The organism is Streptomyces sp. NPDC003027 (assembly GCF_053591435.1).
Genome location: NZ_JBSFTU010000031.1, coordinates 1 through 56717, shown reverse-complemented (window position 1 = coordinate 56717; position 56717 = coordinate 1). Strand labels below are relative to the sequence as shown.

The 56717-nt window shown below is 72.9% G+C and carries 47 protein-coding genes and 1 riboswitch (1 of these 48 running past the window's edge); of the genes, 19 read left to right on the top strand and 28 right to left on the bottom strand.

Annotated elements, in window-relative coordinates; translation table 11 throughout:
• The 4 genes from ACWDX6_RS21730 to ACWDX6_RS21715 all read right to left on the bottom strand — a co-directional run.
• Window positions 1–3894: the 5' portion of a hypothetical protein gene (locus tag ACWDX6_RS21730; RefSeq protein ID WP_451486533.1), read on the bottom strand. It extends 948 nt beyond the left edge of the window; only the first 3894 of its 4842 coding nucleotides appear in the window; its start codon is at window positions 3892–3894; its stop codon lies off the left edge, out of view.
• Window positions 3895–3965: 71 nt separating this feature from the next.
• A complete protein-coding gene (locus ACWDX6_RS21725; RefSeq protein WP_451486532.1) occupies window positions 3966–4859 on the bottom strand; it encodes a hypothetical protein in 894 nt (297 codons plus the stop codon).
• A gap of 625 nt (window positions 4860–5484) precedes the next feature.
• Window positions 5485–7011 carry a hypothetical protein gene (locus tag ACWDX6_RS21720; RefSeq protein WP_451486531.1) on the bottom strand — a complete coding sequence of 509 codons (1527 nt, stop codon included), beginning with the start codon at window positions 7009–7011 and terminating at the stop codon, window positions 5485–5487.
• Window positions 7012–7194: 183 nt separating this feature from the next.
• Entirely contained in the window at window positions 7195–7899 is a 705-nt protein-coding gene (locus tag ACWDX6_RS21715; RefSeq protein WP_451486530.1) for a GntR family transcriptional regulator, read from the bottom strand.
• A 170-nt stretch (window positions 7900–8069) separates the two neighbouring features.
• On the opposite strand from ACWDX6_RS21715, the gene ACWDX6_RS21710 reads away from it, so the two are divergent.
• The 4 genes from ACWDX6_RS21710 (at window position 8070) to ACWDX6_RS21695 (ending at window position 11782) form a co-directional block, all read left to right on the top strand.
• Window positions 8070–9350: an MFS transporter gene (locus tag ACWDX6_RS21710; RefSeq protein WP_451486529.1), complete on the top strand. Its 1281-nt coding sequence runs from the start codon at window positions 8070–8072 to the stop codon at window positions 9348–9350.
• Between the two features lie 178 nt (window positions 9351–9528).
• The gene (locus ACWDX6_RS21705; RefSeq protein ID WP_451486528.1) at window positions 9529–10299 is read left to right on the top strand and encodes a LamB/YcsF family protein; all 771 of its coding nucleotides are present in this window, start codon (window positions 9529–9531) and stop codon (window positions 10297–10299) included.
• The gene (locus tag ACWDX6_RS21700) at window positions 10296–10922 is read left to right on the top strand and encodes a 5-oxoprolinase subunit B family protein (protein ID WP_451486527.1); all 627 of its coding nucleotides are present in this window, start codon (window positions 10296–10298) and stop codon (window positions 10920–10922) included. Before ACWDX6_RS21705 ends, ACWDX6_RS21700 begins: the two co-directional genes overlap by 4 nt.
• Window positions 10919–11782 carry a 5-oxoprolinase subunit C family protein gene (locus ACWDX6_RS21695; RefSeq protein WP_451486526.1) on the top strand — a complete coding sequence of 288 codons (864 nt, stop codon included), beginning with the start codon at window positions 10919–10921 and terminating at the stop codon, window positions 11780–11782. The genes ACWDX6_RS21700 and ACWDX6_RS21695 overlap by 4 nt, the downstream gene beginning before the upstream one ends.
• 22 nt (window positions 11783–11804) lie before the next feature.
• Here the strand turns inward: ACWDX6_RS21695 and ACWDX6_RS21690 are convergent, their stop codons facing one another.
• The 3 genes from ACWDX6_RS21690 to ACWDX6_RS21680 form a co-directional block, all read right to left on the bottom strand.
• Window positions 11805–15446, bottom strand: a complete 3642-nt coding sequence (locus ACWDX6_RS21690) for a hydantoinase B/oxoprolinase family protein (protein ID WP_451486525.1) — start codon at window positions 15444–15446, stop codon at window positions 11805–11807.
• 188 nt (window positions 15447–15634) lie between these two features.
• On the bottom strand, window positions 15635–17050 hold the full coding sequence (locus ACWDX6_RS21685) for a HEAT repeat domain-containing protein (RefSeq protein WP_451486524.1): 1416 nt from the start codon (window positions 17048–17050) through the stop codon (window positions 15635–15637).
• 241 nt (window positions 17051–17291) lie between these two features.
• Entirely contained in the window at window positions 17292–17684 is a 393-nt protein-coding gene (locus ACWDX6_RS21680) for an ankyrin repeat domain-containing protein (RefSeq protein WP_451486523.1), read from the bottom strand.
• 354 nt (window positions 17685–18038) lie between these two features.
• Between ACWDX6_RS21680 and ACWDX6_RS21675 the strand changes: the two genes are divergently transcribed.
• Both ACWDX6_RS21675 and ACWDX6_RS21670 read left to right on the top strand, forming a co-directional pair.
• On the top strand, window positions 18039–18233 hold the full coding sequence (locus ACWDX6_RS21675) for a hypothetical protein (protein WP_158985291.1): 195 nt from the start codon (window positions 18039–18041) through the stop codon (window positions 18231–18233).
• A 37-nt stretch (window positions 18234–18270) separates the two neighbouring features.
• Window positions 18271–19926 carry a hypothetical protein gene (locus tag ACWDX6_RS21670; RefSeq protein ID WP_451486522.1) on the top strand — a complete coding sequence of 552 codons (1656 nt, stop codon included), beginning with the start codon at window positions 18271–18273 and terminating at the stop codon, window positions 19924–19926.
• A 106-nt stretch (window positions 19927–20032) separates the two neighbouring features.
• Here ACWDX6_RS21670 and ACWDX6_RS21665 read toward each other — a convergent pair whose 3' ends face one another.
• Window positions 20033–21538, bottom strand: coding sequence for an SCO1417 family MocR-like transcription factor (locus ACWDX6_RS21665; RefSeq protein ID WP_451486521.1), 1506 nt, complete (start codon window positions 21536–21538; stop codon window positions 20033–20035).
• A 30-nt stretch (window positions 21539–21568) separates the two neighbouring features.
• Between ACWDX6_RS21665 and yczE the strand changes: the two genes are divergently transcribed.
• The 4 genes from yczE to ACWDX6_RS21645 all read left to right on the top strand — a co-directional run bounded on the left by yczE (window position 21569) and on the right by ACWDX6_RS21645 (window position 25109).
• Complete coding sequence (gene yczE / locus ACWDX6_RS21660) at window positions 21569–22318, top strand: membrane protein YczE (RefSeq protein ID WP_451486520.1); 750 nt, start codon at window positions 21569–21571, stop codon at window positions 22316–22318.
• On the top strand, window positions 22315–23079 hold the full coding sequence (locus ACWDX6_RS21655) for a glycerophosphodiester phosphodiesterase family protein (RefSeq protein ID WP_451486519.1): 765 nt from the start codon (window positions 22315–22317) through the stop codon (window positions 23077–23079). The genes yczE and ACWDX6_RS21655 overlap by 4 nt, the downstream gene beginning before the upstream one ends.
• Before the next feature lie 40 nt (window positions 23080–23119).
• Window positions 23120–24478 carry an MFS transporter gene (locus tag ACWDX6_RS21650; protein WP_451486518.1) on the top strand — a complete coding sequence of 453 codons (1359 nt, stop codon included), beginning with the start codon at window positions 23120–23122 and terminating at the stop codon, window positions 24476–24478.
• A gap of 256 nt (window positions 24479–24734) precedes the next feature.
• Complete coding sequence (locus ACWDX6_RS21645; protein WP_026278069.1) at window positions 24735–25109, top strand: RNA polymerase-binding protein RbpA; 375 nt, start codon at window positions 24735–24737, stop codon at window positions 25107–25109.
• 92 nt (window positions 25110–25201) lie between these two features.
• Here the strand turns inward: ACWDX6_RS21645 and fxsA are convergent, their stop codons facing one another.
• The 4 genes from fxsA to ACWDX6_RS21625 form a co-directional block, all read right to left on the bottom strand.
• Window positions 25202–25798, bottom strand: coding sequence for an FxsA family membrane protein (gene fxsA / locus ACWDX6_RS21640; protein WP_451486517.1), 597 nt, complete (start codon window positions 25796–25798; stop codon window positions 25202–25204).
• A 47-nt stretch (window positions 25799–25845) separates the two neighbouring features.
• Entirely contained in the window at window positions 25846–26625 is a 780-nt protein-coding gene (locus ACWDX6_RS21635) for a polyprenol monophosphomannose synthase (RefSeq protein ID WP_451486516.1), read from the bottom strand.
• Between the two features lie 521 nt (window positions 26626–27146).
• Entirely contained in the window at window positions 27147–28775 is a 1629-nt protein-coding gene (locus ACWDX6_RS21630; protein ID WP_451486515.1) for an amidohydrolase, read from the bottom strand.
• Window positions 28776–28785: 10 nt separating this feature from the next.
• Complete coding sequence (locus ACWDX6_RS21625) at window positions 28786–29226, bottom strand: Lrp/AsnC family transcriptional regulator (RefSeq protein WP_158985307.1); 441 nt, start codon at window positions 29224–29226, stop codon at window positions 28786–28788.
• 225 nt (window positions 29227–29451) lie between these two features.
• Here ACWDX6_RS21625 and ACWDX6_RS21620 point away from each other — a divergent pair, with 225 nt between their 5' ends.
• Together ACWDX6_RS21620 and ACWDX6_RS21615 are read left to right on the top strand one after the other, a co-directional pair.
• A complete protein-coding gene (locus tag ACWDX6_RS21620) occupies window positions 29452–29820 on the top strand; it encodes a hypothetical protein (RefSeq protein WP_403290561.1) in 369 nt (122 codons plus the stop codon).
• Window positions 29821–30068: 248 nt separating this feature from the next.
• Window positions 30069–30284, top strand: a complete 216-nt coding sequence (locus tag ACWDX6_RS21615) for a hypothetical protein (protein WP_451486514.1) — start codon at window positions 30069–30071, stop codon at window positions 30282–30284.
• Here ACWDX6_RS21615 and ACWDX6_RS21610 read toward each other — a convergent pair.
• The 3 genes from ACWDX6_RS21610 to ACWDX6_RS21600 form a co-directional block, all read right to left on the bottom strand.
• A complete protein-coding gene (locus ACWDX6_RS21610; RefSeq protein ID WP_451486513.1) occupies window positions 30247–31419 on the bottom strand; it encodes an acyl-CoA dehydrogenase family protein in 1173 nt (390 codons plus the stop codon). The two genes, ACWDX6_RS21615 and ACWDX6_RS21610, sit on opposite strands and share 38 nt — an antisense overlap.
• Window positions 31420–31652: 233 nt before the next feature.
• Window positions 31653–31799 (bottom strand): SCO1431 family membrane protein, encoded by a 147-nt coding sequence (locus tag ACWDX6_RS21605; RefSeq protein WP_451486512.1) that lies wholly within the window; start codon window positions 31797–31799, stop codon window positions 31653–31655.
• Between the two features lie 74 nt (window positions 31800–31873).
• Window positions 31874–33244 (bottom strand): peptidase C39 family protein, encoded by a 1371-nt coding sequence (locus ACWDX6_RS21600; RefSeq protein ID WP_451486511.1) that lies wholly within the window; start codon window positions 33242–33244, stop codon window positions 31874–31876.
• A gap of 252 nt (window positions 33245–33496) precedes the next feature.
• On the opposite strand from ACWDX6_RS21600, the gene ACWDX6_RS21595 reads away from it, so the two are divergent.
• Together ACWDX6_RS21595 and ACWDX6_RS21590 are read left to right on the top strand one after the other, a co-directional pair.
• Window positions 33497–34123, top strand: a complete 627-nt coding sequence (locus tag ACWDX6_RS21595) for a uridine kinase family protein (protein WP_451486510.1) — start codon at window positions 33497–33499, stop codon at window positions 34121–34123.
• A gap of 364 nt (window positions 34124–34487) precedes the next feature.
• Window positions 34488–36395, top strand: a complete 1908-nt coding sequence (locus tag ACWDX6_RS21590) for an AAA family ATPase (RefSeq protein WP_451486509.1) — start codon at window positions 34488–34490, stop codon at window positions 36393–36395.
• 62 nt (window positions 36396–36457) lie between these two features.
• On the opposite strand, the gene ACWDX6_RS21585 is transcribed toward ACWDX6_RS21590, so the two are convergent.
• From ACWDX6_RS21585 to ribD, 10 genes are all read right to left on the bottom strand, one after another.
• Window positions 36458–37570 carry a hemolysin family protein gene (locus ACWDX6_RS21585; RefSeq protein WP_451486508.1) on the bottom strand — a complete coding sequence of 371 codons (1113 nt, stop codon included), beginning with the start codon at window positions 37568–37570 and terminating at the stop codon, window positions 36458–36460.
• Window positions 37567–38907 carry a hemolysin family protein gene (locus ACWDX6_RS21580; RefSeq protein ID WP_451486507.1) on the bottom strand — a complete coding sequence of 447 codons (1341 nt, stop codon included), beginning with the start codon at window positions 38905–38907 and terminating at the stop codon, window positions 37567–37569. Before ACWDX6_RS21580 ends, ACWDX6_RS21585 begins: the two co-directional genes overlap by 4 nt.
• Window positions 38908–39148: 241 nt before the next feature.
• Window positions 39149–39601 (bottom strand): PH domain-containing protein, encoded by a 453-nt coding sequence (locus ACWDX6_RS21575; protein ID WP_451486506.1) that lies wholly within the window; start codon window positions 39599–39601, stop codon window positions 39149–39151.
• Between the two features lie 49 nt (window positions 39602–39650).
• The gene (gene hisG, locus ACWDX6_RS21570) at window positions 39651–40499 is read right to left on the bottom strand and encodes an ATP phosphoribosyltransferase (RefSeq protein WP_403290582.1); all 849 of its coding nucleotides are present in this window, start codon (window positions 40497–40499) and stop codon (window positions 39651–39653) included.
• Window positions 40500–40546: 47 nt separating this feature from the next.
• Complete coding sequence (locus tag ACWDX6_RS21565; RefSeq protein WP_053643769.1) at window positions 40547–40819, bottom strand: phosphoribosyl-ATP diphosphatase; 273 nt, start codon at window positions 40817–40819, stop codon at window positions 40547–40549.
• Window positions 40820–40853: 34 nt separating this feature from the next.
• A complete protein-coding gene (gene ribH / locus ACWDX6_RS21560; protein WP_158985358.1) occupies window positions 40854–41339 on the bottom strand; it encodes a 6,7-dimethyl-8-ribityllumazine synthase in 486 nt (161 codons plus the stop codon).
• 34 nt (window positions 41340–41373) lie between these two features.
• Entirely contained in the window at window positions 41374–42702 is a 1329-nt protein-coding gene (locus tag ACWDX6_RS21555; protein WP_451486505.1) for a bifunctional 3,4-dihydroxy-2-butanone-4-phosphate synthase/GTP cyclohydrolase II, read from the bottom strand.
• Complete coding sequence (locus ACWDX6_RS21550) at window positions 42699–43289, bottom strand: nicotinamide mononucleotide transporter family protein (RefSeq protein ID WP_451486548.1); 591 nt, start codon at window positions 43287–43289, stop codon at window positions 42699–42701. Before ACWDX6_RS21550 ends, ACWDX6_RS21555 begins: the two co-directional genes overlap by 4 nt.
• Window positions 43290–43333: 44 nt before the next feature.
• Window positions 43334–43942, bottom strand: a complete 609-nt coding sequence (locus ACWDX6_RS21545) for a riboflavin synthase (protein ID WP_451486504.1) — start codon at window positions 43940–43942, stop codon at window positions 43334–43336.
• Between the two features lie 2 nt (window positions 43943–43944).
• A complete protein-coding gene (ribD, locus tag ACWDX6_RS21540; RefSeq protein WP_451486503.1) occupies window positions 43945–45033 on the bottom strand; it encodes a bifunctional diaminohydroxyphosphoribosylaminopyrimidine deaminase/5-amino-6-(5-phosphoribosylamino)uracil reductase RibD in 1089 nt (362 codons plus the stop codon).
• Between the two features lie 175 nt (window positions 45034–45208).
• Window positions 45209–45338: riboswitch (FMN riboswitch) on the bottom strand.
• 255 nt (window positions 45339–45593) lie between these two features.
• On the opposite strand from ribD, the gene ACWDX6_RS21535 reads away from it, so the two are divergent.
• Both ACWDX6_RS21535 and ACWDX6_RS21530 read left to right on the top strand, forming a co-directional pair.
• Window positions 45594–47960, top strand: a complete 2367-nt coding sequence (locus ACWDX6_RS21535) for a chitinase C-terminal domain-containing protein (RefSeq protein ID WP_451486502.1) — start codon at window positions 45594–45596, stop codon at window positions 47958–47960.
• A gap of 210 nt (window positions 47961–48170) precedes the next feature.
• Window positions 48171–48926, top strand: a complete 756-nt coding sequence (locus tag ACWDX6_RS21530) for an SDR family oxidoreductase (RefSeq protein WP_451486501.1) — start codon at window positions 48171–48173, stop codon at window positions 48924–48926.
• A gap of 79 nt (window positions 48927–49005) precedes the next feature.
• On the opposite strand, the gene ACWDX6_RS21525 is transcribed toward ACWDX6_RS21530, so the two are convergent.
• Window positions 49006–50139, bottom strand: a complete 1134-nt coding sequence (locus tag ACWDX6_RS21525; protein WP_451486500.1) for an ROK family transcriptional regulator — start codon at window positions 50137–50139, stop codon at window positions 49006–49008.
• Between the two features lie 109 nt (window positions 50140–50248).
• Here ACWDX6_RS21525 and ACWDX6_RS21520 point away from each other — a divergent pair, with 109 nt between their 5' ends.
• From ACWDX6_RS21520 to ACWDX6_RS21510, 3 genes are all read left to right on the top strand, one after another.
• The gene (locus ACWDX6_RS21520; protein ID WP_451486499.1) at window positions 50249–51469 is read left to right on the top strand and encodes an MFS transporter; all 1221 of its coding nucleotides are present in this window, start codon (window positions 50249–50251) and stop codon (window positions 51467–51469) included.
• A 112-nt stretch (window positions 51470–51581) separates the two neighbouring features.
• Window positions 51582–52982: a uracil-xanthine permease family protein gene (locus tag ACWDX6_RS21515; protein WP_451486498.1), complete on the top strand. Its 1401-nt coding sequence runs from the start codon at window positions 51582–51584 to the stop codon at window positions 52980–52982.
• Window positions 52983–53106: 124 nt separating this feature from the next.
• Window positions 53107–53865: a DUF5995 family protein gene (locus tag ACWDX6_RS21510; RefSeq protein WP_451486497.1), complete on the top strand. Its 759-nt coding sequence runs from the start codon at window positions 53107–53109 to the stop codon at window positions 53863–53865.
• 55 nt (window positions 53866–53920) lie between these two features.
• Here ACWDX6_RS21510 and ACWDX6_RS21505 read toward each other — a convergent pair whose 3' ends face one another.
• A complete protein-coding gene (locus ACWDX6_RS21505) occupies window positions 53921–55630 on the bottom strand; it encodes a flavin monoamine oxidase family protein (protein ID WP_451486496.1) in 1710 nt (569 codons plus the stop codon).
• A gap of 55 nt (window positions 55631–55685) precedes the next feature.
• Complete coding sequence (locus tag ACWDX6_RS21500) at window positions 55686–56492, bottom strand: carbon-nitrogen hydrolase family protein (protein ID WP_451486495.1); 807 nt, start codon at window positions 56490–56492, stop codon at window positions 55686–55688.
• Window positions 56493–56717: the final 225 nt, after the last annotated feature.

The following is a 56717-nucleotide window of genomic DNA, read 5'->3' as shown; positions in this document are numbered from 1 at the left end:
GATGTCGCTCGCCTCGCGCACGGAGGCGTCGGCGGCCGAGAGTTCGGCGACGCAGCCGCGCAGTGAGCGCCGGGCCTCGGCGGCGGCGTGGCGGGCCTCTTCGAGGGTGCCGGGGTACGGCTCGGTCTCCTGCCGCTCCTCCTCCGCGTGGTCGCGCAGCAGGTCGCGCAGGAGCGCCGCCGTCTCGTCGAAGCCGCCCGCCGCGTCCTCGGCGGCGCGGTGGGCCCGCAGCAGGCCGGCGTGCGCGGTGCGCGCGGCTTCCAACGCGTCGGTACGGGAGGCGAGTTCGGCGGTCGCGGAACGGAGCAGGAGCTGGGCGTGTTCGGCGTCGGCGGGGATCCGGTCCTCGGGGAGGTCCGTGTGCGACTCGCCGTCCTCGGGGGCCAGCCGCTCCGCCTCACCGCGGAGCCGGCCGAGCTTCTCGCTCGCCTCCGAGGCCCGGGTCTCCAGCATCTGGACCAGGGACTCGGCGCGGGCCGCCGCGGCCTGGCGGGAGGGGCCGTCGGCGCCGTCGGTGGACTCGAGGAGCTGCTCGGCGCGGGTACGGACCTTGTTGGTGAGCCGGTCCAACTCGGCGAGTGCGGCGGACTCGTCGCTCTCGGCGCGGGCCTGCTCGGCGCGCAGGTCCGCGCCGACGCCGACCTTCTCGTACAGCTGGGACGCGGCGCGGTACGCCTCGCGGAGCGTGGGCAGCGCGGCGCGCGGGGCGTCGGCGTCCGGCTCCGGGAGCTGGTCGGGGGCGCCGGCGATCTCGGCGCGCTCGGCCCGCAGGGCGCGGGCGGTGCGGTGGGCGTCGTCGGCGGCGCGCTGCGCGGCGCGGCGGTCCTCGTCGGCGGCGCGGGCGCGCTCCAGACAGGTCTGGGCGCGGGCCTCGGACTCGGCGGCGTCGTCGGCCAGTTCGCGGAGCTTGGCCTGCCAGGCGGACCGCTCGCGCAGTCGGTAGGCGAGCCCGGCGAGCGCGTCGGCGACGCGGCGGGCGCGCTGGGCGGCCTCCTGGCGCTCGTCCCGCACACGCGCGGCGTCGGCGGCCGCCTCGTCGGCCTCCGCACGGGCCGTCCGGGCCTCGGCGAGCGTGGCGGCGGCCGCCTCCGCGGTCTCGCGCGCGGTGGCGGCGCCGGCGGCGAGCTCGGCGAGCATGCCCGGCGGGCAGTCGGCCCGCCAGGACCCGATCCGCGCGGCGAGCGAACGGTCGCCGGTGAGGCGGGCCGCGAGCGTACGGATCTCCTCGTCGCGCGCGGCGGCGCGGGCCCGCAGGGCGTGCCGTTCCTCATCGGCGGCGTGCTCGTCGTGCATGGCGGGGTTCGGCGGTACGAGGAAGACTCCCGCGTCGTCGCCGGTTCCGGAGCCGGGGACGGGGGCGAGCAGGGCGGCGGCCGTGCCGACCGCGACGGCGGAGCGGGGCAGCAGCGCGGCCGAGCCCAGCACCTCGCGGGCGCGGGCGTACGAGACGGGGTCGGTGATCACGACGCCGTCGACGAGTTCGGGGCGCGCGGCGAGGACGGCGGCGTGGTCGGCGGGGTCGACGGACTGGGCGAGGTAGCGCCAGCCGGGGAGGGCCGGGATGCCGTGCTCGCCGAGGTACTCGACGGTGGCGAGCACGTCGGGGCCGGGCGGCAGCAGCCCGCCGTCGCCGAGGGCCCCGAGGATGCGGGCGTCGTCGGCCGCGGCGGTCCGCAGGTCGAAGAGGGTGCGCTCGGCGGAGGCGATGGACTGCTCCAGCATCCGCCGCAGGTCATCGGCGTACCGGTCGAACTCGGTGACGGTGAGGGGACCGAGGGGAGCGGCGACCGGGTCGGCGACGAGCCCGAAAGCGGCCCCGGCGGCATGGGCGCCGGGCGCCTGCGCCTCCGGGGCGCCGGGGCCCGGCCGAACCGCGGGGTCGTGGGCGGAGCCGGCGCCCGCGCCGTCGGCGTCAGGGGCCCCGGGTGTGGCGGGCCCGGTGGGGGCGGTCGGTGACGGGGACGGGAGCTGCGGACCCGGGGAGCCGCCGGCGGTCGTCCTGCCGTTCGCGCCGTCGCCCGCGCGCTGGCCCGGCACGGAGGAGCCCGTGCTCGGGAGGCTCAGGAGTTCGGCGAGGCGCTCGTCGGAGGCGAGGGACTCGGCGGCCCGGCGTTCCGCGTCGTAGGCGTGCTCGGCGGCTTCGGCCGCGTCCGTGGCGCGGGCGGCCGCGAGTTCGGCGCGGGCCTCGGCGGCGGCGGCCTCGCGGGCGCGGTCGGCCGCCGCGCGGGCGGCGTCCCGGGCCGCGTCCCAGGCGGCGACCGTGGTCTTCTCGGCGTCGCTGGCGGCCAGGGCGGCGCGGGCCGGGTCGGCGTCGGGGGCCGAGTCGTCCAGCCATCCCGCCCGTACCGCCTCGGCGGTCTCCTGTTCGACCTCGGCGAGGCGCTGGCGCAGGTGTCCGGCCTCGCTGCGGGCCCGCTGGGCGTCGGTCGCGGCGGCGGTGGCGTCCCGGTGGGCGGTCTCGCCGGCCTCCTGGAGCGCCGCGGAGCGTTCCTCCTCCTCCGCCGCGTGGCGCTCGCCCTCCTCGGCGGCGGCGGCGAGGGCCCGTACGAGATCGGCGGCGGCCTTGGCGCGGGCGGCCAGCGCCGGGGCCGCGTCCCGCTCGGCCTCGCGGATCGCCGCCGCCACGCGCGTGGAGCGGTCGCCCGCGGCGCGGTGCCGCAGGACGACCTCGGTGGCCTGCCAGGCGGAGTGGAGCGTGCGGGCCTCGGTGAGCTCCCGCCGCTGGGAAGCGGCGCCCTTCTCGGCGACGGCCAGGGCCAGGGAGGCGTGGCGGTAGGCGAGTTCGGCGGCGATGAGGGAGCTGCGGCCGCGCGCGGCCTCCGCCTCGGAGACGGCGTGGGCGGCCGAGGTGACCTGCTGGGCGAGTTCGGCGGCGCGGCCGCGTTCCTCGGCGGCCCGGACGGAGAGCCTGCGGGCGAGCGTGCGGGTGCGGCGCTCGGCCGCGGCATGGACCTCACGCGCGCGTGTACGGGTCTCGGCGGCCTCGACGATGCGGCCGAGGAGGTCGACGGAGCCCGCGGTGAAGTCGCGTTCGGCGGTGAGTTCGGCGCGCCTGCCGAGTTTGTTGCCGAAGCCGCTGACCAGGTCGGCGAGGCCGTCGGTGTCGCGGGTGTCGGTGACCGCCCGCAGGAGCAGGTCGGTGAAGTCGGAGTCCTTCTTGACCGCGAAGAGGCCGGCGGCCTCGCCCTCGTCGGCGTTCATCTCCCGCTGGTAGCGGAAGAGTTCGGGGTCGAGCCCGAGGTCGCCGAGGTGCTCGTTCCAGCGGTCGTGGATCTCCTCCCAGTACACCTCCAGGTGGGGGTAGACCCTGCCCGCCTCGGTGAGGGCGTCCCGGAAGCCCTTCATGGTGCGGCGGCGGCCGCGTGCGCCGGAGGCGCCCTCGACGGGCGGGCGTACGGAGGTCGACTCGGCGACCGGCAGCGAGTCCAGGCTCATGCCCGGTCCCGGGCGGAACGAATACCACGCCTCGGCGAACTTCCGGGGGTCGTTGGAGACCTGGCGGCCGCGCCATTCGCTGGCCTTGCCGACGACGACGAGTTCGCCGGTGAGGGTGTGCTGCCACTCCAGGGCGACGTGACCGCAGTCGTCGGCGAGCAGGAACTTGCGCAGGACGCCTGAGCTGGCGCCGCCGAGGGTGTTGCGGTGGCCGGGGAGCATGACCGAGAAGATCAGCTTGAGGAGGACTGACTTGCCGCCGCCGTTCTCCAGGAAGAGGACGCCCGCGGGGGCGGGGCGGCGGGGCGGTCCGACCGGCTCCTCCTCGAAGAACTCCGCCTGGGTGGGGGCGGGCTGTGGCACGGGGGCGCCGACTCCGCGCAGGTCCAGGACGGTGTCGGCGTAGCGCGCACCGGCGGGACCGATGGAGTAGAGGCGGACCCGGGACAACTCGTACATGGCGGCGGACTCTCGTCGACTGGTTCGGTGATGAGGCGGTCGTGATGGCGTGATGGGCCGTGATGAGGCGGTCAGGCGTGGAAGGGCAGGCCGGCGTCGGCGGCGAGCTCCAGGTCGTCACCCTCCGGCGGCGGTACCAGGCTGGCGGAGCCGTCGCTGACGGGGACGACGCCGAGTTCGAGCAGCTCGGCCATGGCGGCGCTGCCGGCCATGTCGCGGACCTGGAGCTGGTAGCGGGCGGTGGTGCGGTAGGCACCGCCCGCGTCGTCGCCGGTGCGCTGGAGGAAGCCGGAGTCCGTGAGGAAGGCGACGGCCTTGCCGACGATGCCGGTGGTGGAGCCGGCGAGACGGCGGGCGTCCTTGGTGGCGCCGGTGGCGCTGCGGCGGGAGTAGATCCGCCAGGCGGCCTCCAGGCCGGGGGCTTCGGAGGCGGGGTCGGTGTTCACCCCCTGCTCCTCGGCGCGCTCTTCGAGGCGGCGGCAGGCCTGTCGTACGAAGGCGTCGACGCCGTTGACGGTGAGGCGGCCGATGTAGCCGTCGTCGGCGAGATCCTCGGGGCGCGGGAAGGCCATGGCGGCGACGGCGAGGTGGGCGAGGCCGTGGAGGAAGCGGTCGGCGGAGTCGGTCGAGGCGCGGCGGGCGTAGTCGCCCATGCGGACGGCGAAGACGGAGTCCTCGCCGGCGGTGACGACCATGCCGGCACGTGGGGAGACCTCCAGGACGACGAGTCCGAGGCCGGTGGCGACAGCATCGGCGAGGCGGGCGAAGGCGGTGTCCTCGCGGTAGCGCCGGAGCAGCTCGGCGTACTCGGCGTCGCGGGCGGGCAGCAGCTTGGGCTGGAGCCCGAAGGAGACCAGCCGGGCGGCGTCGGCGGCGTCGGCCGGGGTGACGGCCGACGAAGCGGCGCTCTGCGGGGGCTCCGGCTCGCTCCACGCGTCGGCGTGCTCTGCGTGGTGTTCGCTCACGGCTGGGGCTCCTCGGTACGGGTGGTCGGTGATGCGTCGGGTCGGGGCAGCGGGAGGCGTACGGGCGTGACGCTCACGGCCGGCCGCCGCGCAGGTGCCGCGGCGGCCGCCTCGTCCGTCAGCCGGATGGCGCGCACAGAGGGCGCGGGGTTCCGCCGGACGGGCTCGGCGACGGGCACGGCACCCACGCGGGCACGGCGCGGTGCCGGCGCCGTTGCTGTTGCCGCTGCCGTCGCCGTCGCCGGATCGTGAGCGGGTGGCTCGTCCGGGCCCGGCCGCGCGTCCGCGTCCGGAGCCGCGGGCGACTCGTCGAAGCCGGACGGCGCGACCATGTCCGGAGCCGCGGGCAACTCGTCCGAGGTCGGTGGCCCCGGCTTGGGCGTCGCGGGGGTGGCGGGGTGTCGCGGAGGCGTTGCGGCGGGGGGCGCGACAGACCCCGTGGGGGTCGTCGCGGTGACCTCGACAGCTACCGTCGGCGTCCCGGCAGGAGACCCAGCGGTCTCAACGGATCCCGTGGGCTTTGGGGCCGGCCCCGGAGGCGTTTCGACCGGCCCCGTGGCCGTCCCCGACGGCATCGGGGCAGGTGACGGCGGCAGTGGTCCGTCGTGCGTCGGCGCGGGGTCGTTCACGATGCCTCCGTGCGGTCGGCCGCCATGCCCGCCGCGTCCAGCAGAGCCGTCCCCACTATCAGGTCCGCGCCGCCGAACTCCTCGTCGTCGAGCGGGGTGCCGTCGTCGACGGCGAACAGCAGGCGCTCCTCGCCCTGGCGGTAGGCCGTGCCGACCGGGGGGCTCGCGGCGTGCACGGCGAGGAGGGCGACGAGGTACGGGAGGTCCCGGTCGCGGAGGCGGGCGTCGGCGAGGAGGCCGGAGAGGCGGCGCGGGGCGTCGTGTTCCAGGTCGAGCAGTTCCATCGCGCTCGCCAGCTGCTCCTCGCTGAACCGGCTGTCGTCGGGCGTGGCGATCAGGTCCGGCTCGGGCATCTCGGCGCCGAGGTGCTCCCGCTCGACGGGCGGGGTGAGCAGCATCTCGACGAGGTCGCCGACGCGCACCGACACGGGCGTGCGCAGTCCGGTTCCCTTGGCGAAGAAGGCGTCGGTGACCTTCGTCGCCTGCTCGACCGGGAGCGGCAGGAGCGGGGCGACGAGCTGGCCGTACAGGTCTATCCCGGTGTACGACGTCGGCGCGGCGAAGGCCTGCCGGTCCTGCTCCGCGCGGAACAGCGGCCCGGCCTCCAGGAGGCGGGACTGGAGCTGGGTGTGCCGGCGGATGCAGTCCTTGACGATGTCGACGAGTTCGGCGGCGCGGCGCTTGTGCTCCTGGTCCTCGGCCTCGTCACGGGCCTTGCGGATGTTGGTGAGGATCGCGTTCTCGTGGCGGTAGCGGTCGGCGACGTGGTCGAGCGCCTCGGCGATCATGTCGGGGACGGCGCGGAGCCAGTCGACGGCGCGGACGTTGCGCCGGGTCGCCTCCAGGGTCTTGCGGAGGGTCTCGGCGTACTGCACGGTGCGGTAGCGCGCCTGCTCGGCGGCGAGCTGGGCGTCGGCGAGCCGGCCCCGGCTGATCAGGACCTCCAGCTTCACCTCCGCGGCGATCTGGGCGCTGGTGACGTCGGTGTCGAGGGCGCCGACGAGGACGTTGACCGCTTCGTCGGTCGTACGGAGGTAGACGCTGCCGCCGGGTCCTGGGACCTCTTCGAGGAGTTTGAAGTCGTAGTCGCGCCGGGTGTAGACGCCGTCGGCGCCGAACGTGCCGTACACCGCGCGGAAGCCGCGGTCGACGCTGCCGACGTTGATCAGGTTCTCCAGGACCCAGCGGGCGACGCGCTCGTGCTCGGCGGCGGGGCGGCTGGGTGCCTGGGCGGCGACGCGCGGCAGCAGCCGGGCGACGATCTGTTCGTGGTCGGCGCCGGTGTCGAAGTCCATGGTGAGCGTGACGAGGTCGATGGCGGCGAGGGCGACCTCGGCCATCGCGTAGATCGAGTACTCCCCGGCGAGGTTCGCCTTGCGCACGTCCAGGTCGTGCAGCGGGGCGGTGCACGCGAGCGCGCGGAGGCGCCGCGCGAGCCCTTCGTCGGCGGCCGGGCCCGGCGCGGGCCGCGGCCCCGCGCTGAGCTGGGGCGGAGCGAGGTCCGTCGAGACAGGCGAAGTCACGGTGCACAGATTAGGTCCTCGCACTGACAACGGTCGAAACGGCGCAGATGTGACCGCCGCCGCCCGCCCCCGCCGCAGCTCCGCCGGGGCCGCCGGCCGGTCGCCGCTGTGCCGTGCGAGCGGGGTCGTGCCGCACCTCTGCCGGGCCGCCGACCGGTCGCCGCCGCGCCGCGGCCCGGCCGCTCAGGCGTCGGTGTCCGCCGGGTCGTCGACCGCTTTGGCGTAGACCTCGACGATCCGGGTGCGGGAGTCGTCGAGGTAGCGGGCGAGGAGCCGCTCCGCGGTGGCGCGTTCACCGGCGAGCAGGGCGTCCAGGATCTCCCGGTTTCGTACGAGATAGGGTTGATGCAGTCCGCGTGGGTCGTCCACGACGTGGAAGGCCAGGCGGAGTTCGGCGAGCACGCCGCGCATCAGTTCGTCCGTGCGCGCGCTGCCCGCCATCGCCACCAGCTCGCGGTGGAAGTGGATGTTGGCCGTGGAGACGCCCGTCCAGTCCGCCGCGCGGGCCGCCCTCTCCCCCTCCTCGACGGCGCCCACCAGGCCGTCGAGGTCGAACGGCGGGTCGCCGAGGCTCCGCACGACGGCGCATTCGACCAGGCGCCGGGTGCGGTAGATGTCGGCGACGTCCTCGACGGCGAGCACCCGGACGAAGACGCCCCGGTTGAGCTCGTGGACGAGCAGCCGTTCATGGGTGAGCAGCCGGAACGCCTCGCGCAGCGTGTTGCGGGACACGCCGAGCGCGCCGCCGATGCTGTCCTCCGACAGCCGGGTGCCGGGCGGGAAGAAGCCCTCGGCGATCCGGGTCCGCAGGATGTCCGCGACCCGTTCCGCCGTGCTCGTCCTACTCAACAGGGCCCGGTCGTCCGCGAGTTCGCCTGTTCCGCTCACCGTGCTCGATCCCTCCGTCGCCCCGCGCCGAGTCGGCCGAGTCCATCGTAGAAGCAAGAACGAGTCAACACGCCTCTTGTCGGATCGTTGAACGATCCTCTACGTTGTTCGGCATCGCACGGTCCTCCAGTACGTCCTCAGGCACGCTCCTCCCCCTCTGCGAGGTGCAGATGAGCACGACACAGACCCAGCAGCAGCCCCAGGGCGAACGCCCCGACGACACGGGCGCGTTCGCCTGGTTGCGCGCCCTCGGGCCGCGCGGTCGGCGCGCCTTCGGCGGCGCTTTCGGCGGATACGCCCTGGATTCCTATGACTTCTTCACCCTGCCGCTGTCGATGGTGGCCATCGCCGCCTACTTCAGCCTCGACAAGGGGCAGACCGGTCTGCTGACCACGGTCACCCTCGTCGTCTCGGCGATCGGGGGCGCGCTCGCCGGCATCCTCGCCGACCGCATCGGGCGGGTGAAGGCGCTGATGATCACGGTCGTCACCTACGCGCTCTTCACCGTGCTGTGCGGGTTCGCGCCCAACTACGAGACGCTCCTCGTCTTCCGCGCCCTGCAAGGTCTCGGCTTCGGCGGCGAATGGGCGGTCGGCGCGATCCTGGTCGCCGAGTACGCCTCCGCCAAGCACCGGGGCCGTACCCTCGGCGGCGTCCAGAGCGCCTGGGCGGCCGGCTGGGCGCTCGCGGTGATCGTCTACACGCTGGTCTTCCAGTTCGTCGACGCGGACACCGCCTGGCGGGTCATGTTCTGGACCGGCGCGCTGCCGGCGCTCCTGGTCGTCTACATCCGGCGGAACGTCGAGGACGCCCCGCAGGCAGCCCAGGCGCGGCGCGCGAGCACCGAACGGGGCTCGTTCACCGCCATCTTCAAGCCGTCGCTGCTGCGCACCACGCTCTTCGCGGTGCTGCTGTCGACCGGTGTGCAGGGTGGTTACTACACCCTGGCGACCTGGGTCCCCACCTTCCTGAAGACCGAACGCGGACTGACCGTGGTCGGCACCGGCGGCTACCTGACCTTCCTGATCTCCGGCGCCTTCATCGGCTATCTGACCGGGGGTTACCTCACCGACCGGCTGGGCCGTAAGAAGAACATCGCCCTGTTCGCCGTGCTCTCCGCCGTGTGCGTCGTGGCCTACACCAACATCCCCTCCGGGGCGAACACGCTCATCCTCGTCCTGGGCTTCCCGCTCGGGTTCTGCATGTCGGCCATCTTCAGCGGCTTCGGCTCCTTCCTGGCGGAGCTGTACCCGACGGCGGTACGGGGCACCGGTCAGGGCTTCACGTACAACACGGGCCGCGCGGTGGGCGCCGTCTTCCCCACCCTGGTGGGCTTCCTCGCGGAAAGCTGGGGCGTCGGCGGCGCGCTGGTCTTCGGGGCCATCGGCTATGGGCTCGCCGTCCTGGCGCTGCTCGGGCTGCCGGAGACCCGCGGAAGGGAACTGGCATGAGCGGCACGGCGATCGGCCCTCCGCACGCCGCACGCGCGCGTGGCCGGGCGGCAGCCACCGGTCCCGCGGCCGGCCGGGCCCCGGTGCGCGCCTCGTGACCGACATGCCCGACGCGCGCCGCCGCGTCCCCGTCTGACCCGTACCACCCGCACGACCAGGGACGGAAGGAATCGACACCATGACCTGGGCCTCGATCGACCTCAACGCCGACCTCGGAGAGGGCTTCGGCCGCTGGACGCTGACCGACGACGAGGCGCTGCTCTCGGTGGTCACCAGCGCCAATGTGGCCTGCGGGTTCCACGCCGGGGACGCGGTCACCATGCGGCGCGTCTGCGAGCTGGCGGCGGCGCGCGGGGTACGGATCGGGGCCCAGGTGTCCTATCGCGACCTGGCCGGCTTCGGACGGCGCTCGATGGACGTCCCGGCGGACGAGCTGGCGGCCGAGATCGCCTACCAGATCGGCGCCTTGGCGGTCTTCGCGCGCGCGGCCGGGTCACGGGTGTCGTACGTCAAGCCGCACGGGGCGCTCTACAACCGGGTGGTCCGTGACCAGGAGCAGGCGCGGGCGGTCGTCGACGGGGTCCTGCTGGGGGGCGGCGGCGAGCGCCTTCCGGTGCTGGGGCTGCCGGGGTCCCGGCTGCACGAGGTGGCGGAGAAGGCGGGACTTCCGGTCGTCACGGAGGCCTTCGGGGACCGGGCGTACACGGCGGACGGCACCCTGCTGCCACGGGGGCGGGAGGGCGCCGTCGTCACGGATCCGGCGGAGGTCGTGGAGCGGTCGGTCTCCATGGCCCGGTTCGGGGTGGTGACCTCGCACTGCGGGCGGTCCGTCTCCGTCCGGGCGCGGTCGCTCTGTCTGCACGGGGACACCCCGGGCGCGGTGGGGCTCGCCCGGCGGGTCCGTGCCCAGCTGGAGGCGGCCGGTGTACGGGTGGAGGCGTTCGTATGAGAGCGCGCCGGGTGTTCCGGGTGGGCGAGCGGGCGCTGCTCGTCGAGCTCGCGAGCGGGGAGGCGACGGAGGCGTTCCACGCCGAGCTGCTGCGGCGCCGGGAGGGCGGTGCGCTGCCCCCCGTACGGGAGATCGTGCCGGCGGCGCGGACGGTGCTGCTCGACGGGGTCGACGCCCCGGACGGGCTGGCCCGGGAGCTGCGGGAGTGGACGATCCCGCCGCTCCACGCGCGCGTGGAGCGGGCCGTCGACGTACCGGTCCGCTACGACGGTCCAGATCTGGCGGAGGTGGCGGCGCTGTGGGGCGTCTCCGTGGAGGCGGCCGTGCGGATCCACTCGGGCACCGGTTTCCGGGTCGCGTTCTGCGGTTTCGCGCCCGGGTTCGGCTATCTGACGGGCCTGGGCGAGCGGTACGAGGTGCCGCGCCGGGCGACTCCGCGCACCGCGGTCCCGGCGGGCTCGGTCGCGCTCGCGGGGCCGTACACGGGCGTGTACCCGCGCTCCTCCCCCGGCGGCTGGCAGCTGATCGGCACCACGGACGCGGTGCTGTGGGACACCGCGCGGGAGCCCGCCGCGCTGCTCACGCCGGGCACGCGGGTCCGTTTCGTGGTGGACGGCCGATGACCGATCGTGCCTTCGCCGTCGTGCGGGCAGGGGCGCTGACCACCGTGCAGGACCTGGGGCGGGCGGGTTACGCGCACCTCGGGGTGCCGCGCTCGGGGGCGCTGGATCCGGGCGCGGCGCGGCTCGTGAACCGGCTGGTCGGCAATCCGGAGGGCGCCGCGGTGCTCGAGACCACGGTCGACGGGTGTGCGCTGCGGCCCCGGTGCGCGGTGACGGTGGCGGTGGGCGGCGCGCCGTGCCCGGTCACGGTCGACGGCCGTCCGGTGGCCTGGGGTACGGCGGTACGGGTCGAGGCCGGGGCGCTCCTCGAGGTCGGCGCGGCCGTGCGCGGCCTGCGCGGCTACGTCGGCCTGGGCGGCGGCGTCGCCGTGGAGCCCGTCCTCGGCAGCCGCTCCACCGACCTGCTGTCCGGGCTCGGCCCGGCTCCGCTGGCGGACGGGGCGGTGCTGCCGCTGGGCGCGGAGCCTGCCGCGCGGGTTCCGGTCGACGTTCCGCCGTGGTCGGGCCCGGCGGACGAACTCGTGCTGCGGGTCCGGCTCGGGCCGCGGTACGACTGGTTCTCCCCCGCTGCCCTGGAAACGTTCGCCACGCGCGCGTACCGGGTCTCGCCGTCGAGCAATCGCATCGGCCTGCGCACGGAGGGGCCGCCCCTGGAGCGGTCGGTGACCGGCGAGCTGCCCAGTGAGGGCATGGTTCTGGGGGCCGTCCAGGTGCCTCCGGACGGGCGCCCGGTGGTGTTCCTGGTCGATCATCCGACGACGGGTGGCTACCCGGTGGTGGCGGTGGTACGGGAGGCCGATCTGGCCGCCGCGGCGCAGGCGGTGCCGGGAACGGTCGTACGGTTCGTACCGGTCGGCTGAGGTCCCGGCGTGCCGTCGCGCATCAGCGCTCCACGGGCGCGCAGCCGCCTCCGGTGCGCGGCTCGGGGGTGTGCCGGTCCGGGGGCCCGTATCCCCCGCCGCCGGGGGTGCGCACGACGAGGACGTCGCCCGGTCCCACGTCGACCGCGTCGACCCCGCCGAGGCACTCGACGGTGCCGTCGGCGCGTTCGACCGTGTTCTCGCCGAGCGCGCCCGGTGCCCCGCCTGCCATGCCGTAGGGCGGCACCCGGCGGTGGCCGGTCAGCAGGGCCACGGTCATCGGCTCCAGGAAGCGGATCCGGCGTTCGGCGCCGTTGCCGCCCCGCCAGCGGCCTGCCCCGCCGCTGCCGCCGCGTACCGCGAAGGAGTCCACGCGTACCGGGTAGCGCCATTCCAGGATCTCGGGGTCGGTGAGCCGGGAGTTGGTCATATGGGTCTGGACGGCGTCGGCTCCGTCGAAACCCTCGCCCGCGCCGGAGCCGCTCGCCACCGTCTCGTAGTACTGCACGCGCGCGTTGCCGAAGGTCACGTTGTTCATCGTCCCCGAGCCCTCGGCCTGGACGCCGAGGGCCGCGTACAGCGCGCCGGTGATCGCCTGGGAGGTCTCGACGTTGCCCGCGACGGTGGCGGCGGGGTAGGCGGGCGCGAGCATCGAGCCGGGCGGGACCCTGATCTCCAGGGGCTCCAGGCAGCCGCTGTTGAGGGGGATGTCGTCGTCGACGAGAGTGCGGAAGACGTACAGGACAGCGGCCATGACCACGGACGTGGGCGCGTTGGTGTTGTCGGGCCGCTGCGGCGACGTGCCGGTGAAGTCGAGGACGGCGCAGCGCCGTTCGCGGTCGACGCGCACGGCGACCTGGATGATCGCGCCGCTGTCGGTCTCGTAGCGGTAGGAGCCGTCGCGCAGGTGGGCGACGATCCGCCGGACGGACTCCTCGGCGTTGGCACGGACGTGCCGCATGTACGCGTGCACGACGTCGAGGCCGAACTGGTCGACCGTCTTGCGCAGTTCCTCGATGCCCTTCTCGTTGGCGGCGATCTGGGCGCGCAGGTCGGCGAGGTTGGTGTCCGGGTCGCGCGAGGGGTACCGCGCGCCGGTCAGCAGCGCCCGCGTCTCCGCCTCCCGCAGCCGTCCGTCCCGTACGAGAAGCCAGTCGTCGAAGAGGACGCCCTCCTCGTGGACGGTCCGGCTGAACGCGGGCATCGAGCCGGGGGTGATGCCGCCGATCTCGGCGTGGTGACCGCGCGAGGCGACCAGGAAGCGGAGTTCGGCCCCGGTGTCGTCGAAGACCGGTGTCACCACCGTGATGTCCGGGAGGTGGGTGCCGCCGTGGTACGGGTCGTTGATCGCGTAGACGTCGCCGGGGCGCAGTGAGTCGCCGCGCCTGCGCAGCACCTCCTTGATGGACTCGCCCATCGAACCGAGGTGGACGGGGATGTGGGGCGCGTTGGCGATGAGGTTGCCGTCGGCGTCGAAGAGCGCGCAGGAGAAGTCGAGGCGCTCCTTGATGTTGACGGAGTGGGCGGTGTTCTCCAGGCGTACGCCCATCTGCTCGGCGATCGCCATGAAGAGGCTGTTGAAGACCTCCAGGAGGACCGGGTCGGCCTCCGTGCCGACGGCGACGCGCGCGGGCCGGGGCAGCACGCGCGCGAGGACGAGGTGTCCGCCGTCCGCGGCGGTCGCCCGCCAGCCGGCGTCGACGACGGTGGTGGCGTCGGCCTCGGCCAGGACGGCGGGGCCGGTGACGGTGTCGCCGGGGCGCAGGTCCTCCCTTCGGTACAGCGGCGTGTCCGCGGCGCCGTCGCCGCTGTACATCCGTACCGTCGCCCGGGCCGCCGGCTCCCTCGCGCGGTCCCCCGCGTCGACGGCCACCGGGCCATGGGGCCCGGCGAGACCCACGGCCTCCACCGAGACCGCCTCGACGACCAGGGGTCTGTCCATGGTGAAGGCGTACCGCGCGCGGTGGGTGGCGGTGAAGGCGGCGGTCATCTCCTCCGGGGAGGCGAGATCGACCGGGAGGCTCGCGTCCGTGCCGGCGTAACGCAGCAGTACGCGCGCGTGGGTGGTGACGGCAGAGTCCGCGAGACCGTCCGCGCGCAGCTCCGCCCGGGTGCTGTCGGCGAGTTCGGCGCAGAGGGCGCGCACGCGCGCGTGCGTCTCCGGTCCGTCGAGCTCCGCCTCGACGGACCGCTCCCGCATGGCGGTGGCGTCGGCGAGGCCGATGCCGTACGCGGAGAGGACACCGGCCAGCGGCGGTACGAGGACGGTGTCGATGCCCAGGGCGTCGGCGACGGCGCAGGCGTGCTGGCCGCCGGCGCCGCCGAAGCTGGTGAGGGCGTAGCGGGTGACGTCGTGCCCCCGCTGGACGGAGATCTTCTTGACCGCGTTGGCCATGTTGAGGACCGCGATCTCCAGGAAGCCGGCGGCGACCTGCTCGGGGGTGCGGCCGCCGCCGATCCGCCGGGCGAGGGCCGTGAACCGCTCCCGTACGACGGCGGTGTCGAGCGGCTGGTCGCCGGTCTCGCCGAAGACGGCGGGGAAGTGGGCGGGCTGGACACGGCCGAGCATGACATTGGCGTCGGTGACGGTCAGGGGGCCGCCGCGGCGGTAGCAGGCCGGTCCGGGGACGGCGCCCGCGGAGTCGGGGCCGACGCGGTAGCGCCGCCCGTCGTAGTGGAGGACGGAGCCGCCGCCCGCGGCGACGGTGTGGATGCTCATCATCGGCGCCCGCATGCGGACGCCCGCGACCTGTGTACCGAGTTCACGCTCGAACTCGCCGGCGTAGTGCGACACATCGGTGGAGGTGCCGCCCATGTCGAAGCCGATGACCCGGTCGAAGCCCGCCTGCCCGGACGTGCGGGCCATGCCGACGACCCCGCCGGCCGGACCTGACAGGACGGCGTCCTTGCCGCGGAAGTGGGCGGCTTCGCGCAGGCCCCCGTTGGACTGCATGAACATCAGCCGTACTCCGGCGAGTTCGCGGGCCACCTCGTCGACGTAGCGGCGCAGGATCGGGGAGAGGTAGGCGTCGACGACGGTGGTGTCGCCCCGGGGCACGAGTTTGACGAGTGGGCTGACCTCGTGGGAGCAGCTGACCTGCGGGAAGCCGAGCGCCCGTGCGATGCCGGCGATCCGGGCCTCGTGGTCGGGGTGGCGGTAGCCGTGCATGAGGACGACGGCGACGGAGCGGTATCCGTCGCGGTGGGCCGCCTTCAGCGCCTCGGTGACGGCGTCCTCGTCGAGCGGTCTCACCACGTGCCCGTGGGCGTCCACGCGCTCGGGTGCCTCGACGACCCGTTCGTGGACGGCCTCGGGGAGCACGATGCGGCGGTCGAAGAGGCGGGGCCGGTTCTGGTAGGCGATGCGCAGCGCGTCGCGGAAGCCTTCGGTGACGACGAGGACGGTCGGCTCGCCGCGTCGTTCCAGAAGGGCGTTGGTGGCGACGGTGGTCCCCATCTTGACGACGCTGATCTCGTCGGCGGGGACGGGTTCGTCGGGGCCGAGCCCGAGGAGGAGCCGGATTCCGGCGACGGCGGCGTCGTGGGGGCGGGAGGGGTCGTGGGAGAGGAGCTTGCGGGTGACGAGCCGGCCGTCGGGCCGCCGGCCGACGACATCGGTGAAGGTGCCGCCGCGGTCGATCCAGAACTCCCAGCGCCCGCTCATTTCCCCATTGTGGCCGCCGCACGCTCAGGGGACACGGCGGCGGAGGCGGCGGGGATTCCCCTCGCCGTCACCCTTGCCGGGGGGCGCCCAGCGCCCACGGCCCCCGCCGCCGGTGTCCGTCCCCCGGGGCGGGGCCACGTCGGCGGGGCTTCCCCGCCGCAGGCCGCGCCGCCCCGGGGGCGGGGGCGTCAGACCTGGAGGTCCGGCCCTATGCGGTTGCGTACGGCCGTCTGGACCTCGGCCTCCTCGGCCGGGTCGGCGGCCAGGCGCCGCAATCGCTCGGCCACCCGTACGTCGCCGGTCTCGGCGTGCAGCGCGGCGATCTCGCGCGTGGTCTCCTCGCAGTCCCAGAGGCATTCCACGGCGAAGCCGGTCGGATAGGTCGGGTCGGTGGCCGCGAGGGCGCGGGCCGTGCGGCCGCGCAGCTGGGAGGAGGCCGTCTCCCGGTAGACGTGGCGCAGCACGGGGGCCGCGCAGGCGATGCCGAGGCGTCCGGCGCCGTCGACGAGGGTGTAGAGGGCGGTGGCGTCGGGGCCCTCGGCCCGGACGGTCTCGCGGAGGGCGCCGAGGACGAGGGGGGCGTCCTGGGCACCGCCTCGACAGGCGAGGAGGCCGGCGGCCGCGGCGCCGAGCGCGTCGGGCCGGTGGACCCAGCCGCGGGCGCGGTCCACGGCGGCGGGGCCGCACATCCGCTCGAAGGCCGCGACAGCGGCTTCGGAGACGGTACGGGAGCCACCGCCGGCGGCGGCCTCGATGAGGTCGAGGACGGCCGGGTCCATGGCCTCGGCGAGGTAGTGCAGCGCGGCGCAGCGCGCCCCGTCGGGACCGCTGCGGGCGGCCTCGACGATGGCCGGCCGGTCCTCGGGCCCGGCGACGGCGGTCAGGCAGCGGGCGGCCGGTCCGTGCAGGACGGCGCCGCGCTCCAGGCCTTCCTGGGCCCAGTCGAAGACCGCCTGGACGCTCCAGCCGGGTCGCGGCCCGCTCGGACGCATCTGGCGCTGCCAGCGGTCGAAGGAGCCCTGTTCCCGGGCGGCCCTGATCCGGCTTCCGACGGCGTCGCGCGCGTCCTCGGCCCACAGCCGCCACGGCCGGGGCTCGAAGGCGTCCCGTACGGTGCTCGCCAGTTCGGCGTCGCCCTCCGGGGTGGCCGGGAAGCGGGCGAGTACCGGCACGGCGAGCGCACGCAGTCCGGCGTCGTCGTCGCGCAGGGCGAGCTCGTCGAGCGCCCATGCCCAGTTGGCGCCGGTCGCGGCGTACCGCCGGAGCAGGACGAGGGCGTCCTGGCGGCCGTACGAGGCGAGGTGTCCGAGGACGGCGAGCGCGAGCCCGGTCCTGTTCTCCTCGGTGTCGAAGTGGTCCTCGGCCCCGAAGAGGTGGCTCTCGATCTCCTCGAGCCCGCCGTGCAGGTCGAGGTACAGGCGTGCGTAGTAGAGGGAGCGGTTCTCGACCTGCCAGTCGTGGCGGGGGTCGTGGAGAACACAGTGGTTCAGGGCCGCGAGGGCCTCGGCGCGCGGCGCGGCGAGCGCGTGCAGGGTGCCGTCGCCGCGGCCCCTCTGCAGCAGGCCGAGCAGCGTGCCGCTCGGCGCTATGACTGGATCGAACATGGAGGATGCCTCACATCAAGCTGTCGACGAACCCGGGGAGACCGGGTACTGGTGATCGCCTAGGCCGCGCAGCAACATGGAGGGCCGCCCGTCGTCCTTCGCTTGGTGTTGACCATCTTCCTCTGCCTCTCGTCGGTGGCCCCCTGCGGGCCCGACGTCATGATGACCCAGCCATTTCGCCACCGCGACCACATTTACGACACCGCTCTCACCTGGCGTTCGGCGTCCGTTGCCCGCCGCTTCACAAGGAGCCGAAGAGTTCCAGGAGTTCGGCCTTCCCAAACATCCGCGCGGTGTCCACAGCGGACGGAGTGCCTGCTTCCGGATTTGCCCCGCCGGCGAGCAGGGCGCGGATCACGGCGTCCTCGCCCTTGAAGACGGCGCCGGCGAGCGGGGTCTGTCCTCGGTCGTTGGCGCGGTCCGCGTCGGCGCCGCGGGCGAGCAGGGCCGCCACGGCGTCGGCGTGACCGTGGTAGGCGGCGAGCATGACGAGGGAGTCGCCCTTGTCGTTGGTGAGGTTCGCCGGGACGCCCGCGTCGACGTAGGCGGCCAGCGTCTCGGCGTCCCCGGTGCGTGCCAGGTCGAAGACCTTGCCGGCCAGCTCGATGACCTCGGGGTCCGGAGTCTCGCTCATCGACGTGTACGCCTTTCCGTTCGTTCTTCTCGTTCTTCGGTCCGCTCGTGCCGCACTCGCACCGCCGTTGACCTGCACACGGCAAGCGCGGCCGTACGAGTGAATCGACAGGGTACTGCCCGTGCCGCGACATGGAGCGGGCCGTCCGAGGCAAGGATCACCGCAGCTCGGCCCGGCGCGAAGCCCGCCCCGGCTCGCGCGCTCGGCGCTTTCGGCGGGCCGGCGAGTCACCCACCTCCGCCAACCAAGTGAAATCGCCCGCCTTTCACCCGTATGCACCTTTAATCATATAGATACTTCCTGTGAACTTGGAAGGACTCATGGTGACTGTCCCCTCAACCAGGAGAACTCCTCATGATCCTGTCCATCTCAGGCGTGGTCCTGCTCGGCATCATCTGCTTCCTGTTCTTCAAGAAGGACGGCCTCAAGGCATCCCACGCCCTCGTCTGCTCGCTCTTCGGGTTCTACCTCGCCGGCACCGCCATCGCCCCCAGCATCACCGCGGGCGGCCAGAGTCTCGCCAGCCTCCTGGGCGGGATCAACTTCTGACGCCCCTCAGCCCCTTCCACAACTCCAGGAGTACGACGTGGCCCGGCGACCACTCCCCCGCATTCTGAGCAGCGGCAGCGCCCAGATCGCTCGCAGTCGAGAGATGGCGCGCACGGCCGCCGACAGCGCCACCGATGTGCTCCATCCGCTGATCACCATCACACGTGGTCTGCGGAGGCTGGCCGCGACCGCGCGCGCCAGGTGGGCCGCCACTCCCAAGGAGCGGCGCGGTCCCACGCTGTTCCTGGTCGCGGCCTGCGTTCTCGTTGTCGCCCTCCTGCCGTACGGGCCGCTCCTCGCGCTCGTCTCGGTGATGGCGGCGGCCGCGTGGAAGGGGCGTGAGCGTCCGGTCGTGAGGACCGGACCCGACGAGGCGGAGACCGAGCGGCTCAAGGGCCTGTACGAGGCGCTGGTGCCGTACTTCTCCGTCCCCGAGGACCCGGCCCCGCTCTTCGCCCACGGCGGCGACTGGAGCGGCGCCTTCGACGACCACGCCTTCGACGACGGCGGGCGCCTCACCCGCCTGCGGATCAAGTACCCCGCCTACTTCACCGACGGGGAGGCCGCCGCACGCGCCCGGATCGAGCATCTGCTGCGCGCCAAGTCGGGGCGCGGGCGCGAGTACCTCTTCGACTGGGACGAGGAGGGCAACCAGCTCGTCATGAGCGTGCTGCCCGCCCTGCCCACCACGATCGCCGCACAGCGTTTCGTCACCGCGCCGGGCGAGACGGTCCTCGGCTTCACCGACGCGGGCGCCGTGCAGCGGACCGTGCCGGTGCTCACCGCCGACGGCCCGGCCGACGCGCCCCCGGTGGTCTGGCGCACCGGGCCCCGCTCGACCGAGCCGCATCTGCTGGCCGTCGGACAGCCCGGCAGCGGCACGACCTCCCTGCTGCGCTCCATCGCCCTGCAGGCCCTGCCGCACGGCGATGTGCTGATCATCGAGGGCGGCGGCACCGGCGAGTACGCCTGTCTGACCGGCCGCGCCGGGGTCCTGGCCGTCGAGTGCGGTCTCGCCGGGGCGCTGGCGAGCCTGGAGTGGGCCGCGCACGAGACCGAGCGGCGGCTGATCGCGGCGAACCGGGCCCGGCAGGCGGGCCATCCGGCCCCCGACGACACCCGGCGGCCGCTGTGGATCCTCCTCGACCGGCCGAGCATCCTCGGGCACCTGGCGGCGGCCGACGGCCGCACCGACCCGCAGGACCTGCTCCAGGTACCGCTCCGGCACGGACGGGCCGCCCAGGTCACGGTCGTGGTGACCGAGCAGTTCGACAGCGTGGACTCCCTGAGCGAGGCGGTACGCACGCACACCCGCGCCCGGGTCGTGCTCGGCCCCACGTCCCGGGAGCAGATCGAGTCCGTCCTCGGCGTCGAGCCGCACACCACCCCGATCCCGGTCGTCCCGCCGGGCCGCGGCTACGCCCGCCTCGGTACGGGCCCGGTGCTGCGGCTCCAGGTGCCGGCGACGCCCGACCCGTACGACGACGCGACGAGCGAGGCGCACCGCCAGGCCGTCCTGGAGCTGCTCCCGGAGCGCCAGACCGCCACGGCGGCGGCGGTCGAGGCCGTCCCCGGCTCCGCACCGGAGCCGGAACCGGCCCCCGTCCATGCCCCGGACCCCGGCCCCGCGCCACGGCGCGCCCCCGACGCGGGACCGGCACCGCGCCACGCCCCGGTCCCGGCGGAGGGCTGAGCGGAAGTACGGCCGGAGGGCCGGTGCGGACGACCGTCCGCACCGGCCCTCCGCATGCCCGACGCGACGGACCAACCAGGATCCCCCCTGACCGCCCGGCCGCTCCCTACGCCACGAACGTCCTCGGCGGCTCCGCCCCCGTCGCCGCCCCCGCGCCCGATTCCACCAGGCGTGCCGCGGCCGCGAGGCGGGAGGCCGCCTCCTCCGCGACGGGGCCGCCGACCGTGAACGGCAGGCGGATGTAGCCCTCGAAGGCGCCGTCCACTCCGAAGCGGGGGCCCGAGGGGACCCGTACGCCGACCCGCTCCCCCGCCTCCGCCAGGCGCGAGCCCGACAGACCGCCCGTGCGGACCCAGAGCGTCAGGCCGCCGCGCGGGACGTCGAACTCCCACGTGGGCAGCGCGGCCCGCACCGCGGCGACCAGCGCGTCGCGGTTCTCCCGGGCCTGTTCGCGGCGGATGGTGACGGCCTGCTCCCAGCCGCCGGTCCGCATCAGCCAGTTGACACCGAGCTGTTCGAGGACGGGGGTGCCGAGGTCGGCGTAGGCCCGGGCCGCGACCAGCGAGCGGATGACGTCGGGCGCGGCCCGCACCCAGCCGATGCGCATGCCGGCCCAGAACGCCTTGCTGGCCGAGCCGACCGTGAGGACCGTCGAGCCCGCCGGGTCGAAGGCGCAGACCGGCCGGGGCATCACCAGGTCGTCCTCCAGGTACAGCTCGGACATGGTCTCGTCGACCACGAGGACCGTGCCGGCCGACCGGGCCGCGTCCACCAGCTGTCGCCGCTGGTCCTCGTCGGCCAGGGCGCCCGTCGGGTTGTGGAAGTCCGCCACGACGTACGCCAGTCGCGGAGCGGCGTCGCGCAGCACCTGACGCCACAGGTTCAGGTCCCATCCGGTCAGCCCCTCGGCCATGGCGACCGGCACCAGACGGGCTCCCGCCGCGCGCATCAGCTGGAGGATGTTGGCGTAGGACGGCGACTCGACGGCGATCCGCTCGCCGCGCCCGGCGAAGAGGTGGCAGATGGCGTCGATGGCGCCCATCGCGCCCGTCGTCACCATGATCTGCTCGGGCATGGTCGGGATGCCCCGCTCGGTGTACCGGTCGGCGAGCATCTGCCGCAGCGCCGGCAGCCCCGCGGGGTAGTCCCCGTGCGTGTGGGCGTACGGCGCCAGCTCCTCCAGGGCTCCCTGGACGCTGCGCGTGAGCCACGGCTCGGGCGCGGGCAGCGCCGCGCAACCGAGGTCGATCATCGAGCCGAGGGACTCGGGCGGCAGCGGTTCGAGCCCGCGCGCGGGCAGCGGGTTCCCCGCGGGTACGGCGGTCCAGCTGCCGGCGCCGCGCCGCGACTCCAGGAACCCCTCGGCGCGCAGCGCCTCGTACGCCGCCGCCACCGTCGTACGGCTCACGGTCAGCGCCAGCGCCAGCTCCCGCTCGGCGGGCAGCCGCGCGGCGACCGGGACCCGGCCCTCCAGCACGAGGAGGCGGATGCCGTCGGCCAGCGCGCGGTAGGCGGGCGGCTTGCGCGTGCCCGGTCCGGCGGGACGGGGCTGCTGCGCCTGAAGCTGGCGGGCCAACTGAGCCGGCCCGACCGCCGAAGTCCACTGAGCCATGGAATCCAGTCCACCTTCCTCGAATTGGCCATGGTTGGTATGCGATCCCCCGCCACAGAGTGTCATGGGTCAGTCCACCATCACCACACAGGGGGCACTCGCTTGTCCATCACGACCTTCACCACGAGCCTGCGCGGCCGGCACCTCACCCGCCGGCTCGCGCAGCTGTACGCCGGACTGGCGCTGTACGGGATCAGCTCGGCGCTCCTGGTGCGCGCCGGGCTCGGCCTGGAGCCCTGGGGAGTGCTCCACCAGGGTCTCGCGGAGCGGACCGGGCTGACCATCGGCGCGGTGTCGATCGTCGTCGGCGCGATCGTGCTGCTGCTGTGGATCCCGATCCGGCAGAGGCCCGGGCTGGGCACCGTCTCGAACGTCTTCGTGATCGGGGTGGCGATGGACGGCACCCTCGCGCTCGTCCCCGGCGTCCACGGCCTGGCCGGGCAGATCCCGCTGATGGCCCTCGGCATCGTCCTCAACGGCCTGGCGACGGGGCTCTACATCGCCGCCCGCTTCGGCCCCGGTCCGCGTGACGGACTGATGACCGGTCTGCACCGGCTCACCGGCCGTTCGATCCGCCTGGTGCGTACGGCGCTCGAGGTCGCCGTCGTCGCCTCCGGTTTCGCGCTCGGCGGCACGGTCGGGGCCGGCACGGTCCTGTACGCGCTGTCCATCGGCCCCCTCGCCCAGTTCTTCCTGCGCCGGTTCGCCGTCCCCGAGCGGAACGCGTGCAGCACCGTGGTCGCCTCCGGGACACCCGAGCAGGCCATACTGCGGCGGTGACTCGCGTACGCCACCCCTATCTCGACCACCCGTCGCCCATCCCGTTCGCCCACCGCGGCGGCTCGGCGGACGGCCTGGAGAACACCGCGGCCGCTTTCCGGCGGGCCGCGGCGGCCGGTTACCGCTACTTCGAGACCGATGTGCACACCACCGCGGACGGGGCGCTGGTCGCCTTCCACGACGCGACGCTCGACCGGGTCACGGACGCGACCGGCCGGATCCGCGATCTGCCGTGGGACGCGGTCCGGGAGGCGCGGGTGGCCGGCAAGGAGCCGCTCCCGCTCTTCGAGGAGCTCCTGGAGGAGTTCCCCGAGGCCCGCTGGAACGTGGATCTGAAGGCGGAGTCGTCACTGGCGCCGCTGGTCGGTCTGATCGAGCGGACGGGCGCCTGGGACCGGGTCTGCGTGGGCTCCTTCACCGAGGCGCGGGTGGCCAGGGCGAAGCGCCTGGCGGGGCCGCGGCTCGCCACCTCGTACGGCGTGAAGGGCGTGCTCGGGCTGCGGCTGCGGTCCTTCGGCATCCCGGCGGCGCTGCGCGCGGGCGCGGTCGCCGCCCAGGTGCCGGAGAGCCAGGGAGGGATTCGCGTGGTGGACCGGCGTTTCGTCCGCGAGGCGCACGCGCGCGGCCTGCACGTGCACGTCTGGACCGTCAACGATCCGGAGCGGATGAACTCTCTCCTCGACCTGGGGGTGGATGGCATCATGACCGATCATCTGGAGACGCTGCGCGCGGTGCTCACCGACCGGGGGGTGTGGGTCTGAGCGCGCGTCCCGCCACGGGGACGAACGAGGGGGCGCGGCCTTGACCGCCAACACCGCCGAGCCGGAGGAGCACACCGCCGATCCCGCCGACCGCAGGCGCGAACAACGCGGCTGGTACTTCTACGACTTCGCGTGCTCGGTCTACTCGACCAGCGTGCTCACCGTGTTCCTCGGCCCCTATCTGACCTCGGTCGCCAAGGCGGCGGCGGACGCGGAGGGCTTCGTCCACCCGCTGGGGATCCCGGTCCGGGCGGGTTCGCTGTTCGCCTACGCCGTCTCCGCCTCGATCGTGGTGGCGGTGTGCGTGATGCCGCTGGTGGGCGCGGCCGCGGACCGCACGGGGCGGAAGAAGCCGCTGCTCGCCGTCGCGGCGTATCTGGGCGCGGCGGCCACCACCGGAATGTTCTTCCTGGACGGCGACCGGTATCTCCTCGGCGCGTTCCTGCTGATCGTCGCGAACGCCTCGCTGGCCGTCTCGATGGTGCTCTACAACGCCTATCTGCCGCAGATCGCCGAGCCGGACGAGCGGGACGCGGTCTCCTCGCGCGGCTGGGCCTTCGGCTATACGTCGGGGGCCCTGGTCCTGGTCCTCAACCTGGTCCTGTACTCGGGGCACGACTCCTTCGGTGTGTCGGAGGGGACGGCGGTACGGATCTGCCTGGCCTCGGCCGGGGTGTGGTGGGGCGCCTTCACGCTCGTACCGCTGCGCAGGCTCCGGGACCGCAGGGTGCGGGAGACGAGTGGCGAGGGGGCCGTCGGCGGTGGCTGGCGGCAGCTCATGGCGACGCTGAGGGACATGCGGCGCCATCCGCTGACGCTGTCGTTCCTGCTGGCGTATCTCGTCTACAACGACGGGGTGCAGACGGTGATCTCGCAGGCGTCGATCTACGGCTCGGAGGAGCTGGGTCTGGAGCAGACGACGCTGATCACGGCGGTGCTCCTGGTGCAGGTGCTCGCCGTCGCGGGCGCTCTCGGGATGGGGCGGATGGCGCGGTCGTACGGTGCCAAGCGCACGATCCTGGTGTCGCTGGCCGTCTGGACGCTGATCCTGGCGGCCGGGTACTTCCTGCCGGCCGGCGCGCCGGTGGCGTTCTTCTGTCTGGCGGCGGCGATCGGTCTCGTCCTCGGCGGCAGCCAGGCGCTGTCGCGCTCGCTCTTCTCCCATCTGGTGCCGCGCGGCAAGGAGGCGGAGTACTTTTCGGCCTACGAGATGAGCGACCGCGGCCTGAGCTGGCTGGGGCCGCTGGTGTTCGGTCTCGCGTACCAGCTGACCGGCAGTTACCGCGATGCCATCGTCTCCCTGGTGATCTTCTTCGCGGTAGGTTTCGTCCTGCTCGCGCGGGTACCGGTACGACGTGCCGTGGCCGCCGCGGGCAACCCGGTTCCGGAGCGGATTTAGACGCGGAAGTGAAAGGCCGGTAGTATACGCCTTTGGCCTGCCAGGCGGACCGTTACTGCGTGCTGCTTTAGTGAAAGCGCTGGGTGACATCTGCTGCCCAGATGTGACAAACCGGGCACTGGTGGGTAGAACAAGGGGCGGCACGACGGGCGACGCATGACCCGGAACGGGAATCTTTACCGCCGACCGGACGTTGACCGGATGACGACGACAGCGACACCTGTCCTGTGGGCGACAAGCCCGGGAGGCACGATTCATGAGTGAGCGAGCTCTTCGCGGCACGCGCCTCGTGGTGACCAGCTACGAGACCGACCGCGGCATCGATCTGGCCCCGCGCCAGGCCGTGGAGTACGCATGCGAGAAGGGCCATCGTTTTGAGATGCCCTTCTCGGTGGAAGCGGAAATTCCGCCGGAGTGGGAGTGCAAGGTCTGCGGAAGCCAGGCACTTCTGGTGGACGGGGACGGCCCCGAGGAGAAGAAGGGCAAGCCGGCGCGTACGCACTGGGACATGCTGATGGAGCGGCGCACGCGTGAGGAGCTGGAGGAGGTGCTGGCCGAGAGGCTGGCGGTCCTGCGTTCCGGCGCCATGAACATCGCCGTCCATCCGCGAGACAGCCGCAAGTCCGCATAGGCGGACGGCGCGGTCCGAAGCGACGCCGCGGGGCCCGGTACACGATCTGTGTACCGGGCCCCGCGGCGTTCTCGCGCGTGGCCGGGAAGCGCTCAGGGCGTCAGCGGCGGGCGGGGCTCGTCGGCCCGCCCGGTGTCGCTCCCGGGCGCGTCGTCGCGGATGACCTCACCCTGGACGACCTTGCCGTCCGGGCGGTGAATACGGGCCTGCTGAAAGGCGTCCTGGAGGCTTCCGGTGGGGGCGGCGCCCATCCGGCGCTCCACGGCCTTCTCGGCGTACCGTCCCAGCAGCGAGCGGACCGGCGGGGCGAGCAGCAGCAGCCCGGCCACGTCGGAGACGAGCCCCGGCAGCATCAGCAGCAGACCGCCCAGCATCAGGAAGCCGTTGCGGTCCTCCGCGCCGACCCGGTCGGCGGCGGTGGGAGGCTGCCCGGTGCGGGCCGCCGCCTGGGCCCGCTCGAAGGTCTCGGTGAGGTTCTTGAAGGCACGCCGGCCCGCCCGCTTGATCACCACGGCGCCGAGGACGGCGCCGCCGACCAGCAGGCCGAGGACGGTCAGTCCGCCGGCCGCTCCGGCCACCACCGTGAGCAGCCAGATCTCCAGGACCAGCCAGACGGCGAGGGCCAACGGGAGCAACGTACGCGCGCGGGAGCGCTTGGGGGCGAGAGGGGGCGGTGCGCCTGTCGTCATGGTCCCCAGTGTGCCTGGCGCCCCGCAGGAACGTCGTAAAGGACGGATCAGCGCGCGGACTTGCGGCCGAGCAGCTTGCCGACCTTGTGCGCGCGGGCCGTCAGGCCCCAGCCGGTGACCCGCCACAGCGCCTCGACGAGGATGTCCTTGCTCATCTTGGAGTCGCCGACCTCGCGTTCCACGAAGGTGATGGGCACCTCGACGACATGGAATCCGGCGGCGACGGCACGGCGGGCCAGGTCGACCTGGAAGCAGTAGCCGGCCGAGGCGACGTCGTCGAGGCCGAGGCCCTCCAGGGTCTCCTTGCGGAAGGCGCGGTAGCCGCCGGTGACGTCCCGGATGGGGACGTCGAGCATGACGCGGGAGTAGAGGCTGCCGCCCCGGGAGATGAACTCGCGGGACTTGGGCCAGTTCACGATCCGGCCGCCGGGCACCCAGCGGGAGCCGAGCACCAGGTCGGCCCCCTTGAGCGCGGTGAGCAGCCGGGGCAGCTCCTCGGGCTGGTGGGAGCCGTCGGCGTCCATCTCGACGAGGACGCCGTAGCCGTTCTCCACGCCCCAGCGGAAACCGGCGAGGTAGGCGGCGCCGAGGCCCTCCTTGCCCTTGCGGTGCAGGACGTGGACGTGGTCGTCCCCCGCGGCGAGCTCGTCCGCGAACTTGCCCGTCCCGTCGGGGCTGTTGTCGTCGGCCACGAGGACGTGCGCCTCCGGTACGGCTTCCCGTACCCGCGAGACGATCGGCTTGATGTTCTCCGCCTCGTTGTAGGTCGGAATGATCACCAAGGCTCTGCCGAGCGGGCCGTAACGCCTCTGGCCACCGTCGTTCACTGCTGCCCCTTCGGATACATACGTAAGCTCCCACCATAGCGAGCCCCGGTCGCGGGTCTGCGGCGACCGGACTCGTCGGGGCGGGGACGTCACGTGACGCCACCGAGGGAGCACGCTGCGGATCGGGGCCCGGTGTCCTTCGGTCCGACCTGGGACCCGCTGGGTGCGGGTCGACCGAGAGCCGTTGTCTACTGAACGTCCGGGCCCCACCCGGATCCCACCCTCCGCCGGAAAAAACCTTCCCTCGCCCCCGAGGCGCGGGCGCTGAACCTGGCTCGCGGTGCTGGTGAACCGGTGCGGCACACCATTCCCTGACCCAGCGGCGTTCGACGACTGCGTGGAGGTTCGAAACCGGTCGGATGTCCTGTGGTGGACTCGCCGAACCTACCGGCCGGTGGCGGTTGGCTGTCAATACTCGTTCGACCTGCGGTGATGACCTATACCGCCAGGTCAGCGGGGACGATCCGCAGGTCGTGGACGAGCGGAAGGATCATCGATCGGTGGTACGGAACGTCCCCGCGTCACTCGTTCGGCCGCTCGAAGACCGTGTGCCCCAGGACCACCGTCCGCAGGCAGACGGGGAGCTCGCCGCCGGGGGTCAGATCGGGCAGTCCGGGCGTGCCCGAGCGCGGGTCGGTCGACCAGCGGGCCACCCGGTCGTCGGGGGCCTGGACCACGAGTTCGCCGGTGCGCCAGACCGCGTAGTCGGCCGGGGCGCCGGGCACGAGGGTGCCGGCGTCGTCGCGGCCGACGGCCCGCCAGCCGCCCCGGGTGTGGGCGGTGAAGGCGGCACGGACGGAGATCCGGTGCTCGGGCGTGCGGTGGAAGGCGGCGGCCCGGACAGTGCCCCAGGGATCCAGCGGCGTCACCGGACTGTCCGAGCCGAAGGCCAGCGGCACCCCGGAACGGAGCAGGGCCGCGTACGGGTTCAGGGTGCGGGCCCGCTCCGCGCCGAGGCGTTCGGCGTACATGCCCCGCTCGCCGCCCCAGGCCGCGTCGAAGGCGGGCTGCACCGAGGCGGTGAGGCCGAGTTCGGCGAAGGCGGCGATCGTCTCGGGCGTGAGCATCTCGGCGTGCTCGACGCGGTGCCGGGCCGCGCGGATCCGGCCGAGGCCGAGCTTCTCGGACGCGGCCCGCACGCCGTCGACGACCGCGGTCAGGGCGGCGTCGCCGATGGCGTGGAAGCCGGCCTGGAGCCCGGCCTCGGTACACGCGACGACATGGGAGGCGACCGTCGCGGCGTCCAGGTGGGAGACCCCGGTGTGCGCGGCGGCCAGGTCGGCGTAGGGGTCGTGGAGGCAGGCGGTGTGGGAACCGAGGGAGCCGTCGGCGAACAGGTCGCCGGCCGCGCCGACGGCGCCGAGGGCGCGGGCGCGCTCGGTGTCGAGATCGGCCCAGTAGCCGACGACGCGCGGGCCCGGCTCCTCTCGGGCGAGGTCGAGCAGTCCGGTGAAGTCGTCCTCGGAGGAGATCTCGGGGCCGCCGCACTCGTGGAGGGTGCCGATGCCGAGCGAGGCGGCGCGGGCGCGGGCCGCTCGCTGGGCCTCGGTGCGCTGCCCGGAGGAGACGGCGGCGTAGGCGGCGGCGCGGACGGCGTGGTGCGCGTCGCCGGTCAGCGGTTCGTCCGCGCGGAAGCCGGTGAGGGCCCGGACTCCGGGCACGAGGTCGAGCAGCGCGGTGGTGACGACGGCCGAGTGGACGTCGATACGGGTGAGGTAGAGGGGGCGGCCGCCGGTGAGCTCGTCCAGCTCCTCGCGGCGCGGCGCACGGCGCTCGGGCCAGCGGGCGGCGTCCCAGCCGTGCCCGATGAGGATCCGGTCGTCGGGGCGGGCCGCGGCGTGGGCGCGGATCATCTCCGCCGCCTCGGCGAGCGAGGCGGCGGCGGAGAGGTCGAGGCCGGTCAGCGCGAGACCCGTGGCGGTGGTGTGCACATGGGCGTCGACGAACGCGGGGGTGACCAGGGCGCCTTGGAGGTCGATCACCTCGTCGACGCCGGAGGCGAAGGCGTCCGCCGCGCCCTCCGAGCCCACCCAGGCGACGTGCCCGCGCTCGACCACCATGGCGGTGGCGAAGGGGTCGGCGGGGCTGTGCACTTCTCCACCGCGCAGCAGCACGGTGCGGTGTTCGGTCTTCGACAGGCTCTCGGTCATGGTGACCAGGTTAGATACGTGGCGGCCTGGCCTCGTACGGGGTGGACAGGACGACCGTCGTGCGGCTGGAGACACCGGCCTGGGAGCGGATGCGGCTGAGCAGGTGCTCCAGCTCCAGGGGGGTGGCGACGCGCACCTTGAGGATGTAGTTCTCCTCGCCGGCGACGCTGTGACAGGCCTCGATCTCGGGGATGTCGGCGAGCCGGTCCGGGGTGTCGTCGGGGGCGCTGGGATCGAAGGGTTTCACCGAGATGAAGGCCGTCAGGGGCAGACCGACGGCCTCCGGGTCGACGACGGCGGCATAGCCGCGGATGACCCCGCGCTGCTCCAGGCGGCGGACGCGCTGATGTACGGCCGAGGTGGACAGGCCCGTGGCCTTGCCCAGGTCGGTGTAGCTCATCCGCCCGTCCCTGACGAGCAACTCCACGATCTGACGATCCAGCTCCTCCATGCGGTCAACCTATTGCCCCGGGAGGTCATCGGCACAGTCGGCGGCCGCCGGTATGCGTGGCTATGACCGTCCGCGCGGCACCTGCGCCGGGCATGTGACGAACGCCACAGGTTTGCGGAGCGGCTTGGGTCGGCCCTCACGATTATGCGGTGGGCCGTATGGGAATTGCTTGTTGTGGTCGAGGCCACACGCACTTGGTCGACCCACCCGAGGGGGAGATTCTCCATGCAGGAGCCTGTTGATTCGGTCGAGACGCCCGACGAGCTCGACGCGTACGACACCTTTGAGATGTACCGGGTCATCTGCCCGGACTGTGTGCAGCCGATAGCGCTGCTCGCGGACGAGGACGAGCTGCCGGAGCACGCGCTCTGCCCGACTCCGTGGAACCCGTTCGTCCTGACGGTCTGCCCCGGCACCGGTCGCGCCGCGTCCGAGGCGCGACCCGCCGACGAGACCCTGGAGGTCCTGGAGCAGGACACCGCGCTGCTGCTGACGCTCCCTCAGGGACTGGACTGGCGGACGCAGCCCTTCTCGCACGTCGGCGGTCCGGGTTCGCGTCCGATCAAGGTGCCGCAGATGCGGCGCGCGGCCTGAGACCGCGCGAGGAGGAGTTGGCGGCACGTCAGGCGTTCCCGCGAGGCCGGAGCCGGGCACGGTCGGCCTCGTCCGGGAACACCGGGTAACTCCCGAACTGCCGCTCGAATCGGTCCGGCGGTGACCCCGGACGGGCGGGTCGCGTTGGGCCGGTCATGACGTCCGTGCACACCGCCCCGAGCACCTACGGAAGACGGCGGCTCACCGAGCCTCGCCTTGAAGAATCGGTTCCGCGCGCGGCTCCGCACGTGGTTCCCCACCCGGTTCCGCACCTGGTTGCGCACCTCACCGACCCGCCGATCTACCAGGCGCTGCTCCGCCAGTGGGCCAGCCACGGCCGGACCCTGCCCGGCCGCAACGACCAGGAGTGGAACCGGCTGGCCGCCGCGCCGGTCTGGGCCGACCGCACGGTGCGCGTGAGCGGTGTCAGCGGGACTCTGGTCCGACGAGGTGACGCGCGATGACCATCCGCTGGATCTGATTGGTCCCCTCGACGATCTGCAGCATCTTCGCCTCCCGCATGTAGCGCTCCACCGGGAAGTCCGCTGTGTAGCCGTAGCCGCCGAGGACCTGGACCGCGTCCGTGGTGATCGCCATCGCCGCGTCCGTGCAGAACAGCTTCGCCATCGCGGCCTGCCGTCCGAACGGCCGGCCCTCGTCACGCAGCCGCGCCGCCTCCAGATACAGCGCCCGGCCCGCCTCGATCCGGGTCGCCATGTCGGCGAGCAGGAAGCGCAAGCCCTGGAAGTCGGCGATCGGCCGGCCGAACTGCCGTCGCTCACGGGCGTACGCGACGGCCTCGTCGAGCGCGGCCTGGGCGAGCCCCACCGCACAGGCCGCGATCCCGAGACGGCCGGATTCCAGGGCGGACAGCGCGATGGCGAACCCCTGCCCCTCCTCGCCGATCCGGCGCGCGTCGGGGATCCGCACCCCGTCGAAGTGCAGCTGGGCCGTGGGCGAGCCCTTCATGCCCATCTTCCGCTCGGGCGCCGCGGCGCTCAGCCCCTCGGCGTCCCCCGGCACCAGGAACGCCGTGATGCCCTTGGGCCCCTCGCTGCCGGTCCGGGCCATGACCGTGCAGAAGTCGGCGATCCCGCCATGGGTGATCCACGCCTTGGTGCCGGTCAGCACCCACGCGTCGCCGTCCCGGACCGCCTTGGTCCGCAGGGAGGCCGCGTCGGAGCCGGAGGCCGGTTCCGAGAGGCAGTAGGCGCCGAGGAGGCCGCCGCCGAGCATGGCGGGCAGATGGGCGGCGCGCTGCTCCTTCGTACCGAAACCGGCGAGGGCGTGGCAGGACAGGGTGTGGACGCTGGCACCGAGGCCGACGGTGAGCCGGGCGGCGGCGAGTTCTTCGAGAACCTGGAGGTAGACGGCGTAGGGCTGGTCGCCGCCGCCGTACTCGGAGTCGTACGGAAGGCCGAGCAGCCCGGAGGCGGAGAGCAGCGAGAAGAGCTCGCGGGGGAAGTGGCCGGCTTCCTCCTCCTCGGCGGCGTGGGGCGCGATCTCCCGCTCGGCGATGTCACGGACCAGGGCGAGCAGATCCTCGGCCTCCTCCGTGGGCAGCCTGCGGTCCACCGTCTGCGGGGCGCGGTCGGGCATGGCGGCGCACTCCTCCCTGTCGGGGGCTGCGGCGGCGCGGGCCGGGGTCGGGCGACGCACCGCCGTCGGTCTGCGCCGATGCTCCCCCGGGCGGATCACGCGAGGGGGCGCCCGGCGCCCGTGGCGGAGGGAGTATGCCCATTCGGCGGGCCCCGGTCACTCCGCGCCTTCTCGTGGTCGCCGGCCCCCTCAGGCGCCGTCGCCCGTCCAGGCCGCCGGGCATGAGGGGACCGTCACATCAGCCCGACCTGCGTGACGAACATGGCGAGCACGACGACCAGGGTCCAGCCCAGGACGTGCTCGAGCAGCTTGGGTCCGTTGTCCTCGGGGCCGCCGGTACGGGCGCGGGCGCGGGCGGCGGAGTGGGTGATGGCGGTCATGGCCACCACAGTGCCAGCGACGGCGGCTCCGGGGTAGAGACGTTCCTCACGGCCCCCGGGCCCGCGGGCGCGGGTCACCGGATGCCGACGGCCGCCAATGCCTTGCGCTGGGCGGGTGTCGGGCGGTCGGGGAAGTAGAGGTAGCACACCCCTCCTGTGCCGGAGACCACTTTGCCGCTCGCGTTGTAGCGCTTGGTGCGGAGCCAGATGTTCTCCCACTCGCGCCGCTTGTAGACGCGGCGCACGGCCTCGTTGTTCGGCGAGGCCGGGTCGTTGGCGATCACGTCGCCGTCCGCGGTGAAGCCGATGACGGTCATGAGGTGGCCGGCGGTGCCGTAACCGGCTCCGGTCAGCTCCTCCTTGCGGAAGGACTGCGAGGTGATGGCCGGGATGCCCGCCCTGATCAGGGTCTCCAGATCGGTGAGCGAGCGCAGCCGGGTGACCACGGCGTTCATGTCCGGGTAGGTGGCGGCGTAGGCGGTGTTGAAGGGCCAGTTGCCGCACCCCTCGTACTGGTAGTCGAAGGTGAAACGGGCCGCGTGGCAGACCTGGGGGTCGGCGAAGGCCGGGTCCACCCAGGCGAGGTCCTCCGCGCTGGGGCGGCGCCCCCAGTACTCGATGATCATCTGCGAGGAGGTCGGGCTGCACCATGCCTCGCCGCCGTTGTCGTACTCCGGGTACTGGCCGACGTGGGTGTTCTGTGAGTAGCGCGGGACGGCCAGCTCGCGGACGAGTCCGGGCACGGAGGCGGGGACGGTGAACCGGTCCGGGATGTCGGACGCCATCGCGCCGAGCCGCCACACCGTCGGCGTGGACGTGGTGCCAGGGGTCCGGTGGAGCGTCAGCCGGAGCTGGTACGAGGCCAGGCGCAGCCCGCTCGCGGCGTCGTCGACGGCGAAGGTGTCGGTCCATACGGAGCTCCGGCCGTCGCTCTGGTCGTCGACCGAGGTGCGCCGGATGTCGCCGTCCCCGTCTCCGGAGGCCCAGCGGCCCATCACGAACCACGGGGTGGCGGTGGCGTCGTTGTACGTGCCGCGCAGCTCGATCTGGATCCAGGTGCCGGGCGGGGTGTCGGCGTTCCAGGAGGCGATGACCTCGGTGGCGGGGACGGTGGAGGTGTGGACCGGGGAGGTCCAGCTCGCGTACTCCCAGGCGGAGGTCGTGCCGGTGTGCGGGTCGGTGTAGTCGGTGCGGCCGGCGGGGCTCGCGATCACCAGGCCGGGGCGGTGGCCGGCGACGGCCCGGGTGCCCGCGGCGCTGCCGGAGCGCCAGTCGGTGTACGAGGTCCAGAAGCGGTTGTCCACGAGGGCGGGCGCGTGGACGTGGGCCGTGTCCGCGGTGTCGCGGACCAGGGCGGCCGCGGGTGCCGCGGAGGCCGCGGCCGTACCCGCGGCGGCCGCGAGGGCGGCGGCGAGAACGGTTCTGCGCGGGGTGGAGCTGGTCATGGGCGGTGACCCCCAGTCGAGAACGGTGATGGCGAACGAACGGGGCCGCGGGTGCGCGGCCGGGTGGTGCCGTGCGGGTGGGGCGCGGGGACAACTATCGCGGCTCGTGAAGCGCCTCTGCCAGCGATTCGCCCCGCGTCGGCCGACCAATATTGGTCGAGACCGGTGACGAGAGCAGCCGCGTGACCTGCGGACACGACCTGGCCGACACGCACCGGGCGAGGCTTTGCGGACACGTTCTAGGCTGACGGCATGGACTGCCTCGACCGCGCCGCCTCCCAACTGCGCCGCCTGCCCCCGTCCTGCGGGCCGGTGCGGCTGATCGCGGTCGACGGGCACGCGGGTTCCGGGAAGTCGACCTTCGCCGGCCGGCTCGCCGCGCGACTGGCGGCGCCGGTCCTGCACCTCGACGACCTCGCCACGCACGAGGAGCTCTTCGCCTGGACGGAACGGATGCGGGACCAGGTGATCGGGCCGTTCTCGCGGGGTGAGGCCGCGCTGTATCACCCGTACGACTGGAATCTGCGGGCCTTCGGTCCGCCGCGCGCACTGCCCCCGGCGCCGGTCGTCCTCATCGAGGGCGTCGGGGCGGGCAGGCGCGCGCTGCGGCCGTGTCTCGCCGCGCTGCTGTGGATGGACCGGGGGGCGGAGGAGTCCTGGTCGCGGGGACGGCACCGGGACGGACCGGCCCTGTCGGCCTTCTGGGACGGCTGGACGGTGGCGGAGACTCGCCATTTCGACGAGGACCCCTCACGGCCCTTCGCCGACACCTTGGTACGGGAGTGTCAGGAGGGCTACGCATGGCTTCCCGGGCCTTCAGTGACAGCAGGCCCGAACCAGATCATCACGCACCGTCACGACGCTCGACCGGTGAACTGAGTAACCGGAAACCGGCTTCCGCAAGTCCCCCAACTCGGCTTGACCCAAGGGGCGTACAGGTCTTACGTTCTCATTGTGCGGCTTTTCGGAGCCGCCGCGGACACGAAGCCCCCGGTTGTTCCCCCGTGATCGGGGGCTTCGTTCTGCCCTGATCATCCCGTTCCCCGGCCGGCCGTCACCGCCCTGTGCTCACCCAGGGTCACCGCCGCCGGATCATGCGCTTCTCCTACGTCGCGTCCCCTCTGCGCAGGTACGATGCCCTTCGGTGCGGTCAAATCCCGTCCGCGAGAAGGCGGTTGTGTACGGCTTCCGGCGGGCGTCCGCCCGCCGGGACGGCAACGGGGCGCGTGTTGTGGGGGACCCGATGGACATCGGTACTCAGGGCGGACAGGCCCCGGCCGAGCTCGCCTGGCTGCGGGGAGTCGACGCCTACACGATGGGCGCCTATCCGCAGGCGGAGGAGGAGTTCCGGACGGCGGTACGCATCGATCCCGGGATGGCGGACGGCTGGCTCGGGCTGCACGCGCTGCGGGTGGACACCACCACGGCGCTGCTGCGGATGTACCGCAACCGCGACCGGTTCGGCGAGCAGCGGGCCCGCCACCGCCGGACCCTGAACTCCTGGTACTGGCTCGGCTGGTGGGTGCAGCCCGTCCTGGAGACCCCGCGGGACCTGCTCCTGGCCCACGCCTCGCACTGGCTGGACGGACGCCATGTGCCCGAGCTGGACCGGGCGCTCGCGGGCCTTCCCCCGGTCGACACCGACCCCCAGGTGCGCTTCCTGCACGCCTGCCGGTCCTACCTGGTCAAGGACTGGGACCAGTTGGTCCGGCACACCGAGACGCTGGTGGACGATCCGCTGCTCGGGATCGAGGCGGGTCTCTTCGGCGGGATGGCCCGGGTCCGTCTGGAGATGTACAGCCAGGCCGAACCGCTGCTCTCGGCGGCTCTGATGCGCTGCCGCAGCGAGCAGCCGCAGCGCAAGGAGCTGCGCTACTGGCTGGCCAGGGCGCACGAGGGAACCGGTCGCAGCGCCGCCGCGCTGCCGCTCTACCGGGCCGTGCACCGCATCGATCCGGCGTTCATGGACACGGCCGCCCGTCTGGCGGCGATCACCGAGTACGACGGTTTCGAGGGGGCGGAGGACCCCGCCGGGCTGGCCTCGGTGACCCTCGGCGGTCTGGGCCAGGACGCGGTCGGCGGGACCCAGGGCGATCCGGAGAGCCCGGTGGCCGACGGAGTGCGGCTGGACACGGAGCCCCCGCCGCCCCCCGCTCCGGCCGCTCCCACCGGCCCGCCCGAACCGCCGGACGCCGTACGGCAGAAGGCGTCGCTCCCGCCCCAGCCGACGCCCCCGCGCTTCCCCGCCAGTCCGACCGACCCGGCCCTGCTCGCCGAGGCGCTCGCCGAGCTGGAGCGCATGGTCGGGATGGAGCCGGTGAAGCGGCAGGTCAAGGCGTTGTCGGCGCAGCTGGAGATGGCGCGGCTACGGGCCGGGCAGGGCCTGCCCGTACAGCCGCCGAAACGTCACTTTGTCTTCTCCGGCCCCTCGGGCACCGGGAAGACCACCGTCGCCCGGATTCTGGGCCGGGTCTTCTACGCCCTCGGCCTGCTCGGCGGCGATCACCTCGTGGAGGCCCAGCGGGCGGATCTCGTCGGGGAGTTCCTCGGACAGACCGCGGTCAAGGCGAACGAGCTGATCGACTCGGCGGTCGGCGGGGTCCTCTTCGTCGACGAGGCGTACTCGCTCTCCAACACCGGCTACAGCAAGGGCGACGCGTACGGCGACGAGGCGCTTCAGGTGCTGCTGAAGCGGGCGGAGGACAACCGGGACCACCTGGTCGTGATCCTGGCGGGCTACCCCGAGGGCATGGACCGGCTGCTCGCCACCAACCCCGGGCTGTCCTCGCGTTTCACGACCCGGGTGGACTTCCCCTCGTACCGCCCAGGAGAACTCACCGCGATCGGCGAGGTCCTGGCGGCGGCGAACGGGGACTGCTGGGACGAGGAGGCGCTGGACGAGCTGCGCTCGATCAGCGGCCATGTCGTCGAGCAGGGCTGGATCGACGAGCTGGGCAACGGCCGCTTCCTGCGGACGCTGTACGAGAAGTCCTGCGCGTACCGCGACCTCCGTCTCTCCGGCTACCCCGGTACCCCGACCCGCGAGGACCTGGCCACGCTCCGGCTGGCCGACCTGATGCAGGCGTACGGCGAGGTCCTCTCGGGCCGCGGCCCCTCGGCCCGGGGCTCCCAGGAGCCACCGGGCCTGTGACCCGGCCGGGTGCCGGCCGGCACCCGGGCACCCGGGCCCCCACGGGTGGGCCTGCGGCCATGTCAGCCGGCCAGCACCCCCGCCGACCGCTCCGGGCGGGGATCCCTGGCCGGCCGGGCCGCGGGCGCCCGGTAGGCGGGGGCGGGCGCGGGCGCGCGGTGGGACGGGTCGCGGACCTCGCCCACCAGCATCTCCAGGACGTCCTCCAGGGCCACCAGTCCGAGGACGCGGCCCGAGCCGTCCGCGACCTGGGCGAGGTGGGTGGCCGCGCGGCGCATCACGGTCAGGGCGTCGTCGAGCGGCAGCTCGGGGCGGAGCGTCGCCATGGGGCGCCAGATCTGCTGCGGCACCGCCCGCTCGCGCTCCTCCAGCTCCAGGACGTCCTTGACGTGCACGAACCCGAGGTACGTCCCACTCCCTTCGGCGCACACGGGGAAGCGCGAGTAGCCGGTGCGGACGGTCAGCTCCTCGATCTCGCGCGGGGTGACGTCCGGGGTGACCGTCACCAGCGCCGCCGGGCCCATGAGCACGTCCGTCACCGGGCGGCTGCCCAGTTCGAGGGCGTCCTCCAGACGCTCCTGCTCGGCCGGGTCGAGCAGTCCGGCCTGCCCCGCGTCCTCCACCAGGCGTCCGAGCTGGACGCTGGTGAAGACGGCCTCGACCTCGTCCTTGGGTTCCACCTCGAAGGCGCGCAGGATCAGCCGGGAGCAGGCGCCGAGCGCGGTGGTCACCGGCCGGCAGATCCTGGCGAAGCCGACCAGGGCGGGGCCGAGCCAGAGCGCCGTCCGCTCGGGCGCCGCCATCGCGAGGTTCTTCGGCACCATCTCGCCGATGACGAGATGGAGGAAGACGACCGCGGCGAGGGCCACGACGTACCCGAGCGGATGGATCAGGCCCTCCGGCACCCGTACGGCGTGGAAGAGCGGTTCGAGGAGTCGTGCCACCGTCGGCTCGGCGACCGCGCCGAGCGTCAACGAGCAGACGGTGATGCCGAACTGTGCCGCCGCCATCATCTGCGGCAGGTTCTCCAGGCCGTACAGCACCTGGCGGGCCCGGGTGCCGCCGAGCGGCTCGATCTGGCTGCGGCGTACCGAGACGAGCGCGAACTCGGCGCCGACGAAGAAGCCGTTGGCCACCACGAGAAGGACGGCGAACAGCAGCGGGAGCAGGCTCATCGGACGGCCTCCGGCACCAGGGGCAGCGTGGCCGTGCGCACGATCCGTACGCGCGCGGCGCGATAGCGGTCGACCTGCCGTACGGAGAGCCGCCAGCCGGGCAGCTCGGCCCGGTCCCCGGGCGCGGGAATGCGGCCCAGGAGGTCGGCGACGAGCCCGGCGACCGTCTCGTACGGGCCTTCGGGCACGTCGACTCCTATCCGGTGCAGGGTGTGCACTCGGCAGGAGCCGTCGGCGTCCCAGGCGGGGCTGCCGTCGTCGGCGGTGACGGCGGTCAGCTCGGGCCGCTCGTCGGAGGCGGTGTCGTGCTCGTCGCGGACCTCGCCGACGAGCTCTTCCACGATGTCCTCCAGGGTGACCACCCCGGCGGTGCCGCCGTACTCGTCGACGACGACGGCGATCGGCTGTTCGCGGCGCAGCCGCTCCAGGAGCGCCTGGGCCGGCAGCGTCTCGGGGACGAGCAGCGGCGGGACGACGATCCGGCCCACGGGGGTGCGCGGCCGCACGTGCGGGGGCACGGCGAGCGCGTCCTTGAGATGGACCATGCCGACGATCTCGTCGATGCGTTCGCGGTACACCGGGAAACGGGAAAGGCCGGTCGCCCGGGTGAGGTTGAGGACGTCGGCCGCGGTGGCGTCGGTCTGCAGGGCGCTCACCTTCACCCGAGGGGTCATGAGGTGCTGTGCGGTGAGCCCGCCCAGCGTCAGGGTGCGGACGAACAGGTCGGCCGTGTCCTGTTCCAGCGCGCCCGCCCGGGCCGAGTGCCGGGCCAGGGCGACCAGCTCACCGGGGGTACGGACGGAGTCCAGCTCCTCGGTGGGCTCCACGCCCAGGAGCCGGACCAGCCGGTTGGCGACCCGGTTGAGCAGGGCGATCACCGGCCGGAAGACGGACGAGAAGAGGTGCTGCGGGCCGGCCACGAACCGGGCCACCTGGAGCGGCCGGGAGACCGCCCAGTTCTTGGGCACGAGTTCGCCGACCACCATCTGGACGGCGGAGGCGAGCAGCATCCCGATCACGACCGACACCCCGGGGACGACGCTCCGGGGCAGTCCGGTCCAGGTCAGCGGCGGGCCGAGGAGCCGGGCGAGCGCGGGCTCGGCGAGCATGCCGACGACGAGCGAGGTGAGGGTGATGCCGAGCTGGGTGCCGGAGAGCTGGAAGGACAGCTCACGCAGCGCCTTGACGACTCTGCGGGCGCGCCGGTCGCCGTCGGCCGCGGCCCGTTCGGCGTCGGCGCGTTCCACGGTGACGAGACCGAACTCGGCCGCCACGAAGAAGCCGTTGGCGAGGATCAGGAGAAAGGCCGCGGTGAGCAGCAGGAGGGGGATGATCATGCCGCCGCCTCCGTGGAGAGGGCGGCGCGGGTACTACCGGACGATCCGTCCATTGCCGGAGGGAGTCACTCCTCGGGTCGCAGGGAGGGCCCCGCGGGCCGCGGTCGCGGCCCCGCACATGCGAGGCGGTGGTGCCGCTCGGCACCACCGCCTCCAGAGTAATCACGCCGACCGGGCCCGGGGCAGGGGGTCGGCCCCGTATGGGCGACCCTCGGGTGTGGTGGGCGGGTGTACGTTCGGGTCAGCCGGCGTCCGGACCGGTGCCGCGCGCCTCGGCGAGGGCGCGCAGGGCGCGGGCGTCGCGGATGGCCTGCTGCTTGGCGATTCCCGGCTGGATGCCGAGCGCGGGCATGCTCGTGCCGTCGCTCAGGTCGAGGAAGACCCAGGGGTCGCCCGGCCGGAGGTTGACCCGCAGGATCTCGGCCCACGCCAGTCGGCGTGTCCGGGTGATGTTGACGACGGTGACGCCGCCGTCGTCGGCGACGACCTTGGGGCGGCTGAGCAGCGCGAGGACGCCGAGGAAGAGGGCCGCGGTGAAGACGAAGCTGGCCCGCTCCCCCGGGCCGAGGTTCTCCAGCATCAGCGCGACGGCGGTGATGACGGCGAACATCACCGTCCCCACGATCAGCAGGACCGCGCGGGTGCGGCCCGGCCGGAAGGTGACCGGGAGGGTGGGCGTCGTTGACTCGGACATCGTGGTTCCTTCGTGCCTCATGCCTCGTGCCTCGCCTCGGCCGTCGTCGTCAGAGACGGCAGGCGTGGATGGCCGTCGTCAGGATGGCGCGGGCACCCAGTTCGTACAGGTCGTCCATGATCCGCTGCGCCTCCTTGGCCGGGACCATGGCCCGGACCGCGACCCAGCCCTCGTTGTGCAGGGGCGAGATCGTCGGCGACTCCAGGCCCGGGGTGAGCGCGACCGCCTGCTCCAGGTGCTCGGCGCGGCAGTCGTAGTCCATCATCACGTACGAGCGGGCGACGAGGACACCCTGGAGGCGGCGGAGGAACTGCTGCACCTGGGGGTGGTCGGCCTCGGCGCCGTTGCGCCGGATGACGACGGCCTCGGACTTGAGGATGGGCTCGCCGACGACTTCCAGACCGGCGTTGCGCAGGCTGGTGCCGGTCTCGACGACGTCCGCGATGATCTGGGCGACGCCCAGCTGGATCGCGGTCTCGACCGCGCCGTCCAGGTGGACGACGGAGGCGTCGATGCCCTGGTCGGCGAGGTGCTTGGCGACGATTCCCTCGTACGAGGTAGCGATGGTCATGCCGCCGAAGTCCTCGGGGCCGTTCGCGGTGCCGGGGCGGGTGGCGTAGCGGAACGTCGAGCGGCCGAAGTTCAGCGGGAGGATCTCCTCCGCGTTGGCTCCGGAGTCCAGCAGCAGGTCACGGCCGGTGATGCCGATGTCCAGCTTGCCGGAGGCGACGTAGATCGCGATGTCCTTCGGCCGCAGGTAGAAGAACTCGACTTCGTTGTCGGGGTCGATGACGACGAGTTCCTTGGACTCCTTGCGCTGGCGGTAGCCGGCCTCATGGAGCATCTCCGACGCAGGTCCGGAGAGGGAACCCTTGTTGGGGACGGCGATGCGCAGCATGGGGTGGGCTTCCTTTGCGTGGGAGTGTCAGGGTGAGCGGGCTGGGCTCAGAGGTGGGCGTAGACGTCGTCGAGCGAGATCCCGCGGGCGACCATCATCACCTGGACGTGGTACAGCAGCTGCGAGATCTCCTCGGCGGCGGCTTCCTTGCCCTCGTACTCGGCGGCCATCCAGACCTCGGCGGCCTCTTCGACGACCTTCTTGCCGATGGCATGGACTCCCTTGTCCACCAGTTCCGCGGTGCGGGAGGTGGCCGGGTCGCCGTTCTCGGCCTTGAGCTTGAGCTCGGCGAAGAGCTCTTCGAAGGTTTTGTTCGCCATGATGTCCTAAGAGTACGGGGTAAGGGTCACGTACTTAGCGCCAGGGTTCGCTGACCGTGCGCAGTGTGGTCGCGGTGGCGACGGCGGCGGTGACGGCCTCGTGGCCCTTGTCCTCGCTGGATCCTTCGAGGCCGGCCCGGTCGAGGGCCTGCTCCTCGTTGTCGACGGTCAGGACGCCGAATCCGACGGGTACGCCGGTGTCGATCGAGACCTGGGTGAGGCCGTGGGTGACGCCCTGGCACACGTACTCGAAGTGCGGCGTTCCGCCGCGGATGACGACGCCGAGGGCGACGATGGCATCGTAGCCGCGACCGGCGAGTACCTTCGCCACCACCGGCAGCTCGAAGCTTCCGGGGACGCGCAGCAGCGTCGGCTCGTCGATGCCGAGCTCGTGCAGGGCGCGCAGGGCGCCGTCGACGAGTCCGTCCATGATCTTCTCGTGCCACTGCGCCGCGACGACCGCGACCCTGAGGTCGCCGCAGTTCTTCACGCTGAGGACGGGTGCGCCCTTGCCGCTCATGTCTCTCCTTGCTCGCCTTGCTGTACGGGGTGACTTACTGGTTGCCGCAGGTGGAGGCGGAGGCGCCGTCCAGCCAGGGCAGGTCGTGCCCCATCCGGTCCCGCTTGGTGCGCAGGTAGTGGAGGTTGTGCTCGCCGGCCTGGACCGGCATGGGCTCGCGGCCCTCGACCCGCAGGCCGTACCGGGTGAGGGCGGCGGTCTTCTCGGGGTTGTTGGTCATCAGCCGCAGGCTGCGGACGCCGAGGTCGACGAGGATCTGCGCCCCGGCGGCGTAGTCGCGGGCGTCGGCCGGCAGGCCGAGCTCCAGATTGGCGTCGAGGGTGTCCCGGCCGCGTTCCTGGAGTTCGTACGCGCGCAGCTTGGAGAGCAGGCCGATGCCCCGGCCCTCGTGTCCGCGCAGATAGACCACGACGCCGCGGCCGTCCTCGGTGATCCGGTCCATGGAGGCCTGTAGCTGGGGGCCGCAGTCGCAGCGCAGCGAGTGGAAGATGTCGCCGGTCAGGCACTCGGAGTGGACCCGGACCAGGACGTCCTCACCGTCGCCGATCTCGCCGTGGACGAGGGCGACGTGCTCGACGCCGTCGACGATGGAGCGGTAGCCGTACGCGGTGAACTCGCCGTGCGCGGTGGGCAGCTGGACCTCGGCCTCGCGGCGGACCGTCGGCTCGGCGGAGCGGCGGTAGGCGACGAGATCCTCGATCGAAATGATCGTGAGGCCGTGCTTGCGGGCGAACGGGACGAGCTCGGGCAGCCGCAGCATCACGCCGTCCTCGCCGGCGATCTCGACGATCGCGCCGGCCGGCCGCAGGCCCGCGAGGCGGGCGAGGTCGACGGCGGCCTCGGTGTGGCCGTTGCGGACGAGGACGCCGCCGGCCTTGGCGCGCAGCGGGAAGATGTGGCCGGGGCGGACGAAGTCGGACGGCTCGTAGGTGCCGCTCGCCAGCATCTGGAGGGTGGTGGCGCGGTCGGCGGCGGAGATGCCGGTGGTCACGCCGTGGGCGGGGGCCGCGTCGACGGAGACGGTGAAGGCCGTGCGCATCGACTCGGTGTTGTGCTCGACCATCTGCGGGAGCTGGAGGCGCTGGAGCTCCTCGTCCTCCATGGGGGCGCAGATCAGGCCGCGGCACTCGGTCATCATGAAGGCGACGATCTCGGGGGTGGCCTTCTCGGCGGCGATGACGAGGTCGCCCTCGTTCTCGCGGTCCTCGTCGTCGACGACGACGACGGGCCGGCCGGCGGCGATGTCGCGGATGGCCTGCTCGACGGGGTCGAGGGAGAGGTCGGCGGCGTCCCACAGGGAAGTCGGGGGGGCTGCGCGCGGCGCATCGTTCAGGGTGGTGGCGGGTGACGGGCGGGAGCTCATGTGAGGGCTCCTTCCAGAGCGGGAGCCGTACGCGTCCGGAGCCACCAGTCGCGCAGGCCCCAGATGACGAGGGCGAAGTAGATGACGTAGACCAGGCCGGAGAAGGCGAGTCCGCTGGAGAAGGCGAGGGGTACGCCGACCAGGTCGACGAGGAGCCAGGCGAACCAGAACTCGACCAGGCCGCGGGCCTGGGCGACCATCGCCACGAGCGTGCCGACGAAGATGTACGCGTCGGCCCACGGGCTCCAGGAGAGCGACGGGTAGAGGGTGAACAGGCCGCCGACCGCGAGGGTGCCGAGGACGGCGCCGGCGAGAAGGAGGCCGCGCTCCTTCCAGGTGGCGAAGCGGACGGCGATGGAGCCGTCCTGGGCCTGCCGCCGGCCGCGGTTCCACTGCCACCAGCCCCAGGCGGCGACGGCGATGACCAGGAGCTGCTTGCCGACACCGCCGCTGAGGTGGGCGGAGGCGTAGGCGCCGACGAGGACGACGCCGGAGAGCAGCTGCGCGGGCCAGGTGAGGATGGAGCGGCGCCAGCCGAGCGCGAGGGCGATCAGGCCGATCGTGTTGCCGATCATGTCGGACCACATGATGTGCTGACCGAAGGCGCTGAAGGCCTCGGAGTTGAGCCAGCTCACTTCGCGTTCTCCCGGGCTTCCGAGCCGAGCAGTCGCTCGACGTACTTGGCGATGACGTCGACCTCGAGGTTGACCGGGTCGCCGGGCCGCTTGATGCCGAGCGTGGTCAGGGCGAGGGTGGTGGGGATGAGGCTGACGGTGAACCAGTCGGCGGCGGCCTCCACGACGGTGAGGCTGACGCCGTCGACCGTGATCGAGCCCTTCTCGACGACGTACCGGGAGAGGTGGGCCGGCAGGGCGACCTTGACGATCTCCCAGTGCTCGGACGGCGTGCGGTCCAGGACGGTGCCGGTGCCGTCGACATGGCCCTGGACGATGTGTCCGCCGAGGCGGTCGCCGACGGCCATGGGCCGTTCCAGGTTGACCCGGGAGCCGACGTCGAGCGCGCCGAGCGAGGAGCGCAGAAGCGTCTCGGCCATCACATCGGCGGTGAACTCGCCGTCGCCGGACTCGACGACCGTGAGGCAGACACCGTTGACGGCGATGGAGTCGCCGTGCTTGGCGCCTTCCGTGACCAGGGGGCCGCGCAGACGGAAGCGGGAGGCGTCCGCCAGCTTCTCGACGGCGGTGACCTCACCCAGTTCTTCGACGATTCCGGTGAACACGCTCAGGCTCCCTTGAGGGTGGCAGTGATACGAAGGTCGGGGCCGACGGGGACGGTCTCGCTGACGTCGAGCCGCAACGCGTCGGTGATGGTGGTGATTCCTGCGTCGGCGAGGGCGTTCGGTCCCGCGCCGAGGAGGAGCGGGGCGAGATAGCCGACGACCTGGTCGACGGCGCCCGCGCGGACAAAGGCGCCGGCCAGCGTCGGCCCGCCTTCGAGGAGGACGGAGCGGACGCCCCGCTGGTGGAGGGCCGCGAGGAGTTCGGGGATGTCGAGGCCGCCGCCGGGTGCGCGGGAGAGCCGCCAGGTCTCGGGGAAGTGCCTGGTCTCCTCCTGGAGCACGTCCTCGGCCACGGCGATCACGGTGCGAGCGGCGTCGTCGAGGACCCGGGCGCCCGGCTTCACGGCGCTCGCCTCGGTGTCGACGACGACCCGCAGGGGCTGGACGGCCCCCTCGACGCCCCGTACCGCCAGATGGGGGTCGTCGGCGCGGGCGGTTCCGGAGCCGACCACGACGGCGTCGGCCTCGGCGCGCAGCCGGTGGACGTCGGCCCGGGACTCGGCTGAGGTGATCCAGCGGGAGCTGCCGTCGGCGGCGGCGATCCGGCCGTCGAGGGTGGCGGCGTACTTCCACCGTACGAAGGGCCGGCCGAGGCGTACGGAGGTGAGCCAGGCGATGTTGCCCGCCTCCGCCTCGTCCGCCAGGAGGCCCTGCGAGACCTCCACGCCGGCTGCTCGCAGGGTGTCCGCACCACCTGTGGCCTGGGGGTTCGGGTCGCCGACGGCGTAGACGACCCGGCTGATCCCGGCCTCGGTGAGGGCCTGGGCGCAGGGGCCGGTGCGACCGGTGTGGTTGCAGGGTTCGAGGGTGACGTAGGCGGTGCCGCCGCGGGCGAGGACGCCGGCCGCGCGCAGGGCGTGGATCTCGGCGTGCGGTCCGCCGGCGCGCTGATGGAAGCCCTCGCCGACCTGGTGTCCGGAGGCGTCGAGGATGACGCAGCCGACGACCGGGTTGGGGCTGGTGGAGCCGAGACCGCGGGCGGCGAGCGCGATCGCTCGGCGCATGGCGGTGATGTCGGCCTGCGTGGCCACCGGGTCCTCCTGCCTCTTCGGGCACGGACTCCGGGGCCTGTCGATGACGACAGAGAGCGGCACAACACCTCGCGGGGGACGCCGAGGCCGAATACGCCGATGGCCGTCGGACGCCGGAGGTCCGGCGTCGGCGACCAGCGGAATACGGCCGGCGCGCCCGTGAAGGGGTCGCCCGCCGCGCACTGCCTCCCATCCGGACTTTCACCGTCGGTCCAGGAATCCCACCTGGTCAACCGGCCGCTGGCTGCGGACGGGTCGCGGACTATACCGCCGGTTCGGAATTACACCGACCCCGGAGTGCGCTGCTGCTGATACAGGGCCAGTGTGCCACGGACGGTCGTGGGCCATGCGGGTGGAGCCCTGTGGGCTGACTCACAGGGGGTCGCGACCTCCGCCGAACCCCTCCAGTTGGTACAGACCTATTGACGCACTGGTCTAGTCCTCTTAATCTCCGTGTCACCTCCGAGGTACCGGCCCGCCGGTGTGCGCACTCCACGGGCCCAACACGACCCACCCCCTTGTTCGTTGTGTTCTGTCCTACCTCCCAGGAGGAACCGATCGTGTTGTCCCCCACGAAGACGAGAGCCTCGCTGCTCGCGTCCGGTGCGGCCGTCGCCGGGCTGCTGATCAGCTCGCTCTCCGGGGGCGTCTCGTACGCCGCCGACAACGAGAGCTGCCGGCCGGACGGTCTGTACAAGACCCCCGGCGTCGACGTCCCGTACTGCTCGGTCTACGACACCGAGGGCCGCGAGAAGATGGGCGCGGACCACCAGCGCCGGGTCATCGGCTACTTCACCGGCTGGCGGACCGGCAAGAACGGCGAGCCCGCCTACCTCGCCCACGACATCCCCTGGGACAAGGTCACCCACGTCAACTACGCCTTCGGGCACGTCGGTCCGGACAACAAGCTGTCGGTGGGCACGGACGGGCCGAACAACGCGGCCACCGGAATGACCTGGCCGGGTGTCGCCGGCGCGGAGATGGACCCCGCCTTCGCCTACAAGGGCCACTTCAATCTGCTCAACAAGTTCAAGAAGCGGCACCCGGACGTCAAGACGCTGATCTCGGTCGGTGGCTGGGCGGAGACCGGCGGCTACTTCGACGACAACGGAACCCGGGTGAACTCCGGCGGCTTCTACTCGATGGCCACCAACGCCGACGGTTCGGTCAACCAGGCCGGGATCGACACGTTCGCGGACTCGGCCGTCGCCTTCATCAAGAAGTACGGCTTCAACGGCGTCGACATCGACTACGAGTACCCGACGACGATGAAGGACGCGGGCAACCCGCTCGACTGGCAGCTCTCCAACGCCCGCCGCGCGGGGCTGGTCAAGGGCTACGACGCGCTGATGAAGTCGCTGCGCGAGAAGCTCGACCGGGCCGGCGCCGCCGACGGCAGGCACTACCTGCTGACCGTCGCCGCGCCCTCCTCCGGCTATCTGCTGCGCGGCATGGAGACGTACCAGATGCAGCGGTACCTGGACTACGTCAACATCATGTCCTACGACCTGCACGGCGCCTGGAACGAGTACGTCGGCCCCAACGCCTCGCTCTTCGACGACGGCAAGGACGCGGAGCTGGCCGCCGCCAACGTCTACGGCTCCTCGCAGTACGGCGGCATCGGCTACCTCAACACCGACTGGGCGTACCACTACTTCCGCGGCTCCATGCCGGCCGGCCGGATCAACATCGGCCTGCCCTACTACACCCGCGGCCACAAGAACGTGCAGGGCGGCACGGACGGACTGTGGGGCAAGGCGGCCGCGACGACCTGCCCGGCGGGCTCGGGGCTGACCAAGTGCGGTGACGGCGCGGTCGGCATCGACAACCTGTGGCACGACAAGGACACCAACGGTGCCGAGTCCCCGGCCGGCTCCAATCCGATGTGGCACGCCAAGAACCTGGAGAAGGGGATCGTCGGCGACTACGTCACGCGGTACGGATTCCCGGCGGGCACCACGCTGACCGGCACCTACGCCCGCAAGTACGACTCGACGCTGGTCGCGCCGTGGCTGTGGAACGCGCAGAAGAAGGTCTTCCTCTCCACGGAGGACGAGCAGTCGGTGGCCGCCAAGGCGGACTACGTGGTCGACCGCGGCATCGGCGGCACCATGGTCTGGGAGATGGCCGGCGACTACGACTGGAACGCCGCCAAGGGCCAGTACGAGATGGGTGACACGCTCACCTCGCTGATGTACGACAAGTTCAAGGCGGCCACGCCGTACGGCGCGAAGACGTCCAACGCCACGCTGCCCACCCGGGCCGTGGACATCAGGACGGAGTTCACCGAGTTCAAGCTGGGCGACTCCAACTACCCGATCACCCCCAAGATCAAGATCACCAACCGCACCGCGACCACGCTGCCGGGCGGCACGGAGTTCCGGTTCGACTACGCGACGGCCGCGCCGGGCAACGCCTCCGACCAGTCCGGTTTCGGTACGAAGGTGATCAGCAGCGACCACACGGGCAACAACGTGGGCGGGCTGAAGGGCGACTTCCACCGGGTGTCCCTGAAGCTGCCGGCCTGGCAGTCGCTGGCCCCGGGCGCGAGCGTCGACCTGGCGTTCAACTACTACCTGCCGGTCTCCACGCCGTCGAACTGGACGGTGAACATCGGCGGTACGACGTACGCGCTCGCCGGTGACCTGGCGCGCGGGACCACGGTGGTGGAGCCGGGCGGCTCGACCCCGACGCCGACCCCCACGCCCACGCCCACACCCACACCCACCAACCCGACGCCGACGCCGACGCCGACGAACCCGGGCGGCAGCTGCACCGCGCCGGCGTACGTGGCCGGCACGGTCTACAACGGCGGCTCGCTCGTCTCCCACAAGGGCCGCACCTGGAAGGCACAGTGGTGGACGCAGAACGAGGAGCCGGGCACGACCGGCGAGTGGGGCGTCTGGAGGGACCAGGGCGCCTGCTGACCCTCCTCCGCGAAAGAACGCCCGGCGGCGGTTCTCACGGCCCTTGCCGCCGCCGGGTCCCCGGCCCGTCGTCACGGGTCCCGGCCTCCTCCGGCAGGCCGGTCCCGTGGCGGCGGGCCGTCTCGGCGCGGCGGCCGATGTCACATTCGGAGGACGCCGTGCGTTCATAGCCTCGACAGCGTGCACACACCGCGAGGGGACGAAGCAGCGATGACCACGATTCTGGTGACCGGCGGTACGGGGACACTCGGCCGGCTCGTCGTCGAACGGCTGACGGCGGACGGGCACGACGTACGGGTGCTGAGCCGGCACTCCCGGCCGTACGCCGTCGATCTGCGGGCCGGCGGGCCCGGCCTCGACACCGCCCTGGACGGTGTGGACACCGTCGTGCACTGCGCCACGGCGCCACGCGGCGACGAGGACGCGGCCCGGCAGCTGATCGCCGCGGCGCGGCGGGCCGGGGTCGGGCACCTGGTCTACATCTCGATCGTCGGCGTGGACCGCGTCCCGCTGGGCTACTACAGGACGAAGCTGGCCGTGGAACGGCTCGTGGAGGAGTCCGGGCTCGGCTGGACGGTGCTGCGGACGACGCAGTTCCACGACCTGGTCCTCTCGATCGTGCGGGGCGCGGCGCGGCTGCCGGTCATGCCGGTGCCGTCGGGAATCTCCTCCCAGCCGATCGAGACCGCCGAGGTCGCCGACCGCCTGGCCGAGCTGGCGACCGCGGCTCCGGCCGGGCGTGTCCCGGACATGGGCGGCCCGGAGGTGCTGTCGTTCGGGGAGTTCGCCGACCTGTACCTGCGGGCGTCGGGGCGACGGCGGCTCCGGGTGCCGCTCCCGCTTCCGGGCGGCGTGGCGCGGGCACTGCGCGAGGGCGGCAACCTCACCCCGGAGCGGGCGGTGGGGAAGGGCACGTTCGCCGAGTTCCTCGCCAGGACGGAGCGCGCCCGGCAGGGCACGCCGTAAGGCCCGCTGCCTCGCGCCGCACGGGCGGTCTTGGGGCACGCCGTAAGACCCTCTGCCCCGCCGCACCGCAGGGCCTCGGTCAGGCGCCGGCCGGGAAGAGGGCGTCCTGGGCGGCGTCGCGGGCGGCCAGGAGAGCGCCCTGGAGGACCGCCGTGTCACCGAGGGCGGTGGGGCGGACCTCGGTCCGCAGGGGGGACAGGGCCGTGAGCCGCTTCTCCACGCGGGCCGCCAGGGCGGCGCCGCCCGCGTGGCCGGTCTCGCCGCCGAGGACGACGCAGCCCGGGTCCAGGACCGAGACGACGGCGGCGGCGCCGACGGCGAGGCGGTCCGCGAGGGCGTCGAGGAAGGGTCCGTCGCCCGAGGCGAGGGCCGTACGCGGCTCCAGGCCGTGCCGGACGGCCAGCACGTCGACGGCCGCGACGCAGACCAGCTCGTGGAAGCCGCCCGCGCAGTCGGTCGCCGAGGGCAGCCCCGAGGTGCCGGGGACCGGCAGAAAGCCGATCTCCCCCGCCCCGCCCGAGGCTCCGCGGCGCAGCCGGCCGTCCAGGACGACGGCCGCGCCGACCCCCTGGCCGAGCCAGAGCAGGACGAAGGTGTCACAGTCCCGCACGGCGCCCAGCCGCTGCTCGGCGACGGCCGCCAGATTGGTCTCGTTCTCCACCAGCACGGTCGCGGGAAGCCGTTCCTGGAGCGCCGGGACGAGCCGCCGGTGCCAGGCCGGCAGCCCGGAGGAGTCGTGCAGTTCCCCGGTCGCCGGGTCGATGAGGCCGGGCGCGCCGATGCCGACGCTGTGCAGCGCGCCGACGCCCGCCTCCTTCGCCGTGCGTTCGAGGAGGGCGACCGCCCGCTCGACGGCGGGCTCCGTACCCGTGCCCTCCCCGATCGGCAGGGTCGCCTCGGCCAGCGTGGTGCCGAGCAGGTCGGCGACGACGACGGAGACGGACCGGGTCCGCACGTCGAGGGCGGCGAGATGGGCGCGGTCGGCGACGATCCCGTACAGCTTGGCGTTCGGGCCGCGCCGCTGCGCTCCTGACTCCCCCACGACCCGGACGAGACCGGCACCCTGGAGCCGTTCGACGAGGTCGGCGACGGTCGGCCGGGAGAGTCCGGTCAGCGTCTTGAGCTGAGTCGCCGTCAGCGGCCCCTCGTCCTGGAGCAGTCGCAGGGCGAGCCGGTCGTTGATGGCCCGGGCGGTGCTCGGAGATGCGGGCATGCCGGGATCCTCTCAGACTTCAGGTGGCGCCCACTATTTATCAGGCAGGGTTCCTGATAGTTTACGGCGGCACCAGCAGCGTAGCGAGAGTGACAGCCGGGGAGGGCCCATGGCGGGCGAGACCGTCTTCAGTACCGAGCGCCTGCGGCGGGCCCGTTTCGCCGTCGCCGCCGTCTTCTGCGTCCATGGCGCCGTCACCGGCAGTTTCGCCACCCGCATCCCCTGGATCCAGGACCACGCGGGCGTCGGCGCCGGTCAGCTCGGCCTCGCCCTCGCCTTCCCCGCCATCGGCGCCTCGCTCGCGATGCCCGTGGCCGGCGCGATCAGCCACCGCTTCGGCGCCCGCCCCGCGCTGCGCGGACTGCTCGCCCTGTGGACGCTCTCCCTGACCCTGCCCTCGCTCGCCCCGAACATCTACGGGCTGTGCGCGGCGCTCTTCGTCTTCGGCGCCACGGCCGGCATGTCCGACGTGGCGATGAACGCCCTCGGTGTCGAGGTCGAGAACCGGCTCGGCAAGTCGATCATGTCCAGTCTGCACGGCATGTGGAGCGCGGGCGCGCTCATCGGCTCGGCCGCGGGCACCGTCGCCGCCCATCTCGGCGGGGACGCCCGGCTCCACCATCTGATCGCCGCCCTCGTTCTGACCGCCCTCGGTCTCGCCCTCTGCCAGGGCGTGCCCGATCTGCGGAGCACTCCCGACCAGGAACCGCCGCCGCGCTTCTCCCTGCCGTCGAAGTCCGCGCTGGTCATCGGAGCGATCGGGTTCTGCGGGGTCTTCGCCGAGGGCGCCAGCCTGGACTGGTCGGCGGTCTATCTGAAGGACGAGCTGGGCTCGTCGGCCGGTGTCGCGGCCGCCTCGACCACCGCGTTCGCGCTGACCATGGCCGTCGCCCGGCTGGTCGGCGACCGGGTGGTGGACCGGTTCGGCGCCGTACGGACGGTACGGGTCGGCGGCGTCGCGGCCACGCTCGGCGGGCTGCTCGTGGTGTTCGCCCCGCACGCCGCCCTCGCCATGGCCGGTTTCGGTCTCATCGGCCTCGGTGTCGCGGTCGTCGTCCCGCTCGCCTTCGCCGCGGCCGGGCGCAGCGGTCCCAACCCCAGCCAGGCCATCGCGGGCGTCGCCACCATCACGTACACCTCGGGCCTGATCGCCCCTTCGGCGATCGGCGGGATCGCCGACGCGACCTCGCTGATGTTCTCCTTCGGCCTGGTCACACTGCTGGCCTTCGGCCTGGTGCTCGGCGCCGGGGTGCTCCGGCCGGGGGCCCGGGCCGCGACCGCCCCGGCCACGAGCGACAGCCCGGCGGCGAGCTCGGGGAAGGTCTCGTAGACCTCTCGCCGGACCCCGGTGACCAGCGGCGCATTACCATGTGGCTGATCTTTTTCGGCTGATGTCTCGCGCGGCGAACCGGCCACCGTCACCGGAGAACTGGAGCGACCCCATGAACCTCGGCGTGCGATGGACCCTGCACGGCGACGGCAGGACACCCGCTCCGGGAGCCGTGGTCCGGCCGGACGAGCGCCTCTCCTGGCCCCGTACGGCCGGACTCGGCGCCCAGCACGTGGTGGCCATGTTCGGCGCGTCCTTCGTCGCCCCGGTCCTCATGGGACTCGATCCGAACCTCGCGATCATGATGTCCGGCGTGGCGACGGTGATCTTCCTGCTCGCCACTCGGGGCACGGTCCCCAGCTACCTCGGCTGCTCGCTCTCCTTCGTCGGCGTCGCCGCCGCCATCCGGGCCTCCGGAGGCAGCAGCGCCACCGTCACCGGCGCGGTCCTCGTCGTCGGCGCGGCGCTGTTCCTGGCGGGTCTGGCCGTACGGAGGTTCGGCGCGCGGATCATCCACGCGGCGATGCCCCCGATCGTCACCGGCGCCGTCGTCATGCTGATCGGCTTCAATCTCGCCCCGGTCACCGCCGCCACCTACTGGCCGCAGGACCAGTGGACGGCGCTGCTCGTGATGGTGTTCACCGGGCTCGCCGTCGTCTGCCTGCGCGGTTTCTGGTCGCGCGTCGCGATCTTCCTCGGCCTGATCTTCGGCTACGCCGTCTCCTGGGTCTTCGACCTGGTCTTCGGCAAGATCCACTCGATGTCCCCGGGCGGCCAGGTCACCGATCACTGGCGGCTCGACCTCTCCGGTGTCGCCAAGGCCGACTGGATCGGCCTGCCGTCGTTCCACGGCCCCAGCTTCGAATGGTCGGCGATCCTGGTCGCGCTGCCCGTCGTGATCGCCCTGATCGCCGAGAACGCCGGCCATGTCAAAGCCGTCGGCGAGATGACCGGCGACCCGCTGGACGACAAGCTCGGCACCGCGATCGCCGCGGACGGCGCCGCCTCGGTGCTCTCCACCGCCGTGGGCGGCCCGCCCAACACCACGTACTCCGAGAACATCGGCGTCATGGCCGCCACCCGCGTCTACTCCACCGCCGCCTACTGGGCCGCGGCCGGCTTCGCGCTGCTCTTCGGCCTCTGCCCCAAGTTCGGAGCGGTCGTCGCGGCGATCCCGGGCGGTGTGCTCGGCGGCATCACGGTGATCCTCTACGGCATGATCGGCCTGCTCGGCGCCCAGATCTGGATCAACGCCGACGTCGATCTGCGCAACCCACTCAACCTGGTGCCGGCCGCGGCGGGCATCATCATCGGGGTCGGCGGGGTGAAGCTCACCTTCACCGACACCTTCGAGCTCGGCGGGATCGCCCTCGGCACCCTCGTCGTGATCACCGGCTACCACGTGCTGCGGGCCTTCGCCCCGGCGCACATGAAGGGCCGGGAGCCCCTGCTGGACTCCGGCACCAGCTCGTACGAGAGCACGTCCGACGAAGAGCCCGCCACCAAGGCGTAGGGCCTCTCGTCCCGATCATGCCGGGCTCGCGAGCCCCGGCGCCTCGCCCAGCCGCGTTCGCCCGTTCTGGGGAAGCCGGGTCCGGGGAGTTCCCACCGGGCCCGGCTGCTGGAACGCTGCCCTCATGGCGCAGACCCAGCAGATCGGCATCCACCGGCTCGACGGCGAGCGGATCGGTGACGAACAGATCGGGACCGAAGGGATCGGGCCCTTCACGGCGGTCGACCCGGTGGTGGACCGGATGCGGGCCATCCGGTCGGCCTGGCATCCCACCGACGGTGTCGCGGTCTTCAACCGTGTCTATCTGACGGTGACGGAGGAGATCGGCCACGCCATCGAGGCGGGCACCTTCGCGGACCGGCGGGCCGCCGCGACCCTCGACGTCCGCTTCGCCGAGCGCTATCTCTCGGTGGTCGACGCCGTCGCCGGGGGAAGGCCGGCCCCGGCCTGCTGGCGGCCGCTCTTCAGCTACCGGCGGCATCCCGGCGTACGGCCGCTCCAGTTCGCGCTGGCCGGCATCAACGCGCACATCGGCCACGACCTGGCGCTCGCCGTGGTCGACACGTGCCAGGCGCTGGACTGCGCGCCGAAGGAGCTGGAGGACGAGTTCGACCGCGTCGGCGACATTCTCGTCCTGCTGGAGGAGCGCATCCGCGAGGAACTGATGCCGGGCCCGGACCTCCTGGAGGTCACGGACCCGCTCACGCATCTGCTCGGCTGCTGGAGCCTGGACCGGGCCCGCGACGGGGCCTGGCTCGCCGCCCGCTCGCTGTGGCAGCTGCGGGGGCTGCCCGACCTGGCCGAGGAGTTCTCCGAACGCCTCGACCGGTCGGTGGGTCTGGTGGGGCGGATGCTGCTGACGCCGCTCGCACCGTGCGGCTGACCGCTCTCGCGGCCGCTCGCGCACCGATGCTGTCCGCCCCACTCCCCCAACGGCGTCAGTCCTCCGGAAGTTCCACCGGCGCGATCTCGTCGTAGACGTCGCCGGGGCCCGGGTTGGTGGCGTCGGTGGCGCCTCCGAAGTGGTGCATCACGCCCCACACCGCGTTGAGGGCGGTCTGGACGGCGCCCTCGGCCCAGCCGGCCGTCCAGGAGATGTCGTCACCCGCGAGGAAGATGCCCCGCTTGTCCTCCGGCAGCCGGTCCTGCATGAAGTGCGTGAACAGACGGCGCTGGTAGCGGTAGTGGCCCGGCAGGTTCGCCTTGAAGGCGCCCATGAAGTAGGGCTCGTTCTCCCAGGAGACCGTCACCGGGTTGCCGATGATGTGCTTCCGGATGTCGACCTTCGGGTAGATCTCGCCGAGCGACTTCAGCATGACCTCCATCCGCTCGTTCGCGGACAGCGGCAGCCACTTCAGGCTGTCGTCGCACCACGTGTACGAGAGGCAGATGACGGCCGGCTTGTCCGGGCCGTCGTCCAGGAGGTACGTCCCCCGGGTCATCCGGTCGGTCAGCGTCATCGACATGACGTCACGGCCGGTCGGATTTCCCCTGTCGTCGACGGCCTTGTCCAGCCAGAACGGCCGGTCCACCGGCACGAAGAGCTTCGAGGACTCCATGTAGTGGGTGCGCTCGATCGCCGTCCAGTGGTCGATCGGGAAGAGCGAGTCGTCACAGGCGATCTTGGACAGCAGCATCCAGGACTGCGCGGTGAAGATCGCCGCCGGGTACGTACGGATGTCGCCGGAGGCGTCCGTGACGGTGATCCGGTTGCCCGCCGTGCGGTTCAGCCGGGTCACGGCCGGCTTCGGGGCGCCGCCGTGGAGCGAGGAGAGCGAGGTGCCCTGCGCCCAGTGGACGATCTTCTCCGGCTCGCGCTCCCACAGGCGCAGCGGCAGCTGCTGGGAGCCGCCCACGATGCCGCGGTGGTGGTCGTCGGCCTCGGTGTAGACGACCCGGAGGATCTCCAGGATGGAGTTGGGGAAGTCGGTGTCCCAGCCGCCGGTGCCGAAGCCGACCTGGCCGAAGATCTCGCGGTGCCGGAAGGACTTGAACGCCTCCGACTCGCACAGGAAGCCGTAGAAGGTCTGGTTGTCGAGCTTCTCGACGAGCTTGGCCCAGATCTCGCGGATGCGCGGGACGTCGCGCTCGCGCATGGCCTGGTTCATGTCGGAGAAGTCGGCACCCTCTTCCAGGCACTTGTTCCAGGCCGCGGCGACGTCGCGGTAGACCTGCGGGAGGTCGTCGACGGTCTCGGCGTAGTGCGACTCGCCCTTGAGGTCGACGACGGTCGACGGGGTCGACTCGGCGAGCGGGTTCGGGAACGGCCGCGTCTCCAGGCCCACCAGGTCGATGTAGTGCTGGAACGCGGTGGAGGACGGCGGGAAGCGCATCGCGCCCATCTCGGCGGTCAGCCCGTCGGTGCCGGTGCCCTCGAAGCCGACGGTCCGCAGCCGGCCGCCGATCTGGTCGGCCTCGTACACGACGGGCTTGAGGCCCATCTTCATCAGCTCGTAGGCGGCGATGATGCCGGAGAGCCCGCCGCCGATGACGGCGACCTCGGTGCCGTGCTCGGTCGCGGGTATCTGGCCGAGCCCGGCCGGGTGGGCCAGGTAGTCGTCGTAGGCGTACGGGAAGTCCGGACCGAACATGGTGATCGGCGGCTGCGCGTCGGTGTGCTGGACGGCGGTGGGCACCGTGGACGTCATGGGGTACGGACTCCTTGCACGGAAAAGACTGGGGAGGGGTGGAGAGGGGGACGGCTCAGACGAGGGAGCCGTAGAGGCCGGGGCGGCGGTCGCGCAGGTACGGGTTGTTCTCGCGGGAGGCCGCCAGGAAGTCGGGGTCGACGTCGCCGACCACCAGGTCCTCGCCCCGGCCGGCGCGGGCCCGGGCGGTGCCGTCGGGGCCGGCGAGCGTGGAGAGGCCGACGAACTCGAACTCGCCCTCGGGGCCCGTCCGGTTCACGTACGCCACGTACATCTGGTTCTCGAAGGCGCGCACCGGGACGACGGACTCGGCGACGAACTGGAAGGGGTGCATCTGCGCGGTCGGGACGACGAGGAGGTCGGTACCGGCCAGGGCGTGCGAGCGGACGTTCTCCGGGAACTCGACGTCGTAGCAGATCATGATGCCGAGCCGGACGCCGTCGAGCTCCGCCTGCGTGACGGTGTGCTCGCCGGGGGTGAACCACTTCTGCTCGAAGCAGCCGAAGAGGTGGGTCTTCCGGTAGTTCGCCAGGCGGCTGCCGTCGGCGCCGATGACCTGGGCGCTGTTGTACAGGACCCCGTGCCGCTCGGTGTCGCGCTCCGGGTAGCCGTACGCGATCGCCAGTCCGTGGCGGACGGCGAGCGCGACGATCGCCTGCGCGGAGGGGCCGTCGGCGGGCTCGGCGAGCCGGGGAACGTCCTCCCCGATCGCGTACCCGGTGAGGAAGAGCTCGGGGGCGATCAGCAGACGGGCGCCGGTGGCCGCGGCGCGGGCGGCGGCCGCGTCGAGGACGGCGAGATTGGCGGCCACGTCACCAGGCTGTCCGGAGCTCTGGAGCAGGGCGGTGCGCAGCGGCGGCATCGGCAGACCTCGCGTGAAAAAGGGTGGAAGGAAGACGTCAAAACCGTACGGTTCCGCACGGGCCGGGGACAAGGCGCGACCGTTGCGGACCAACCGTCGAACCGTTGCGTGATCGTCGAGCGTCACGGCGATTCGTTGCGCGACTCCGTCCCGGCGGCGCCGCGCCGAGGGCGTGCCGACGCGAAAGGCGGGGTGGTGCGGACCCCTGGGGGGGGGACCACCCCC

What these genes read in the sequence shown, in the direction of transcription:
- yczE (WP_451486520.1), top strand. Translation starts at nt 21,569, where the DNA reads ATGGTTGGTATGCGATCCCCCGCCACAGAGTGTCATGGGTCAGTCCAC.
- ACWDX6_RS21585 (WP_451486508.1), bottom strand. Translation starts at nt 37,570, where the DNA reads ATGAGCCTGCTCCCGCTGCTGTTCGCCGTCCTTCTCGTGGTGGCCAAC.
- ACWDX6_RS21550 (WP_451486548.1), bottom strand. Translation starts at nt 43,289, where the DNA reads ATGTGGTCCGACATGATCGGCAACACGATCGGCCTGATCGCCCTCGCG.
- ACWDX6_RS21665 (WP_451486521.1), bottom strand. Translation starts at nt 21,538, where the DNA reads ATGGCTCAGTGGACTTCGGCGGTCGGGCCGGCTCAGTTGGCCCGCCAG.
- ACWDX6_RS21705 (WP_451486528.1), top strand. Translation starts at nt 9,529, where the DNA reads ATGACCTGGGCCTCGATCGACCTCAACGCCGACCTCGGAGAGGGCTTC.
- hisG (WP_403290582.1), bottom strand. Translation starts at nt 40,499, where the DNA reads ATGCTGCGCATCGCCGTCCCCAACAAGGGTTCCCTCTCCGGACCTGCG.
- ACWDX6_RS21700 (WP_451486527.1), top strand. Translation starts at nt 10,296, where the DNA reads ATGAGAGCGCGCCGGGTGTTCCGGGTGGGCGAGCGGGCGCTGCTCGTC.
- ACWDX6_RS21695 (WP_451486526.1), top strand. Translation starts at nt 10,919, where the DNA reads ATGACCGATCGTGCCTTCGCCGTCGTGCGGGCAGGGGCGCTGACCACC.
- ACWDX6_RS21575 (WP_451486506.1), bottom strand. Translation starts at nt 39,601, where the DNA reads ATGTCCGAGTCAACGACGCCCACCCTCCCGGTCACCTTCCGGCCGGGC.
- ACWDX6_RS21620 (WP_403290561.1), top strand. Translation starts at nt 29,452, where the DNA reads ATGCAGGAGCCTGTTGATTCGGTCGAGACGCCCGACGAGCTCGACGCG.
- ACWDX6_RS21555 (WP_451486505.1), bottom strand. Translation starts at nt 42,702, where the DNA reads ATGAGCTCCCGCCCGTCACCCGCCACCACCCTGAACGATGCGCCGCGC.
- ACWDX6_RS21710 (WP_451486529.1), top strand. Translation starts at nt 8,070, where the DNA reads ATGAGCACGACACAGACCCAGCAGCAGCCCCAGGGCGAACGCCCCGAC.
- ACWDX6_RS21680 (WP_451486523.1), bottom strand. Translation starts at nt 17,684, where the DNA reads ATGAGCGAGACTCCGGACCCCGAGGTCATCGAGCTGGCCGGCAAGGTC.
- ACWDX6_RS21675 (WP_158985291.1), top strand. Translation starts at nt 18,039, where the DNA reads ATGATCCTGTCCATCTCAGGCGTGGTCCTGCTCGGCATCATCTGCTTC.
- ribH (WP_158985358.1), bottom strand. Translation starts at nt 41,339, where the DNA reads ATGAGCGGCAAGGGCGCACCCGTCCTCAGCGTGAAGAACTGCGGCGAC.
- ACWDX6_RS21520 (WP_451486499.1), top strand. Translation starts at nt 50,249, where the DNA reads ATGGCGGGCGAGACCGTCTTCAGTACCGAGCGCCTGCGGCGGGCCCGT.
- ACWDX6_RS21530 (WP_451486501.1), top strand. Translation starts at nt 48,171, where the DNA reads ATGACCACGATTCTGGTGACCGGCGGTACGGGGACACTCGGCCGGCTC.
- ACWDX6_RS21685 (WP_451486524.1), bottom strand. Translation starts at nt 17,050, where the DNA reads ATGTTCGATCCAGTCATAGCGCCGAGCGGCACGCTGCTCGGCCTGCTG.
- ACWDX6_RS21610 (WP_451486513.1), bottom strand. Translation starts at nt 31,419, where the DNA reads ATGCCCGACCGCGCCCCGCAGACGGTGGACCGCAGGCTGCCCACGGAG.
- ACWDX6_RS21580 (WP_451486507.1), bottom strand. Translation starts at nt 38,907, where the DNA reads ATGATCATCCCCCTCCTGCTGCTCACCGCGGCCTTTCTCCTGATCCTC.
- ACWDX6_RS21525 (WP_451486500.1), bottom strand. Translation starts at nt 50,139, where the DNA reads ATGCCCGCATCTCCGAGCACCGCCCGGGCCATCAACGACCGGCTCGCC.
- ACWDX6_RS21505 (WP_451486496.1), bottom strand. Translation starts at nt 55,630, where the DNA reads ATGACGTCCACGGTGCCCACCGCCGTCCAGCACACCGACGCGCAGCCG.
- ACWDX6_RS21590 (WP_451486509.1), top strand. Translation starts at nt 34,488, where the DNA reads ATGGACATCGGTACTCAGGGCGGACAGGCCCCGGCCGAGCTCGCCTGG.
- ACWDX6_RS21600 (WP_451486511.1), bottom strand. Translation starts at nt 33,244, where the DNA reads ATGACCAGCTCCACCCCGCGCAGAACCGTTCTCGCCGCCGCCCTCGCG.
- ACWDX6_RS21565 (WP_053643769.1), bottom strand. Translation starts at nt 40,819, where the DNA reads ATGGCGAACAAAACCTTCGAAGAGCTCTTCGCCGAGCTCAAGCTCAAG.
- ACWDX6_RS21645 (WP_026278069.1), top strand. Translation starts at nt 24,735, where the DNA reads ATGAGTGAGCGAGCTCTTCGCGGCACGCGCCTCGTGGTGACCAGCTAC.
- ACWDX6_RS21630 (WP_451486515.1), bottom strand. Translation starts at nt 28,775, where the DNA reads ATGACCGAGAGCCTGTCGAAGACCGAACACCGCACCGTGCTGCTGCGC.
- fxsA (WP_451486517.1), bottom strand. Translation starts at nt 25,798, where the DNA reads ATGACGACAGGCGCACCGCCCCCTCTCGCCCCCAAGCGCTCCCGCGCG.
- ACWDX6_RS21515 (WP_451486498.1), top strand. Translation starts at nt 51,582, where the DNA reads ATGAACCTCGGCGTGCGATGGACCCTGCACGGCGACGGCAGGACACCC.
- ACWDX6_RS21595 (WP_451486510.1), top strand. Translation starts at nt 33,497, where the DNA reads ATGGACTGCCTCGACCGCGCCGCCTCCCAACTGCGCCGCCTGCCCCCG.
- ACWDX6_RS21605 (WP_451486512.1), bottom strand. Translation starts at nt 31,799, where the DNA reads ATGACCGCCATCACCCACTCCGCCGCCCGCGCCCGCGCCCGTACCGGC.
- ACWDX6_RS21510 (WP_451486497.1), top strand. Translation starts at nt 53,107, where the DNA reads ATGGCGCAGACCCAGCAGATCGGCATCCACCGGCTCGACGGCGAGCGG.
- ACWDX6_RS21500 (WP_451486495.1), bottom strand. Translation starts at nt 56,492, where the DNA reads ATGCCGCCGCTGCGCACCGCCCTGCTCCAGAGCTCCGGACAGCCTGGT.
- ACWDX6_RS21625 (WP_158985307.1), bottom strand. Translation starts at nt 29,226, where the DNA reads ATGGAGGAGCTGGATCGTCAGATCGTGGAGTTGCTCGTCAGGGACGGG.
- ACWDX6_RS21690 (WP_451486525.1), bottom strand. Translation starts at nt 15,446, where the DNA reads ATGAGCGGGCGCTGGGAGTTCTGGATCGACCGCGGCGGCACCTTCACC.